47 protein-coding genes (1 of these 47 cut by a window edge) are annotated in these 57,671 nt (G+C 61.4%); 42 read left to right on the top strand and 5 right to left on the bottom strand.

Annotation, left to right across the window (positions count from 1 at the left end):
- Together ACM3N8_RS05075 and ACM3N8_RS05070 are read right to left on the bottom strand one after the other, a co-directional pair.
- Positions 1–442, bottom strand: partial view of an HlyD family type I secretion periplasmic adaptor subunit gene (locus ACM3N8_RS05075; protein ID WP_290017221.1) — the 5' end (the start) only. Its footprint begins 923 nt before the window's first position; the window shows 442 of its 1,365 coding nt (coding positions 1–442); the start codon lies at positions 440–442; its stop codon lies beyond the left edge, outside the window.
- Entirely contained in the window at positions 439–2,475 is a 2,037-nt protein-coding gene (locus ACM3N8_RS05070) for a peptidase domain-containing ABC transporter (RefSeq protein ID WP_416015538.1), read from the bottom strand. Before ACM3N8_RS05070 ends, ACM3N8_RS05075 begins: the two co-directional genes overlap by 4 nt.
- A gap of 427 nt (positions 2,476–2,902) precedes the next feature.
- On the opposite strand from ACM3N8_RS05070, the gene ACM3N8_RS05065 reads away from it, so the two are divergent.
- The 4 genes from ACM3N8_RS05065 to ACM3N8_RS05050 all read left to right on the top strand — a co-directional run bounded on the left by ACM3N8_RS05065 (position 2,903) and on the right by ACM3N8_RS05050 (position 19,120).
- Entirely contained in the window at positions 2,903–3,232 is a 330-nt protein-coding gene (locus ACM3N8_RS05065) for a peptide chain release factor 1 (protein WP_416015537.1), read from the top strand.
- Between the two features lie 19 nt (positions 3,233–3,251).
- Complete coding sequence (rtxC, locus tag ACM3N8_RS05060) at positions 3,252–3,713, top strand: RTX toxin-activating lysine-acyltransferase RtxC (RefSeq protein WP_416015535.1); 462 nt, start codon at positions 3,252–3,254, stop codon at positions 3,711–3,713.
- 17 nt (positions 3,714–3,730) lie between these two features.
- On the top strand, positions 3,731–18,256 hold the full coding sequence (rtxA, locus tag ACM3N8_RS05055; protein ID WP_416015533.1) for an MARTX multifunctional-autoprocessing repeats-in-toxin holotoxin RtxA: 14,526 nt from the start codon (positions 3,731–3,733) through the stop codon (positions 18,254–18,256).
- Between the two features lie 369 nt (positions 18,257–18,625).
- Positions 18,626–19,120, top strand: coding sequence for a GNAT family N-acetyltransferase (locus tag ACM3N8_RS05050; protein WP_290017215.1), 495 nt, complete (start codon positions 18,626–18,628; stop codon positions 19,118–19,120).
- Positions 19,121–19,238: 118 nt separating this feature from the next.
- Here ACM3N8_RS05050 and rimO read toward each other — a convergent pair whose 3' ends face one another.
- The gene (gene rimO, locus ACM3N8_RS05045; protein WP_290017213.1) at positions 19,239–20,567 is read right to left on the bottom strand and encodes a 30S ribosomal protein S12 methylthiotransferase RimO; all 1,329 of its coding nucleotides are present in this window, start codon (positions 20,565–20,567) and stop codon (positions 19,239–19,241) included.
- 280 nt (positions 20,568–20,847) lie between these two features.
- Here rimO and ACM3N8_RS05040 point away from each other — a divergent pair, with 280 nt between their 5' ends.
- Complete coding sequence (locus tag ACM3N8_RS05040; protein WP_416015531.1) at positions 20,848–21,939, top strand: HD-GYP domain-containing protein; 1,092 nt, start codon at positions 20,848–20,850, stop codon at positions 21,937–21,939.
- 93 nt (positions 21,940–22,032) lie between these two features.
- Here ACM3N8_RS05040 and ACM3N8_RS05035 read toward each other — a convergent pair whose 3' ends face one another.
- The gene (locus tag ACM3N8_RS05035; RefSeq protein WP_416015529.1) at positions 22,033–22,560 is read right to left on the bottom strand and encodes a NifB/NifX family molybdenum-iron cluster-binding protein; all 528 of its coding nucleotides are present in this window, start codon (positions 22,558–22,560) and stop codon (positions 22,033–22,035) included.
- Positions 22,557–22,865 carry a DUF134 domain-containing protein gene (locus ACM3N8_RS05030; RefSeq protein ID WP_416015527.1) on the bottom strand — a complete coding sequence of 103 codons (309 nt, stop codon included), beginning with the start codon at positions 22,863–22,865 and terminating at the stop codon, positions 22,557–22,559. Before ACM3N8_RS05030 ends, ACM3N8_RS05035 begins: the two co-directional genes overlap by 4 nt.
- A gap of 258 nt (positions 22,866–23,123) precedes the next feature.
- On the opposite strand from ACM3N8_RS05030, the gene ACM3N8_RS05025 reads away from it, so the two are divergent.
- The 37 genes from ACM3N8_RS05025 (at position 23,124) to ccmB (ending at position 57,670) form a co-directional block, all read left to right on the top strand.
- Positions 23,124–23,492 carry an ArsR/SmtB family transcription factor gene (locus ACM3N8_RS05025; RefSeq protein ID WP_043555962.1) on the top strand — a complete coding sequence of 123 codons (369 nt, stop codon included), beginning with the start codon at positions 23,124–23,126 and terminating at the stop codon, positions 23,490–23,492.
- A gap of 4 nt (positions 23,493–23,496) precedes the next feature.
- On the top strand, positions 23,497–23,865 hold the full coding sequence (gene arsD, locus ACM3N8_RS05020) for an arsenite efflux transporter metallochaperone ArsD (protein WP_103471264.1): 369 nt from the start codon (positions 23,497–23,499) through the stop codon (positions 23,863–23,865).
- Between the two features lie 60 nt (positions 23,866–23,925).
- Complete coding sequence (arsA, locus tag ACM3N8_RS05015) at positions 23,926–25,692, top strand: arsenical pump-driving ATPase (protein ID WP_416015524.1); 1,767 nt, start codon at positions 23,926–23,928, stop codon at positions 25,690–25,692.
- A 122-nt stretch (positions 25,693–25,814) separates the two neighbouring features.
- The gene (arsB, locus tag ACM3N8_RS05010) at positions 25,815–26,879 is read left to right on the top strand and encodes an ACR3 family arsenite efflux transporter (RefSeq protein WP_290017209.1); all 1,065 of its coding nucleotides are present in this window, start codon (positions 25,815–25,817) and stop codon (positions 26,877–26,879) included.
- Between the two features lie 49 nt (positions 26,880–26,928).
- Positions 26,929–27,357, top strand: coding sequence for a glutaredoxin-dependent arsenate reductase (gene arsC, locus ACM3N8_RS05005; RefSeq protein ID WP_274452345.1), 429 nt, complete (start codon positions 26,929–26,931; stop codon positions 27,355–27,357).
- A 177-nt stretch (positions 27,358–27,534) separates the two neighbouring features.
- On the top strand, positions 27,535–28,314 hold the full coding sequence (gene befA / locus ACM3N8_RS05000; protein ID WP_416015522.1) for a beta cell expansion factor BefA: 780 nt from the start codon (positions 27,535–27,537) through the stop codon (positions 28,312–28,314).
- A gap of 190 nt (positions 28,315–28,504) precedes the next feature.
- Positions 28,505–28,822 (top strand): flagellar hook-basal body complex protein FliE, encoded by a 318-nt coding sequence (gene fliE, locus ACM3N8_RS04995; RefSeq protein WP_043134682.1) that lies wholly within the window; start codon positions 28,505–28,507, stop codon positions 28,820–28,822.
- Positions 28,823–28,880: 58 nt separating this feature from the next.
- Positions 28,881–30,593 (top strand): flagellar basal-body MS-ring/collar protein FliF, encoded by a 1,713-nt coding sequence (fliF, locus tag ACM3N8_RS04990; RefSeq protein ID WP_172955386.1) that lies wholly within the window; start codon positions 28,881–28,883, stop codon positions 30,591–30,593.
- Entirely contained in the window at positions 30,586–31,647 is a 1,062-nt protein-coding gene (gene fliG, locus ACM3N8_RS04985) for a flagellar motor switch protein FliG (RefSeq protein ID WP_098984612.1), read from the top strand. The genes fliF and fliG overlap by 8 nt, the downstream gene beginning before the upstream one ends.
- 68 nt (positions 31,648–31,715) lie before the next feature.
- Positions 31,716–32,504, top strand: coding sequence for a flagellar assembly protein FliH (gene fliH / locus ACM3N8_RS04980; protein WP_290017204.1), 789 nt, complete (start codon positions 31,716–31,718; stop codon positions 32,502–32,504).
- Positions 32,505–32,575: 71 nt separating this feature from the next.
- A complete protein-coding gene (gene fliI, locus ACM3N8_RS04975) occupies positions 32,576–33,907 on the top strand; it encodes a flagellar protein export ATPase FliI (protein ID WP_043134686.1) in 1,332 nt (443 codons plus the stop codon).
- Between the two features lie 26 nt (positions 33,908–33,933).
- The gene (fliJ, locus tag ACM3N8_RS04970; RefSeq protein ID WP_042871992.1) at positions 33,934–34,374 is read left to right on the top strand and encodes a flagellar export protein FliJ; all 441 of its coding nucleotides are present in this window, start codon (positions 33,934–33,936) and stop codon (positions 34,372–34,374) included.
- 92 nt (positions 34,375–34,466) lie between these two features.
- A complete protein-coding gene (locus tag ACM3N8_RS04965) occupies positions 34,467–36,401 on the top strand; it encodes a flagellar hook-length control protein FliK (RefSeq protein ID WP_290017203.1) in 1,935 nt (644 codons plus the stop codon).
- 57 nt (positions 36,402–36,458) lie between these two features.
- The gene (fliL, locus tag ACM3N8_RS04960) at positions 36,459–36,977 is read left to right on the top strand and encodes a flagellar basal body-associated protein FliL (protein WP_043134688.1); all 519 of its coding nucleotides are present in this window, start codon (positions 36,459–36,461) and stop codon (positions 36,975–36,977) included.
- Positions 36,978–36,986: 9 nt separating this feature from the next.
- Entirely contained in the window at positions 36,987–38,057 is a 1,071-nt protein-coding gene (gene fliM / locus ACM3N8_RS04955) for a flagellar motor switch protein FliM (protein WP_043134689.1), read from the top strand.
- 51 nt (positions 38,058–38,108) lie between these two features.
- Positions 38,109–38,501 carry a flagellar motor switch protein FliN gene (fliN, locus tag ACM3N8_RS04950; protein WP_017412373.1) on the top strand — a complete coding sequence of 131 codons (393 nt, stop codon included), beginning with the start codon at positions 38,109–38,111 and terminating at the stop codon, positions 38,499–38,501.
- A gap of 61 nt (positions 38,502–38,562) precedes the next feature.
- Positions 38,563–38,946 (top strand): flagellar biosynthetic protein FliO, encoded by a 384-nt coding sequence (fliO, locus tag ACM3N8_RS04945; RefSeq protein ID WP_290017202.1) that lies wholly within the window; start codon positions 38,563–38,565, stop codon positions 38,944–38,946.
- The gene (gene fliP, locus ACM3N8_RS04940; RefSeq protein ID WP_098984608.1) at positions 38,933–39,712 is read left to right on the top strand and encodes a flagellar type III secretion system pore protein FliP; all 780 of its coding nucleotides are present in this window, start codon (positions 38,933–38,935) and stop codon (positions 39,710–39,712) included. The genes fliO and fliP overlap by 14 nt, the downstream gene beginning before the upstream one ends.
- Positions 39,713–39,739: 27 nt before the next feature.
- Positions 39,740–40,009: a flagellar biosynthesis protein FliQ gene (fliQ, locus tag ACM3N8_RS04935; RefSeq protein WP_098984607.1), complete on the top strand. Its 270-nt coding sequence runs from the start codon at positions 39,740–39,742 to the stop codon at positions 40,007–40,009.
- Between the two features lie 79 nt (positions 40,010–40,088).
- On the top strand, positions 40,089–40,886 hold the full coding sequence (gene fliR / locus ACM3N8_RS04930) for a flagellar biosynthetic protein FliR (protein WP_098984606.1): 798 nt from the start codon (positions 40,089–40,091) through the stop codon (positions 40,884–40,886).
- An 86-nt stretch (positions 40,887–40,972) separates the two neighbouring features.
- Positions 40,973–42,103, top strand: a complete 1,131-nt coding sequence (flhB, locus tag ACM3N8_RS04925; protein ID WP_098985195.1) for a flagellar biosynthesis protein FlhB — start codon at positions 40,973–40,975, stop codon at positions 42,101–42,103.
- Between the two features lie 107 nt (positions 42,104–42,210).
- Positions 42,211–44,313 (top strand): flagellar biosynthesis protein FlhA, encoded by a 2,103-nt coding sequence (flhA, locus tag ACM3N8_RS04920; RefSeq protein WP_098984605.1) that lies wholly within the window; start codon positions 42,211–42,213, stop codon positions 44,311–44,313.
- Positions 44,314–44,329: 16 nt separating this feature from the next.
- Entirely contained in the window at positions 44,330–45,748 is a 1,419-nt protein-coding gene (flhF, locus tag ACM3N8_RS04915; RefSeq protein ID WP_290017200.1) for a flagellar biosynthesis protein FlhF, read from the top strand.
- 1 nt (position 45,749) lies between these two features.
- Positions 45,750–46,625, top strand: a complete 876-nt coding sequence (locus ACM3N8_RS04910) for a MinD/ParA family protein (RefSeq protein ID WP_042872011.1) — start codon at positions 45,750–45,752, stop codon at positions 46,623–46,625.
- Positions 46,618–47,337 (top strand): RNA polymerase sigma factor FliA, encoded by a 720-nt coding sequence (locus ACM3N8_RS04905; protein ID WP_043134697.1) that lies wholly within the window; start codon positions 46,618–46,620, stop codon positions 47,335–47,337. Before ACM3N8_RS04910 ends, ACM3N8_RS04905 begins: the two co-directional genes overlap by 8 nt.
- A gap of 111 nt (positions 47,338–47,448) precedes the next feature.
- Entirely contained in the window at positions 47,449–47,832 is a 384-nt protein-coding gene (gene cheY, locus ACM3N8_RS04900) for a chemotaxis response regulator CheY (RefSeq protein ID WP_010634617.1), read from the top strand.
- Positions 47,833–47,844: 12 nt separating this feature from the next.
- On the top strand, positions 47,845–48,585 hold the full coding sequence (locus ACM3N8_RS04895) for a protein phosphatase CheZ (protein WP_043134698.1): 741 nt from the start codon (positions 47,845–47,847) through the stop codon (positions 48,583–48,585).
- A gap of 11 nt (positions 48,586–48,596) precedes the next feature.
- Positions 48,597–50,765 carry a chemotaxis protein CheA gene (locus ACM3N8_RS04890; protein ID WP_290017199.1) on the top strand — a complete coding sequence of 723 codons (2,169 nt, stop codon included), beginning with the start codon at positions 48,597–48,599 and terminating at the stop codon, positions 50,763–50,765.
- A 32-nt stretch (positions 50,766–50,797) separates the two neighbouring features.
- The gene (locus tag ACM3N8_RS04885) at positions 50,798–51,913 is read left to right on the top strand and encodes a protein-glutamate methylesterase/protein-glutamine glutaminase (RefSeq protein ID WP_043555984.1); all 1,116 of its coding nucleotides are present in this window, start codon (positions 50,798–50,800) and stop codon (positions 51,911–51,913) included.
- 2 nt (positions 51,914–51,915) lie between these two features.
- Positions 51,916–52,653, top strand: coding sequence for a flagellar motor protein (locus tag ACM3N8_RS04880; RefSeq protein WP_043134702.1), 738 nt, complete (start codon positions 51,916–51,918; stop codon positions 52,651–52,653).
- A gap of 2 nt (positions 52,654–52,655) precedes the next feature.
- Entirely contained in the window at positions 52,656–53,567 is a 912-nt protein-coding gene (locus ACM3N8_RS04875) for a flagellar motor protein MotB (protein WP_290017198.1), read from the top strand.
- A gap of 4 nt (positions 53,568–53,571) precedes the next feature.
- Positions 53,572–54,366: a ParA family protein gene (locus ACM3N8_RS04870; RefSeq protein ID WP_043555988.1), complete on the top strand. Its 795-nt coding sequence runs from the start codon at positions 53,572–53,574 to the stop codon at positions 54,364–54,366.
- Positions 54,363–55,235: a chemotaxis protein CheW gene (locus ACM3N8_RS04865; protein ID WP_290017197.1), complete on the top strand. Its 873-nt coding sequence runs from the start codon at positions 54,363–54,365 to the stop codon at positions 55,233–55,235. Before ACM3N8_RS04870 ends, ACM3N8_RS04865 begins: the two co-directional genes overlap by 4 nt.
- 69 nt (positions 55,236–55,304) lie before the next feature.
- On the top strand, positions 55,305–55,793 hold the full coding sequence (locus ACM3N8_RS04860; protein WP_005298836.1) for a chemotaxis protein CheW: 489 nt from the start codon (positions 55,305–55,307) through the stop codon (positions 55,791–55,793).
- A gap of 18 nt (positions 55,794–55,811) precedes the next feature.
- A complete protein-coding gene (locus ACM3N8_RS04855) occupies positions 55,812–56,198 on the top strand; it encodes a DUF2802 domain-containing protein (RefSeq protein WP_043134707.1) in 387 nt (128 codons plus the stop codon).
- A 163-nt stretch (positions 56,199–56,361) separates the two neighbouring features.
- A complete protein-coding gene (ccmA, locus tag ACM3N8_RS04850; RefSeq protein ID WP_290017195.1) occupies positions 56,362–56,997 on the top strand; it encodes a cytochrome c biogenesis heme-transporting ATPase CcmA in 636 nt (211 codons plus the stop codon).
- A 4-nt stretch (positions 56,998–57,001) separates the two neighbouring features.
- Complete coding sequence (gene ccmB, locus ACM3N8_RS04845) at positions 57,002–57,670, top strand: heme exporter protein CcmB (RefSeq protein ID WP_042034081.1); 669 nt, start codon at positions 57,002–57,004, stop codon at positions 57,668–57,670.
- Position 57,671: the final 1 nt, after the last annotated feature.

The following is a 57,671-nucleotide window of genomic DNA, read 5'->3' as shown; positions in this document are numbered from 1 at the left end:
GGCTGAAGGTTTCGTTGCCATAGAGCGCCTGATAACGGATCAGGGTCTGGTACTGAAACGCCTGCTGCTCGCGCAACCGGCTCAGATCCTGGCTCACCCCCAGGGTGTTGAGGGTCAGCAGCGGCGCGTTGGCGGCGACCGCCTGGCCATCTTCCACGTGAATGCCGATCACCCTGGCCTGCTCGTAGGACTGGATCATCTGGCTGCGGCCAAAGACCAGCAGGCGCCCGCTGGCGGTGGCCTGGATGTCGAGCTGGCCCCAGCAGGCCCAGAGCAGGGTGAGCAGCACGCCGGCGCTCAGAGTGAGCGCCGTGATGCGGGCAAAGGGGGAGGGCGGCGTCTCGGCCAGCGCCAGATGGGCGGGCAGGAAGCCGTAGTGGGTCTCCTGCTGCCGGGCTGGACCGGGTTGGCGCCAGCGGCTCAGCCAGGTGCGCAGATTCATGGGGTCTCCTCGTGCAAGTCCTGTTGCAGCTGCCACAGGCGGGCGTAGTGCTGCCCCAGTGCCAGCAGGCTGGCGTGGTCGCCCTGCTCCACTATCTTGCCGCGCTGCAGGACTATGATGCGGTCGCAGTGGCGCACTGTGGAGAGGCGGTGGGCTATGGTGATGACGGTGCGGCCGCTGGCGATCTGGCGCATGTTGTGCTGGATCAGCGCCTGGGATCCGTCATCCAGGGCGCTGGTGGCCTCGTCGAAGATGAGGATCCTGGGATCGGCCAGCAGGGTGCGGGCGATGGCCAGCCGTTGGCGCTGACCGCCGGAGAGCGAACTGCCCCCCTCCGCCAGCACTGTGTCGTAGCCAAGGGGCAGTCGCAAAATGAACTCATGGGCGCCGGCCAGGGTGGCGGCCCGTATGATCTCGTCCAGGCTGGCGTGGGGCACCGACTGGGCCAGGTTGTCGCGCACCGACTTGTTGAACAGGTGGTTCTCCTGCAACACCACCCCCATCTGCTGGCGCAGGTGGTGGAGCGGGATCTGCTGGATGGGCTGGCCATCGATGAGGATCTGCCCCTGCTCCGGCTGATAGAGCCGCAGCAGCAGACGGGCCAGGGTGCTCTTGCCCGAGCCCGAGCCTCCGACAATCCCCAGCGTCTCGCCAGGCGCCAGGGCGAGGGAGAGATCGTCGATGATGAGGGGGGCATCCGCTTGATAGCGAAAATGCACCCGCTCGAGCGCTATGGCGCCGGCCTGGATGCGGCCATCCCCATCGCGCTGATGTTCCGGGGGGAGGTTGAGCATGTCGCCGAGTTTGTCTACCGCGATCCGGGTCTGGATGAACTGGCCCCACAACTCGACCAGGCGCGATAGCGGCTGCGCCACGTGACTGGCCATCATGTTGAAGGCGATGAGCTGGCCTATGGTGAGCTGCAGCGCGATCACCTCGCTGGCACCGAGCCAGAGCACGACGACTGTCACCAGTTTTTGCAGCCACATGACCCCGTGCTGGGAGGCATTGTTGAGTTGCTGCACCCGGTAGCCCGCTTCCACCATCTGGCGGGTCTGCTCATCCCAGCGCCGCACGAAACGCGGTTCCAGCGCCAGGCTCTTGAGGGTCTCGGCCCCGGCGACCGTCTCGTTCAGGAAAGCGGTATTGGTGGCGGCATGGCCGAACTGCTGCTCGACCGCCTGCTGCATGCGCGGCGTGATCCACCAGGCGATCAGCACATAGGCGGGAATGGAGAGCAGGATCACCAGGGTCAGCATGCCGGAGAGGCTGGCCATGACGGCCAGGAAGACAAACATGAACAGCACGTCCACCGTCAGGGTGAACAGGGTGCCGGTCAGGAATTCGCGTATGGTGTTTAGCTCCTGCACCCGGGTCACGATGGCGCCCACCTGGCGACTCTTGAAATAGAGCAGGGGCAGGGCGAACAGGTGCTGCACCATGCGCAGACCGAGCTGGATATCGATCCGGTTGGCGGTTTGGGCATATTGGTATTCCCGCAGCCCGCGCAGGCAGACCTCCACCAGGGCCGTGATCAACAGCCCGAATACCAGCACATCCAGGGTTGCCCAGGCCTGATGCACCAGCACCTTGTCCATCACCACCTGAAAGAAGAGCGGGGAGATGAGCGCCAGGATCTGCAACACCAGCGAGAACAGCAATATCTCGCCGAGCAGGCGTTTTTGCTGCAAGAAGGCGGGGATGAACCAGCGGATGTCGAAGCGACTCTGCCGCTTGCCGACCTCGAGCAGGCGGCCCCCCCAGCGTGCCAGCAGTTCGTCTTGTGCTATGACCTGCGGCTTGCCCACGGCGGGATCCAGGATTAGTGCCTGTTCACCCTGGCGCTGGGCCAGCACGAACGCCTCGCCAGAGGGGCTCAGCAGTACCACCGGCAGGGTCAGTTTATCGAGTTTGCGAGGGGGAATATGACGCTGACGAATGCGGGTTCCTGTCTGTTGTTGCAGCGTATCGACAATATTGTCAAAGGTGTCGTCTGGCGTGGGTGCTATATCTTGAGAGGGGCAACCCTGCATCCCGATAATAATATTGAGACACGCTAAAACAGACTCTTCACTCGCCGTCATAATATATCCGTTTGCCGCTGTGACACCCCTCCTGTTTATATGGGGCAAGGTGGCCTGTTGCAGGCAGGGCGCGCATACTAACGAGCCATTATTTCACTGTCAAATATTATCTTGATTGATAGCTTGCATAATAAAATGGCCGTGATGGCCCAGTTAATAACGCATTGCATAATGCCGCGGCATTAACCTTAATGATTGAGTTGATATTTATATTGACGTATTTACTCTATTTTTAGGTCATTGTTTAATTGAATCGGATAATAATTTCAAATATGGTAAATATAGTGAAAAGAAAAATGTTGCTCCCGTGTTATTTTACTTGGGAAATTCCTTTTCTTTTTTGTTTGTCTTTATATTTATTGATAATGGAATTTATATGACAGAGCAGTTTGTACAGACAGTATCCAGCGTCAACTATAACAAGGGGATCTTCTCGCTCTATTTCGTCGGACAGGATCCGCTGAAGATGGCGCAAGGGGTCATGGCAGAAAGCGACAACGAGCTGGCGCTGAAGCAGACGGTCCACATGCCTGCCGCTGGCTTTATGTATATGGTTTCAATGATAAAAAATATGCTTGAAGATCCGCGCATGGTCGCCGAGTTTGACAAGTTGATCGCCGCAGGACTGATCCCGGCCGCCCCTTCTGACGAGCCGCAAGCCGCACCGGCTGCCACAGCACAGGCCGCGCCGCGCAAGAAAAAATAATGTTCCGGTTGGGGATCCAATGAGCTTGGTATTGCAATCAACGGAACCGAACTGGCAACAAAATCAACATATGCTGGGGGGAGTCATGCTGCTGAGTCAGTACTCCTCCCTGCACCGGCGTTATTCCGTCGCCGAGTGGCAGCAGCGAATATTGCCTGCCTTCGAATTGAACCAGTTCAGCTATTATGAAGACTCACACGGGCGCCCGGTTGCATTTTGCAACTGGGCGTTTGTCTCTTTATCCATTCGTGACACCTTGCTGGCCGCCGAGCGGGAGCTGATCCGTGAGGATTGGCAATCCGGCGACCATATTTTTATTCCGGAGATGATAGCGCCATACGGACATGCCCGCGCCGTGGTGAGCGATCTGCGTCGCCGGATATTTCTGCCATGGAAAGGGCAGCGGGTCTGTACCGTGCGCGGTCATGTTCATGCCGAACTTGGCCATTGTGTGCGCAGGGTGCAGTGGTTTTCCATTTAATCATAATGAGTTAATACATGGGAAAGAGTGTATGGAGAAGTATTGAGTACTTCTTTACCGGTAATTACACGGCAGATGATGGTAATAATGACATCAATGCCTTTGGCTTTGGCGGCGTCATCCGTGCCTATGGCGGTGACGACACCATCAAGATCGGCTCCATTGGCGCCACCGTCTATACCGGCACGGGCAATGACAGCGTGTACGGCGGCGCCGCCTACCTCAAGGTGGTCGATGAGTCCGGCAACCTGACCGTCAAGGGGGCGGCGGGCTACGCGGACATCAGCAAGTCCGAATCGGGCAATATCCACTTTGCCGGTGCCAGCGGTGGCACCAACATAGATCACCAGGGGCGCGAGGGCGACATCCGCTATCAGGGGGCGGCCCTTGCCAACTTCCTGACCCGCAAGGGGATCAGTGGCAACGTCAGCTTCGAGGGGGCCGGTGGTTACAACAAGCTCTGGCACCAGACCGACAGGGGCGACCTGACCTTCAGCGGTGCCGGGGCGGCCAACAAGCTGGACCGCACCTGGCACAGCCAGTATCAGGGGTCGCAGGGCAACATCAGCTTCCATGGCGCCGGTGCAGCCAACATCATCAGCTCCCAGGTGGAGTCCGGCAACGTCACCCTGAACGGCGCCGGTGCCTACAACAAGGTGTTCCGCAAGGGGCGCGAGGGGGACGTCACCTTCAACGGCGCCGGCGGCTGGAACGAGATCTCCCGTCTGCGCAACGAACAGGATGAGTACCTGCAGACCCGCGGCGACATCCGTTTCAACGGGGCCGGCGGCTACAACCGGCTGCTGTCGGACGTGGCCGAGGGCAACATCCACTTCAAGGGGGCGGGGGGTTACAATCATCTCTCCCGCAAGGGGTCTGGCAGCGACAGCTCGCCCTTCGCCAGCGCCCGTGCCGACGAGATAGCGCTGACCACGGCCACCATGGGCGGCAGCTGGATCAACCAGTCCCAGGCGGTCACGGCCATCAAGTCGACCCTGCAACCCAATACCTACCTGTTTGCCTTCTTCGATGGCATGTACACCAAGATAAACCGGGTCGAACTCTCCAACGAGGGCGAGCAGGGCCCCCTGCGCTATCTCTCCACCTCCTGGTACAAGGAGGGCGATCACCTCGCCAGCCTGGCCAGCAGCCAGATCAATGAACAGCAAGGATTTACCTCGACCCGGACCGACGGCGCTTATCGCCTGACGGACCTGGTGTTTGAACGGCGTCAGCGCATCACATTGCAGGCGGTGGAAGCGGATCTGACCGAAAACAGCTGGATCAACTACGGCGGTGGCGTGAGCGTGGCCGCCGCCGATGTCACCCTCTCCACGGCCAACATGAGTGGTCATGCCATCTATCAAGATGGTACCAAGGTCGCGGTCAGCGCGGTGAAATCCCGGGCGCAGGCCAACACTTATGTGTTTGCCAAGCTGCTTGGCCCCTACACCAAGATAGTGGTGGTAGAGCTGGCCAACGACAGGGAAACCGGTGCGCTCAAATACCTGTCCAGGGCCTGGTACAAGGAGGGCGATCACATCGCCGGCCTGGCCGGTCAGATCATCTCGGAGCAGACGGGTTTCAGTGCCATGGGCACGGGGGGCTACTCACTGAGCGAGGTGCACTACCAGCTCGATACCGTCACGGCCGTGTCGGATCGACTGCCGGCCACCCGGGAGTTTGACTCCCAGCCGTTGCTTCCCCGTCAGCAAGGCGGTGGCAAGAGCAAGGGCGATATCTTCTTCGACGGCGCCGGTGGCGGCAACGTCATCGAGTCCGACGTGACCGAGGGCAACATCCACTTCAACGGCGCCGGGGCGGCCAACGTGCTGATCAAGCGCGGTCAGCGCGGCGATCTGGTGTTCCGTGGTGCCGGCCTGGCCAACGTGCTGGTGCATCAGGGCGCGCAGGGGAAGATGGATGTCTATGCCGTCGGTGCGGCCAACGTGCTGGTACGCAGCGGGGACGGGGAGTATCTGGCCCGCCTGCTGGCCTATGGCAACATCTCGGTGCAGCAGGGCCGTGGCGACAGCCAGGTGGTCATGCTGGGCGGTTACAACACCCACACCCAGATAGGTGACGGTCGTGGCCTCTGGCTGGCAGGCGGTGGCTTCAACCTGCTGACCCAGGCCGGCAATGGCCGGCTCGATGCGCTGTCGGTGGGCGGTGCCAACGTGCTGACCAAGCTGGGTGCCGGCCAGCTGACCGCCGGCCTGCTGGGGGGGGCCAACGTGCTCACCCACATCAGTCAGGGGGACGAGGCTGCCGATACCCGCGCCGTGCTGCTGGGGGGCGCCAACGTGCTCACCAAGAAGGGCAACGGCAAGGTGCAGGCCATACTGGGGGGCGGCGTGAATGTGCTGACCCAGATTGGCCGGGGTGATACCCAGGCGCTGCTGCTGGGGGCGGCCAACGTGCTGACCCGGGTCGGTGACGGCGATCTCTCGGCCGTGATGCTGGGGGCGGGCAACGTGCTGACCCATGTCGGCGATGGCGCCACCCTGGGGGTCATGGGGGCCGCCGGCAACCTGTTCACCAAGGTGGGCGACGGCACGGCCATTGCCGCCATGATAGGCGCGGGCAACCTGTTTACCCAGATAGGCCAGGGCGATGCCTGGGCCCTGATGGGCGGAGTGGCCAACGTCTTCACCAAGGTCGGCGATGGCAATGCGCTGGCGCTGATGGTGGCCAAGGCCAACGTCTTCACCCATGTTGGTGACGGCCTGACCGTGGCCCTGATGCTGGCCCAGGGCAACCTGGCGACCAAGGTGGGCAACGGCATGACGTTGGCTGCCATGGTGGGCAATGCCAACGTCTTCACCCACGTCGGTGCTGGCGAAACCTTCGCGGCCATGCTGGGGCAGGCGAACTTGATGACCAAAGTGGGCGATGGCCTGACCGCCGCGCTGATGATCGGCAAGGCCAACGTCTACAGCCACATAGGCAACGGCACCAGCCTGGGGCTGTTCGCCGGCGAGCTGAACGTGATGACCAAGGTGGGCGATGGCACCACACTGGCGGCCCTGTTTGGCAAGGCCAACATAGTGACCCATGTGGGCAGCGGTCTGACCGGGGTACTGGCGCTGGGCAAGGCCAACATCATCACCAAGGTGGGGGATGACTTCCTCGGCGTTCTCGCCAAGGCCGATGCCAACGTGTTGACCCACGTGGGCAATGGCACCACGGCCGCCGTGCTGTGGGGCAAGGGCAACCTGCTGACCAAGATAGGTGACGGCACGACCGTGGGTCTGCTCATCTCCGAGGTGGGCAACGTCATGACCCATGTCGGCGCCGGCAGCACCATAGGCCTGGCCAAGGGCCGCGCCAACCTGATCACCAAGGTGGGTGACGGCCTGGTGGTGCAGGGAGCCTGGGGCGACGTCAACTTGCTGACCCAGGTCGGCAACGGCGATCGCTACAGCTTCGCCAAGGGCCGTGCCAACGTGCTGACCAAGGTCGGCGATGGCCGCGAGCTGGCGGTGCTGCAAGGGGAGGCCAACCTGGTCACCCAGGTGGGCGACGGCGACAGTTACACAGGTGCCTGGGGCCGCGCCAACATCATCACCAAGGTGGGGGATGGCCGTCAGGTCGTGCTGGCCAAGGGGGATGCGAACATAGTCACCCAGGTGGGGGATGGCGAGAGCTATCAGGCCCTGCTCGGCAAGGCCAACGTCGTCACCCGGGTGGGGGACGGCATCCAGGTCACCCTCGCCAAGGGGGAGGTCAACCAGACCACCACTGTGGGGGATGGCCTGAGCGTCACCGCCGCCTACGGCAAGTTCAACAACAACATCAAGGTTGGCGACGGTACCTCCATCAACCTGGCCTGGGGTGATTACAACCTCAACACCAAGGTGGGGGACGGGCTCAACGTTGCCGTCATGAAGGGCAAGGGCAATGCCAATGTCCAGATCGGCGACGGGCTCGACGTGACGGCGGCCTATGCCCGCCACAACGTGGCCATCAAGATAGGCAATGGCGACTTCTACAGCCTGGCCATCGCCAGCAGCAACACCAGCAGCAACAAGCTCGGCACCCTGTTTGACAACATCAAGCAGACCCTGTTCGGTGCGGCAGGCAACCAGGCCATCAACTACTTGGTACAGGGCGATGAAGAGGGCCCGGTCAAGGCGCCACAAGCTGCCAGTCTGGGGGATGTACAGACCCTGAGCGGCTTCGGTCTGGACGAGATTGGCGAGGTGAAATCCTCGCTGGCGAGCGGCCTGACCGGCCAGGTGAGCCAGACCGGCGAGCGCGACGAGCAAGCCATGGACAAGGCGTTGCAGCTCGATGAGCAAGGCCTGGCCAGGGGCGGCGAAAACCTCATCGTCAACGGTGATTTCGAACGGGGCGCCCACGGCTGGCAGCATGCCGGTGACGGGATCGAGGCAGACTTTTCTGCCGCCACCTACGGGCTGGCTGACGAAGGTCATGGCCAGTGTGTCAGTGAACTCTCCACCGACAGAAACACCCAGATTTCCCAGGATCTTGCCGGCCTCCAGGCAGGCGAGACTGTCACTCTGAACTTCGATTTTGCCCGTCGGGCCAACATCTCGCAGCAGCACGGCATCGAGGTGCTGTGGAACGGCGAGCGCGTCTTTGCCAGCGAGGGCGACGCCGCCAGCTGGCAGACCAAACGGCTGACCCTGACCGCTCGCGCGGGGAGCAATACCCTGGCGTTCCGGGGCACGGGGGAGAGCAACGGCCTTGGTTATCTGCTCGACAACGTGGTCGCCACGGCGGCTGGCAAGGCCGAGATAGGCCAGGTCAGCGCGCAACTGGCGCAAGATGGCAACGCCGCCCAGGCCCAAGCCGATCGGGCCAGTGCCGATGCCGACAAACAGCGACTGGAGCAGGAGAAGGCGCAGCAGCTGGCCGCCATCTCGGGCGCTCAGGCCCAGCTGGAAGCCACCGACGAGGGCAAGCTGGCCGAGAATGGTCAGGATCAGCGCGGCGTCATCGAGGCGGAAGCGCGCGACATGACGGCTCAGCTCGACACCCTGGCCCGCCAGTTTGAACAACTCAAGCAGCCCGAAGCGGCTACCATCCCGTCCGGCCAGCACTGGCGCAATGGTTTTGCCGACCGCTTGTTGACCGATACACAGGAAGATCTGGAAGAGGCCAGCGGCACGGCAGGCGAGGCGATTACGGATGCCAAAACCCGCCGCGAGCAGCAGAGCCAGCAGGTCGATGCCGCCCTGACCCAGTCCAAATCTGGTCAGCAGCGCAACGAACAGTTGCAGGGCGAAGCCCTGGCGCAGGGGCAGAGCCGGACCGAGCAGGCCGAGCAGCGCCGTCTCGATGCCCTGACCCGCGAGGCCGATGCCCGGCAGCGGCAGCAAGAGGGCGAGTCGAGTGCCAGCCAGGCCCAGGCCGCAGGCGAGCAGGCCAGTAGCCAGGCCAGCCAGCAGGCAACACAGGCCAGACAGAATGCGGCGAGCCTGAAACAAAGCGGTGACAAGCCGAGCCGTCAGGACGCGCATGACGGCCAGAGCCCGGTTGCGGTACCCCGGCTGCCGCAGGCTGGTGAGCTGGATGTGCCGGATGCCGCAGGTCTGTCGACCTATGCTGCGGCTGGCGCCCAGCCATCGGCCATCGATGCCGCCAATGGCTTGAGTGAACAGGAGCAGTCCGCCCTCGATGGCGCCCTGGCTGCGGTCAATCGCCTGCAGATCAATGCCGGGAGCCGTGTTCATGGCACGCCCGCCATCACCCTGCCCGGTATGGTCGGTGAGCGCGAGTCGGGCGCCGCTGTGCCGGCGAGCCATGCGTCTTCGCGCCGCAGCGCCGAGCTGGGTCTGTCCGGTGTCTCCCTGGCCGGGCTGGGGAGCCCGGTGCGAGGCCCGGCCGTCGCCGTCCCCGAGACCGCCGGTTTTGCCTTCCAGCTGCTCAGGCGCGAAGACAATGGCTTCATTGACTCCACTCGCCGCCAGCTGGGCAAGCTCTCGACCGACTTGCCAAGCGAGCGGCTCAAGGCGGTACGCGAGGCCGTGGTTCGGGTGCAGCAACAGCCATCGGAGGCGAATCTGGGGCTGCTGGAGCAAAGCCTGTCCCAGTGGCAGGCTCGCGACCCCAAAGAGTTTGCCCAGCGTGGTGAACAGGTGAAGGCGCTGCGCTTCGAGGCCGCCTCCTTGCTGAGCCACACCTTCGCCTTCAGGGCCAAGGCTGCCGGTGTGCATGGTCTGGCCCTGCCGCCTGAACAGACAGCCCGCTTCGAACATCAGCTGGTGTTCGACGGCATAGGCCGGATCACGGGAGTGGTGGGTGAGTTGAGTGCCTCCGACATAGCCAGGGTGACCGAGCTCGGCATTCGTCCGCTCACCGACACCAACTCCAACGCCGAGCGGCAGGCGCCCCGTACCGAGCATGATAGTCTGATCGCGTTTGCCCATCAGCTGGGTCAGTTCGACACGCCGCAAACCCGCCAGCTGGCCGCAGCGGTCAAGGCACTCTGGCTCTCTGGCGAGGTGAATGGGCCTCGTACCATCGCCCTGTTTGAGACTGCCAGCAAGACGCTGGGGGATCAGCCGCAGCTGCAGGTGCTGGCGCAAGCCTTGCTTGCCGATGCGCACAAGAGCAAGGCGACCGGCCAGTACATAGACAACCTGTTTGGCCGTCGTTTCGACTCCGAGATTGCCCATGCGCTGGTGACCTCACCGTCGCAGGCGGCGATCGATACCTCGGCGCAACTGGGTGCCAGCCTGGTGAAGGAGTTTGGCGACTGGATCCAGACACTGCAGCTGGACGAGGCCACCCAGAGCCAGCGCATCGACAAGAAGATGGCGGCATTCGCCGAGGCCATCAAAAAGGACACCCGTCCCTGGTTCAGCCGGGTGCCCAGCCTGACCGATTTCCTGGCCGAGCCGAATCTGGCCAACTTCAAGCAGATGATGACCCGGGTCGACAACGGCTTCGATGTCATCAAAGTGCCCTTCCTTGCGGTGAAGATGGCCACCCATCCCGAGCTCGGCATGGACACGGCCGACTGGAAGAGAGAGGGGGATCGCTTCTATGGCAGCGTCATTACCAAGGCGCGCTCGACCAGCACCGAGATCGCCTCTGCCAAGGACGGTCTGCTGCAAGTCGACTTGCCGGGTCGCACCACCAGCGACTACGGCACGGGTCTGCACTATCAGCCCGGCGGCGACAAGTACGACGACTTCCTGAGCGGGCGCAGCGTGGCCGATGGCCGCATACTGACGCCGGGCAAGGAGACCACCTTCGAGCGCAACGCGCTGGACAAGGGCTTGCCCGTGGTGACCGGGGCCTCCGGCTCCACCAACATCATGGTGCACCTGAACAACTATCTGGCGGCGAAAGACCCTGCTTACTCCCCGAGTCAGGCCTACCTCAACACCCTTGCCTTCCTGGTATTCGATGGCGGCCACTCGGTGAACGAGAGTCTGGCGGTCTATCAGGCGTTGCAGGCGAGCGGGGATGCGCGCAAGCAGGTGCTGGAGAGCTACACCGCCAACTACCGGGATCTGGTGGATCTGGCGGGTGATGCCGGCAAGGCGGCGGTGCAGGATGCCCTCGATCGTGCCTTCGGCCGCACCCTCGATTTTTATCAGCAACACGCCCACTCGGCGCAGCTGGCTGAGCTGGCCGCACTCGGGTCGCCGCGCAAGGTCAGTGCCCCTGTCGAGGTGGTTGAACCCGCCTCATCCGGCAAGCCCGTCTCCATGGAGAACGACGGCTCGGCACCGCTGGACAGGCAGCCGCTCAACCCCCTGACCCGTTTCCTCAACGACAACCTCTATGGCACCCGTGATGAGCGGCGCCAGGTGGGCGATATCACCCGGCAGTTGCTCGACCATGCAGTGAGCAAAGGGGAGGCTGCACAAGTGACCTTGCAAGGGGACGCCGGCCGCCTGTCCGGATACCTGCACAAGGGGACCGAGCGGCAAGGGACGCAGGAGGATGGCAAGCCCGAGGTGGTGCTGTTCCTGCATGGCTCAGGCTCTTCTGCCGAGGAGCAGGCCGATGCCGTTCGCAATCATTACCAGAAGCAGGGCATCGACATGCTGGCGGTCAACCTGCGTGGCTACGGTGCCAGCGATGGCGGCCCCAGCGAACAGGGGGTCTATCAGGATGCCCGCACCATGTTCCGCTATCTGGTGGAAGAGCGCGGTGTGGCACCCGGCAAGATCCTGATCCACGGCTACTCCATGGGCGGCCCCATCGCCGCCGATCTGGCCCGTTATGCCGCCGAGCAGGGCAAGCCGGTGGGCGCCCTCTTGCTCGATCGTCCCATGCCCAGCATGAGCAAGGCGATCACTGCCCATGAGCTGCCCAATCCGGGCGGTCTGGTCGGGGCGATCGCCAAGGCGGTCAACGGCCGTTTCTCGGTAGAGAAAAACCTCGACGGCCTGCCCAAGAACACGCCAATTATGCTGCTGACCGACAACGAAGGGCTCGGCAGCGAGGGTGAAAAGCTGCGGGCCAAGCTGGCCGTGGCCGGGTATCAGGTCAGCGGTGAGCAGACCTTCTATGGCCATCTGGCCAGCAACCGCTTGATGGGCCAATATGCCGAGCAGATAGTCGGCGATCTGTTCAACCGCAGTCAGTCAGAGGCGGGGGCCGAGGCGCCGCTCAAGGGCATCGAGGGCATCAAGCGCGATCTCAAGCGCTATCAGGAGGCGCTCGCCCCACAGGTGGGCAGCAACGGCGTGGCCAAGGACATACGTACCACCAAGGCATTCCTCGCCGGGTATCAGCAGGGGCTGGCTGGCAAGGTGGTTGACGGCTTCCAGCCCGACATGAGCATGACCCAGCTGGTTGATCTGTTCACCCAGCCGACCCTGACGCCACAGCAGCAGGGGGCACTCGCCTGGGAGATCGAGAACCGGGCGCTCAAGAGCACCATCAAACCCAAGGTTGAACAGTTCAACCGCCTGTTCCGTGACGTGGCCTCGCAAGGGGGCGCAGATCCGCTGGCAAGGGAACACCTGGCACCCCAGTTGCTGTTGCTGAATCTGGCGGATGACGGTTTTGGTGGCCGCTGCGATCCCCTCTCCAAGCTGGTGCTGGTCGCCAAGCAGCTGGAGAGCGAGGGGCAGCCGGATCTGGCGCGGCGCATGATGGAGAAGCTCTACTCAGCGGCCGCCGTCATCAACAATCCTGATCGCTACTCGGCCGCCGAGCTGGACAACGCCCGCAAGCTGGTGGGCAGTCTGGCCGAGATCCACAACAACACGCCGGCGTCCTACAACTACGACAGCCTGCGCAGCATCAAGTACGACATCGTCAAGGAGAAGTGGGAAGGCAAGAGCGCCATCTCGCTCGATAGCGTGCTCGGCAAGCTGACCGCCAAGGGGAATGCCGCCCCCGTGCTGCTGGAGCTGGACGCGCCGGGCCACGCCATGGCGGCCTGGTCCAAGCAGGGGGAGTCGGGCCGAGTCTACGGTTTCTACGATCCCAATGTGGGCATAGTCGAGTTCTCCTCCGCCGAGAAATTCAGTCGTTACATGACCCGCTTCTTTGGCAAGGAGGGGCTCGACATGGCGAACGGCTACCACCTGACGCCGGGAGCGGATGGCAAGCCGCTGTTCTTCCGGGTGACCGAGATGAACGGGGACGCGCTTGCCCGCTTCAAGCCGTCCAAGGATCTTGCCAACAAGGTCACGCTGCAGGAGATCCTGCAGTTGCCGGTGTTTGATGAGAGCCCGATGACGGGGCTGCCGGGCAAAGTGGTGACGCAGGAGCGGGCAACCAGCCTGTTTGCCGACGCCTACAGCCCGGATGAGCTGAAAAAAGCCGCCCAGGTATTTGCCAAGCCCATTGGCGAGTCTTATCAGGGGATCCTGGATCAGCTCGCCGTGCTGCACGGCGCCACCGGGCAGGCGCAGGTGGAGGCCGCATTGCGGCTGAACAAGCTGATCGACGACTACCAGACCAGGCACGAAGGCTCCGGCAGAAACCCGGCGCTGAGCAAGCTGCAGAGCCAGCTCAACGGCGGGCTCTATCGCGGTGAGCTGGCGTCGCTGCAAACCGATGTCGCGACACTGGCCAAGAGTCGCCCCGATCTGGCAGCCCTCGTCATCGGCAAGGCTGCCGAGGAGGCGAATGGCAAGCATCCGGGTCTCACCCAGATGTTGCTGCGCTGGGTGGCACAAGATCCCTATCTGGCGGCCAAGGGGGGATACCAGGGGCAAGCGCCTGCGGATCTGCCGTTTGATGCCAGCTTCCATGTCGCGCTCGGCGAGCAGTATGGCGAGCTGAAGACGTGGCTGGCAGATGCCCAGTCGAAGGGGCTGCTGAGCAAGGCCGTGCTGGACGAGACCGGCAAGGTGCTGCACCTGGGCTACTCCTATCAGGAGTTGCAGGATATGACGGGGGATCAGTCTGCCCAGATGACTGTCTACTTCATCAAGGAGGCAGCCAAGCAGGCGGCGCCCGGCTCCGAGCTCTCTGCCGAGATGATCATGCTGGACAAGTTTGCCGACCGCCGCTATCTCGGCGAGCTGGAGTCACGCCGCATCGAGCAGGTTGAGAATATCTATCACAGCAGCAAGCAGACAGACATAGCGGCCTGGGATGCCCGCTATGCCGGGAATGCCCTGCGGGATCTGAACGATCAGGTGGCGCAGGAGAGTACGCTGACGGGACAGCTGTCACGCCTGCTGGAGAACCGCAACGGCCTGCTGATCGGGGAAACCCATGGCAGCGACGTGAATGGTCTGCGCTTCGTCAACGAGCAGATGGATGCCCTCAAGGCGCAGGGGGTGACCGTCATCGGTCTGGAGCACCTGCGCGGCGAGCTGGCGCAGCCGCTGATCGACCGCTATCTGGCGGGGGGAGACATGTCTCCCGAGCTGGCAACCATGCTGAAAACCAAGCATCTGGATCCCTCCCTGTTCGAGCGAGCGCGTGAGAAAGGGCTGCGGATTGTGGCGCTGGACGACGGCAGCACGGCAAGACCCGCGATTGCCGGGACTGAGCACGGCCTCATGTATCGCGCCGGGGCGGCCAACAACGTCGCCGTCGACGTGCTGGACAAGTTGCCGGCTGGCGAGAAGTTCGTCGCCATCTACGGCAGCGCGCACCTGGCCTCCCACAAGGGGATCGAAGGCTTTGTGCCGGGCATTACCCACCGTCTGGGGCTGCCCGCCCTGAAGGTGGATGCGGACAACCGCTTCCGCCTGCAGGAGGATGACGCCAGCCAGCGGGTCGAGTACGGCGATGTCGCCAGGAAATGGACACCAGTGGCGGGCCTGGACGGTGCGGATCAGCCGGTACGCAACCAGCAGGTTACCCAGTGGCAGCAGCCTGAGGTGACACCGGGCCGCCAGGGGGGCGAGACCCGCTTCGATGGCCAGATCATCATCCAGACCGAAGATGATCCGGTTGCCGCCAAAGCGGCGGCCAGTCTGGCGGGCAAGCACCCCGACCGCAGCCTGGTGGTGCAGCTGGATGCGGATGGAAACTATCGGGTGGTGTATGGCGATCCTGCTCAGCTGGCTGGCAATATTCGCTGGCAGGTGGTGGGTCACGGTCGTGACGGTGATGAGCAGAACAACAGCCGACTCAGTGGCTACAGTGCCGATGAGCTGGCCGGGCGTCTGCACCGGTTCGGCGAGCGCCTGCAAGAGGCGGGTGTGGCGAGCAAGCCGAGCTACGTCAGCCTGGTGGGTTGCTCCCTGGTGAGCGACGACCAGCAGACAGGGTTTGCGAGCCGCTTCATCAAGGCATTGAAAAACGAGGGGATCAACGCCCAGGTATCGGCCCGCAGCAGCGAGGTGGCGGTCGATCTGGCTGGTCGCAAGCACACCCGTGGTGAAGATGATGTCTGGGCCCGCAAGGTGGCCGGCAACAAGGTGGTGCTGACCCTCAACGAAGCCGGCGAGCCTGTGGCGCACACCGAGCTGGTGCGCGGCGGTGTGGCCGAAGGGGATATCGATCTGGCCAACGTGGGCCGGGGTGACGGCGAGAGTCACGCCCGCGGCGCCATCGCCGACAACGACGAGACCTTCGTCGCCCCCGAAAAACAGCGTCAGTCCGAGCCTGCCGCCGGAGAGGCCGACAATGCGGTCAGCTACTCCGGCAACATTCAGGTCAACGTGGGGGATGGCGAGTTCACCGCCATCAACTGGGGTACCAGCAACCTGGGTGTCAAAGTGGGTACGGGGGGCATGAAGTCGCTGGCCTTCGGCGACAACAACGTCATGGTGCACATCGGGGATGGCGACAGCAAACACAGCCTCGACATCGCTGGTTACCAGGCGTTGGAGGGGGCCCAGCTGTTCGTGGGCCAACGCAACGTCAGCTTCAACCAGGGGCGCAGCAACGATCTCATCGTGATGCTGGAGAAATCCATCCCCACGCCGCCCATGGTCAACCCCTTTGGTGGGGCGGCCCGTATCGCCGGTGCCCTGCAGCAGATAGCCGGTGACGGCTCTCAGCCGAACTGGGTTGCCAGCCAGTGGGAGCAGTGGACCCTGGCCGGGGCCGACAAGTTCGTGGCGGACATGGCCGGGCTGGATCAGACCAGCAGCGTCAAGTACGGCTCGCTCACGGCTCTGGACAGCGACCATGAGCGCAGCAGTCGCGGCCTCAAGAGCGATCTGGAAGCAACCCTCAACAAGGCGTTCAACCAGCACGTCTTGGGCGGCGGCCAGGGTGAAAAGGGGCCTCTGAGCCGGGCGGACAAGCTGCGCCAGGCCAACGAGAAGCTGGCGTTCAACTTCGCGGTTGCCGGGCAGGGGGCCGACATCCAGGTCACCACGGGCAACTGGAACTTTGTGTTTGGTGATAACATCCAGGCGATGCTGGACACCAACCTGGGTTCCCTGTTCGGGATCCTGACCCAGGAGTTCACGTCGACCGGGCAGGCCAAGACCACCTTTACCTTCACTCCGACTGATCTGCCGCGCCAGCTGCAAAACCGGCTGCTGGGACGACTGGCCGGGGTCGGTGCCGACACCACGCTGGCAGATATCTTCGGCGTGGATTACAACGCCCGGGGTCAGCTGGTGGCGCGCGATGGCGCGGCCATCGATGCGCCTGCGCTGTTGCAGGAGATGCTGGGGGTCATCGCCGAATTTGGTGGCGATCAGCTCAAGAGCCTGACCGATCCTGCCAAGTGGCTCGACAGCCTCAAGGCCGGGCTGGATCTGGGCACAGATGCCCTCGGCGATTTTGCCCGCACCCACGGCTTGCAGGAGGCGGCCCCCGAAGAGGCCAAACCCGGTGAGGTGTCGGTGCAGCAGGGGGAAGGCTCTGCCAAGGCCGCTACCCAGCCGGCCGCCTCACAGGAGAAGGCGTTCGGTTTCAACGCCCTGAGCCTGCCCAACCTGTTTGCGGCCCTGTTCAACGGCGACAAGCAGGCGGAGCTCAAGGCGCTGGCCAGCAACCTCAAGCAGAACCTGACGGCCGATCTGCTCAACATGAAGGAGCAGACCTTCGACTTCCTGCGCAACAGTGGTCACCTGCAGGGGGATGGCGACATGCACGTCTCCCTTGGCAACTACAACTTCAACTGGGGGGGAGACGGCAAGGATCTGGGGGCCTACCTCGGCGACAACAACAACTTCTGGGGGGGGCGCGGTGACGATGTCTTCTATGCCACCGGTACCTCCAACATCTTCACCGGCGGTGCCGGTCAGGACACTGGCATCATGATGGGACGGGAGAACATGATGTTTGGCGGGCAGGGTGACGATGTCGCTGTGCTGGCCGGCCGTGTCAACCGGGCCTTCATGGGCGAGGGCAACGATCAGGCCTTCATCTTCGGGGAAGAGGGGATAGTGGAAGGGGGCGCAGGCCAGGATTATCTGGTCACCTCCGGCAACTACAACCAGATCGATGCCGGTGCGGATCAGGACTTTGCGGTGACCATAGGCCATCACAACCAGATCCGGCTGGGGGAGGGGGATGACGTTGCCATTGTGTTCGGCAACCACAACCGCCTGCTGGCGGAGCATGGCAACAATCAGGTCAAGCTGATGGGTTATCACGCCAGTATCCGGGGCGGTGACGGCCGGGATCGGCTGATCGCCGACCGGGTCGCCAAGTTCAGCCAGCTTGATGGCGGGGACGGCGATGATCTGCTGGTGCTGGGGGGTTATCAGAACCGCTTCAGTGGCGGCACTGGCGTCGACAGCTTCGTGTTCAGTGGCGCCGTGATAGAGAACCTGGTGCAGGACATCGGCAAGGAGGACTTCATCGTCTTCAACGACGTCAGCTGGCGGGATCTCTGGTTTAAGCGCAGCGGCTACGACTTGCAATTGCTGGTCAACCGTCACACCGACGGGGCGAGCGAGCAGGGCAAGTTCGAGCAGCTGGGCAGCGCCACCTTCAGCAACTACTTCGCCGACAACCGGGCCCAGCTGGTCATAGGTCTTGGCGAGCAGCAGGCAGAGGGCGAGCGCGCCTACACGGCGCTCTCTCACCATGCGGTCGACAGCCTGATCCAGGCCATGAGCAGCTTCGCCCCCGAAGCGGGCGACATGGGACTGATCAATCGCCTCGACAGTCAGGCCAACAGCCTGGTGCAGTCTGCCTGGGGGGATGTGATACAGGGTCGGGCGCACGTCGCCTGAGCGACCTGAAGCCAACCCAATGACATGCAAAACCTGCTCTTCGGAGCAGGTTTTTTTATGGAAAAACGGTGGGTGTGAGCCTCCTTGCCGGTGCGTAACGGCGGGAAAGCGCGCCTTGGCTCCCTGCTCCTTCGTACAGCGGTCCATCACAGGTTTGGCCAATGGATGGGGCTGCGCCTGCCTTTCCAGGCATAGGCGCCTTCCACTCCCCGGCTGGTTATGATATCCATTCGATAACCTGGTCTGGGGCAGGCGAGTCCTGGAGACTCGCTGCCGCCTCGGCCGCCGTCCGCTGGCGCGACCCTGGGTTTCGCCTTGCGGTGTTCATCCTTCCCCAGCCGGTCAGGGGTCATATGCAAAAGAGGCTTTATGGAGTTGTTGTTACTGGCGGATGCGCCATCTGCCGCAGGCGTGGTTGCCTCATGGTATTTTGACGAATGGTGCCGCGACAGTGGTCGCTGCACTCAAGAGCAGGTGCTGGCCAAGGTCACGGCGGCCACCCAGGTCGACCGGGCTCCGCTGATGGTACTGGCCCGCCTGGCCGGTGAATGGGTGGGGGCTGCCGAGCTCAAGATCCGCGAAATGGCGATGTTTCCCGAGTACGAATATTGGTTGGGTGGGGTATATGTGGTTGAAAAAGCGCGTGGGCAGGGGGTCGCCTCCTTGCTGGTAACAGAGATCCTCAGCCGCGCTCGCAGTGCGGGGATCAGCAAGCTGTACTTGCAAACCGAGAGCCTGAGCGGTGGCGTTTATTGCCGTCATGGTTTCAAGGCCCTTGAGGAGGTCCATTATAAAGGCCTTCATGTCCTGGTGATGGTAGCGGATACCGGCATCTGGCCCTCGTCAGAAGCGCTGACCCGGTGACGCCAGGCGCAGCAGCGCGCATAACCATCTTGTGCGATCAATAAAAAAAGCCAGTCAGGGTCACTGACTGGCTTTTTTATTGGCGCCTGCCGGGCAGGTGCCGTCATGGACTGCGGACTTAGCCTATCAGGCTGGCCCAGAGGTCGTATTCGTCGGCTTCATCGATGCGGACCTTGACCAGATCGCCGGGTTTGAGGCCGGTTTCACCGTTCAGGTAGACCAGACCGTCGATCTCGGGGGCATCGGCGAAGGAGCGACCGGTGGCACCCTCTTCGTCCACTTCGTCGATCAGCACAGTCATCTCCTTGCCGACCTTGCGGGCCAGCTTGCGGACGGAGACCTGCTGCTGCAGCTCCATGAAGCGCTGGAAGCGCTCTTCCTGGATGTCTTCCGGCACAGGATCCGGCAGTTCGTTGGCCTTGGCACCCTCGACCGGGCTGTATTTGAAGCAGCCGACGCGATCCAGCTCCGCCTTGTCGATGAAGTCCAGCAGCATCTGGAACTCTTCTTCGGTCTCGCCGGGGAAGCCGACGATGAAGGTGGAACGCAGGGTGATCTCGGGGCAGATCTCGCGCCACTTCAAGATGCGCTCCAGGGTGCGTTCGACGGTACCGGGGCGCTTCATCAGCTTCAGAATGCGCGGGCTGGCGTGTTGCAGCGGTATGTCGAGGTAGGGCAGCACCTTGCCATCGCGCATCAGCGGTATGACGTCATCCACGTGCGGGTAGGGGTAGACGTAGTGCAGGCGCACCCAGATGTCGAGCTTGGCCAGCTCTTCGCACAGGGCCACCATGCTGGTCTTGACCGGCATGCCGTCATAGAAACCGGTGCGGTGCTTGACGTCCACGCCGTAGGCGGAGGTGTCCTGGGAGATCACCAGTATCTCTTTGACGCCGGCCTCTTTCAGGCGCTTGGCTTCCGCCAGCACCTCGCCGATGGGGCGGCTCACCAGATCCCCGCGCATGGAGGGGATGATGCAGAAGGTGCAGCGGTGGTTGCAGCCTTCGGAGATCTTCAGATAGGCGTAGTGGCGCGGGGTCAGCTTGACGCCGTGGGCCGGCACCAGGCTGGTGAAGGGGTTGTGGGTCGGCTTGGCCACGTATTTGTGGACGTGACCCAGCACCTCTTCATAGGCGTGGGGGCCTGTGATCTCGAGCACCTTGGGGTGGATCTCGCGGATCTGGTTCTCTTTGGCGCCAAGGCAGCCGGTGACTATCACCTTGCCGTTCTCGGCCAGGGCTTCGCCGATCGCTTCCAGGGATTCCTGTACCGCGCTGTCGATGAAGCCGCAGGTGTTGACCACCACCAGCTCCGCATCGTCATAGCTGGGCACCACATCGTACCCTTCGGTACGCAGCTGGGTCAGGATGCGCTCAGAATCGACCAGATTTTTGGGGCAACCCAAGGAGACGAATCCTACTTTGGGGGCCTGTTTTGTGTTGGACATCGCTCAATCACTCTTAGGTGGCTCTCTTATAAGGGCGCGGATTTTACCGGAATGGCTAACCAAAAACTATACAGCCAGCATGGCAGAACCGAACAATATCTCTGGCGGGGCAAGATTGTGCGGGTGTGACCCCAGTCACATCGCCCCTTTGGGGGTATCTCCCAGGGGCAGGCTGAACCGTCGACCCGCTCACATCTTGTTGAGCTTTCAGTTAACGAGACGGAAACCCGCAAATGGGCGTCACTATACTAGCTGCAGACACACCAGTAGGGAGAAGGGGATGGATAGCTCATTTGGCGAGAAAATGCAGAATGTGCACGCCACGCTCAGGCAGCGCTTTGACAAGTTGAGCCGGGTGGCCATCGCTATCTATGACCAGCACACGGATCGGCTCCAGACCTTTGCCCACAGCACTGAGGGGCAATCCCCCCTGGTGCAGTACGAGGTCAAGCTGAGCGAGGTGCCCTCCCTGCGCTATCTGGCCGAACATCAGCAACCCCGCGTGCTCGACAGCCTTGACTCTCTGCTGGGGTCGAGCTCGGAGCACAGCCGCAAACTGCTGGAAGCGGGATATGCCTCCAGCTATACCGAGCCGCTGTTGTTCAACAGCAGGCTGTTTGGCTTTCTGTTTTGCGATGCGATGGAGCCCGGCTACTTCAATGAGCCCATTCGCAGCGAACTGGCAGCCTATGCCCAGATGCTGGCGGCCATCATAGCGGTGGAATTTTTCTCCATTCAAACCCTGAGCGGGGCGCTTACCACGGCGCGGGAGTTCAGCCGTTACCGGGATGAGGAGACAGCCAACCATCTGCGCCGCATGTCGGCTTACTCCCGGCTGATCGCCAGCTCAGTGGCGATGCGCCATGCGCTGAGCGACGAGGAGGTGGAGTTTATCTACCTCTTCTCCGAGCTGCACGACATCGGCAAGATTGCTGTGCCGGACGCCATCTTGCTCAAACCGGGCAAGCTGACGCCGGAAGAGTTCGAGATCATGAAGATCCACCCCGGCAAGGGGCGGGAGATGATTGCGCTGATGATCAGTGAATTTGGCCTCGACGGCATCCATCACACCGACATGTTGAAGAACATCATCGCCTACCACCATGAACGCTTCGACGGTCAAGGTTACCCGGAGGGGCTGGCGGGGGAGGCCATAGCGCTGGAGGCTCGCATCGTTGCGGTGGCGGATGTGTTCGATGCCCTCACCAGCGAGCGCCCCTACAAGCAGGCCTGGCCGTTTGACAGGGCGTTTGCCTATCTGGAGGAGCATGCCGGCAGCCAGTTTGATCCCGTCTGCGTGGAGGCCGCGCTTCGCAACAAGGAGGCGTTTCACGCCATCCATCTGCAGTATCGGGATCTCGCCACCCGCTAGGGCTGCTTCGCGCACTCCCTTGCTCACGCCTGGCCTCCCGCCCGATCCGCATGCCAAGCCGGTCACGGCACTCTTCGCCTGTCTGGGCAGGGACTAGCAGCAGGCGTGGCGTGCGCCTTCCTCCTTGCCCTGGTGACACCCGGATTTCCCTTCGCCGTGGCAGCAGCCCCCCTGACAAGCATGGCGGCCAGGCTCGTCTGCATCGGCGTGGCCGAGGGGTTTGATGGCGTGAATGGTGGATGCATGGGCATGGCGCCGGGATGGGCGGCCCTGACTGATCTGGGTCAGTGGCAGCAGGTTGCTCGATGCCAGCAGTTGCGGCCACGGCAAGCGCGCTGAGCGACACTGCATCACTTGCAGGCCGCTGGCGAGCAGGCGTCCCAGCATGCGTTCACCTAGGTTGCGCACCAGCACCCGGCTAACCCGGTGGGCCTTGAGCGCCGCCAGCAGCGCCTGCTTGCCGCTGCAGCCCTCGCCAGCCGCCGGGTTGGGCAGGGTGGCGAGCACGGCGCCCTCCGGGCTCATTATTTGCAGCTGTTCGGCGCGAGTGAAGTGAGCGGCCAGCCGGCCCTGGCTCAGCATGACGGCGCTGTTGCTTGTCTGGTTATCTGCTTGATTCATTGAAACTCTTCTCCATGGGGGTCGGGGTCGCCGGCCTGCATCAGCAGGGCCTTGCCCTGGCTCAGGCAGTCCACCACCTTGTAGCGCGCTTTTTTCAGTATGTTGGCCAGGGTCTGGCGGGAGACGCCCATCACCAGGGCGGCCTGTTGCTGCTGCATGCCTTCCAGATCCACCAGCCGCAGCGCCTCGAACTCGTCGGCGGCCAGGGTGATCTGCTCCAGCTGGTGCATGGGGCGGCCATTGGGTTTGAAGCAGCTGTTGGCGGGGCGGCCACAGATCTGGCGGGCAATCTTGGGTCTGGGCATGGGGGCTCCTGATTGGCATATGCCATATATCTCCATGGTAATTAGCATATGCCAGTTAAGGGAAGATGTGATTCGGATGCATGATCGGCTGATCCGAACGCGCAGCACGAGCGGCGCCAGCGAATTGCCCTGATGTGATGAGGCTTGGCGATGCCGGTTGGCAAGGGGTGACTCATCGTGGATCCTTGCTTGCGACTTGATCATTTCAATAGTTCTTGTATAGTTGAAATCATGAGTCTGAGAACAAAGGTGAACAGCATGAATAAAGAGACGGCCACCAAGGTGTTTGAATCGCTCGCCTCCGGCATTCGGCTGGATGTGTGGCGGCTGCTGGTGAAGGCGGGGCTGGATGGGCGGGTCGCCGGCGAACTGGCCAGCGAGCTCGATGTCGCCCCCAATACCCTGTCGTTTCACCTCAAGGCCATGCTCAATGCCGGCCTGCTGTCGGTGGCGCAGGAGGGGCGTTTTCTGCGCTACCGCGCCAACATTCCCCTGATGCTGGACCTGATCGGTTATCTCACCGAGGAGTGCTGCGCCGGCCACCCAGAGGCGTGCGGCATGATGCGCGCCGAGTCCGCCTGCTCTCCCCATGTTCTGCCCACGCAGCCCTGCTGCAACAAGGAGTAATGCCATGTCAGCCATTCAGATTTTTGATCCCGCTCTCTGCTGCTCCAGCGGTGTCTGCGGTACCCAGGTCGAGCAGGCGCTGGTCACCTTTGCCGCCGACCTTGCCTGGGCCAAGGAGCAGGGGGTTGCCATCGAGCGCTTCAATCTGGCGCAGCAGCCGATGCAGTTTGCCGAGACACCGGCCGTCAGCGCCTTTCTGACCCATGCTGGGGAGGAGGGGCTGCCGCTGGTGCTGGTGGAGGGGCAGGTGGTGCTGACCGGCCGCTATCCGAGCCGCAGCGAGCTGGCCCGCTATGCGGGTCTGCCCGCGCCGCAAGCGGCCATCAAGGGGATCGTCAAGGGTGATTGCTGCTCCGGCAGCGGTTGCTGCTGATCCTCTGCGTCACCCCAGATTGCCCAGCCGGGCTCGCCACTCTGTCGACAGGAGTTCGTCATGTTTCAGTTTCTGACCGATCCGCCCCCCTTTCTCTTCTTCACCGGCAAGGGCGGGGTGGGCAAGACCTCGCTGGCCTGCGCCAGTGCCGTGGCACTGTGCGATGCCGGCAAGCGGGTGCTGCTGGTGAGCACGGATCCCGCCTCCAACGTGGGGCAGGTGTTTGCCACCACCATCGGCAATCACATCACCGCCATCGCGGCTGTGCCGGGGTTGTCGGCGCTGGAGATAGACCCCCCCGCGGCGGCCAGGGCCTATCGGGAGCGGATCGTCGGGCCTGTGCGCGGCAAGTTGCCCGAGAGCGTGGTGCGCAGCATAGAGGAGCAGCTCTCCGGCGCCTGCACCACAGAGATTGCCGCCTTTGACGAGTTCACCGCCCTGCTGACCGATCCGGCGCTGCTGGCCGAGTATGACCATATAGTGTTCGATACGGCGCCCACAGGCCACACCATACGCCTGCTGCAACTGCCGGGGGCCTGGAGCGAATTTCTGGAGCAGGGCAAGGGGGATGCCTCCTGCCTTGGCCCGCTGGCGGGGCTGGAAAAACAGCGCAGCCAGTATGCCGAGGCGGTCGCCGCGTTGGCCGATGCAGCCCACACCCGGCTGGTGCTGGTGGCTCGCGCCCAAAGTTCCACCCTGCGGGAAGTGGCCCGCACCCACGAGGAGCTGGCCGCCATCGGGCTCATGAATCAGCAGCTTGTCATCAATGGCCTCTTCCCCGAGTCTGCCATCGCCGGTGATGGGCTGGCCCAGGCCCTCTGGCAGCGTGAGCAGCAGGCCCTCTCTACCATGCCGCTGGCCCTCAGGGCCCTGGCGCAGGATCCGATCCCGCTGCTTGCCACCAATCTGGTGGGCGTTGAGAGCCTGCGTCAGTTGCTGCAACCCTGTGCATCCAAAGGGAGTCAGGTATCCGTTGCCCAGCCTCACGACAGTGTGACCCAACCCGATCTGGGGACGCTGGTGGACGATCTGGCCGTCGATGGCCACGGCCTCATCATGCTGATGGGCAAGGGGGGAGTGGGCAAGACCACCTTGGCGGCGGCCGTGGCGGTGGAACTGGCCAGTCGCGGCCTGCCGGTGCACCTCACCACCTCGGATCCTGCCGCTCACCTGAGCGAGACGCTGGCAGGCAGCCTGCCCCATCTCGAGGTGAGCCGCATCGACCCCCACGCCGAGACCGAACGTTACCGTGCCCAGGTACTGGCCACCAAGGGGGCGGCGCTGGACGAGCAGGGGAGGGCGTTGCTGGAGGAGGATCTGCGCTCCCCCTGTACCGAGGAGATCGCGGTGTTTCAGGCCTTCTCGCGCATCATACGCGAGGCGGGCAAGCGCTTCGTGGTGATGGATACCGCCCCCACGGGCCACACCCTGCTGCTGCTCGATGCCACCGGCGCCTATCACAGAGAGATCGCTCGCCAGATGGGCAGCAAGGGGCTGCACTTCACCACCCCCATGATGCAGTTGCAGGACCCCAAACAGACCAAGGTGCTGATCGTCACCCTGCCCGAGCCCACGCCGGTGCAGGAGGCGGCCAACCTGCAGGCCGACTTGCGCCGCGCCGGTATCGAGCCCTGGGGCTGGCTCATCAACCACAGTTTGCAGCAGGAGGCGGTCAGCTCGCCTTTGCTGCAACTGCGGGCCGAGCGCCAGTTGCCCCATATCGAGGCGGTCGAACAGCTGCACGCCAGCCGCTACGCTGTGGTGCCGCTGCTGGCCGAAGAGCCGGTGGGGCCGGACGCCCTGCGCCGCCTCTGTCAGCACCATTGAATCGCTGGCCCGGTGCGTTTCCGGGGCGGCTTGAATATGCCGTCAACTTGTGATGAACCCGTGTTTTGAACCTTGTTTTGAACAAATAGAAGATGCGGGATTGCGCCGCATCGGGAGCTTTTATGTCTGCAATCTGTGATGCCAAGGCAGCCCCTGCCATCGGCTTTTTTGAACGTTATCTCACCGCCTGGGTGCTGCTCTGTATTCTGGTGGGCATTGGTCTGGGGCAGGGATTGCCGGATCTGTTCAAGGCGATCGGCGCCATGGAGGTGGCCAGGGTCAACCTGCCGGTGGGGCTGCTCATCTGGGTGATGATCATCCCCATGCTGCTCAAGATCGACTTTGGGGCCCTGCATCAGGTGAAGGGCCATATGAAGGGGATAGGCGTCACCCTCTTCATCAACTGGCTGGTCAAGCCCTTCTCCATGGCCTTTCTCGGCTGGCTCTTCATCCGCGTGCTGTTTGCCGACTGGCTGCCGGCGGATCAACTCGACAGCTACGTGGCGGGCCTGATCCTGCTGGCGGCGGCGCCCTGCACCGCCATGGTGTTTGTCTGGAGTCGCCTCACCAACGGCGATCCCTACTTCACCCTGTCGCAGGTGGCGGTGAACGACCTCATCATGGTGTTTGCCTTCGCCCCGCTGGTGGCGCTGCTGCTCGGGGTCTCCAGCATAGTGGTGCCCTGGGATACCCTGCTCACCTCTGTGGTGCTCTATATCGTCATCCCTGTGGTCATCGCCCAGTTGCTGCGCAAGGCGCTGCTGAAAAAGGGGCAGGCCAGTTTCGATGGTGTCATGGCCCGTATCCAGCCCTGGTCGGTGGCGGCCCTGTTGCTCACCCTGGTGCTGTTGTTCGCCTTTCAGGGCAACGCCATCATGGAGCAGCCGCTGGTCATCGCCCTGCTGGCGGTGCCGATCCTGATCCAGGTGCTGTTCAACTCGGGACTCGCCTACTGGCTCAACCGCAAGGTGGGGGAGAAGCACTCGGTGGCCGGCCCCTCTGCGCTGATCGGGGCATCGAATTTCTTCGAGCTGGCGGTGGCCGCCGCCATCAGCCTGTTCGGCTTTCACTCCGGCGCGGCGCTCGCCACTGTCGTCGGCGTGTTGATCGAGGTGCCTGTCATGCTGCTGGTGGTGCGCGTGGTCAACGCCAGCAAACCCTGGTACGAGGCGGGTCTGCGCCGCTAACCCTTTTTATCCAATGTTTTTATTCACTTAAGCCATGAGAGACACGCAAATGAGTGCAATCACCATCTATCACAACCCGGAATGTGGTACCTCCCGCAACACCCTGGCGCTTATTCGCAACAGCGGCGTCGAGCCCACCGTGATCCACTATCTGGAGACGCCGCCTTCCCGCGACCAGCTGGTGGCGCTGATTGCCGCCATGGGGATGCCGGTGCGCGAGCTGCTGCGCAAGAACGTGCCCCCCTACGAGGCGCTCGGGCTGGCGGAAGGTAGCTTCAGCGATGAGGCGCTTATCGATGCCATGCTGGCCCATCCGATCCTTATCAACCGCCCCATAGTCGTGACGCCCCTTGGCACCAGGCTGTGCCGCCCGTCGGAGCTGGTGCTCGATATTCTGCCCGATCAGCAAAAAGGGGCCTTCGCCAAGGAGGATGGCGAGCAGGTGGTGGATGCGAGCGGCAAGCGCCTCAAGTCATAAGCGCAGACATGAGCAATGATCACGAGGGCGCCAGGCGCCCTCGTGTACAGGCGCTCGGGTGTCGCTGGCGGCCAGGGGCTGCGTCACTGCTTGACCGCGCCGTGAGCATAGCCCGATCCGGCGTCGTCCAAATCTGCTACTGTGACCATCGACTCATCACAGATGGTGGAGAACAGCATGAAGATTCGATTCCTAGTGATTGCAACGACGCTGGCACTGGCGTCGACCCCCGGTCTGGCCGATTGGGAGAAGCTGAAGGCGGCCGCGACCGACCTGGGGAGTGCTGTGAGTGACACCAGCAAGGAGGCGTGGCGGAGCGTCACCGACTTCTCCAAGGCGACCTGGGCATCCGTCTCACAGTGGGGCTCGGAGGCGTTCAACACCGCCGGGGTCTGGACCGACAAGAGCATGGCGACCGGCAAGGAGTGGCTGGTGGTGGCCGACAAGAAACTCGACGAGATGCTCGAGCCCAAGACGGCCGAGGAGGCACGGCTTGCCCTCGATACCATGGCCGATACCGCGCTGGTGCGACTGTTCAACCAGCAACCTTCCGCCAAGTTGTTGTTTGACAAGGCCTATGGCTATGCGGTGTTCGACTCGCGCAAGTTCTCCCTGATGCTGCACACCAATCAGGGCGCCGGGGTGGCGGTCAATCGCACCAGCGGCAAGCACACCTACATGAAGATGTTCGGCGCCGGGCTCGCGGCCGGGCTCGGCGGCAAGTTCTACCAGCAGGTGATCCTGTTTGAAGACAAGGCCAGGTTCGACGCCTTCGTGACCCAGGGCTGGGAGGCCACCTCGGAGGTGGGGGCCGTGGCGGGCAAGGAGAGCGCCGAGCTCAGAGCCAAATACAACGGCGGCATGGCCATCTACCAGATCGGCGAGAAGGGCTTGCTGCTCGATGCCAACATCTCGGGATCCAAATACTGGGTGGACGAGGATCTGACCAAAAAGTAGGATGCCGCTCATCCCCCGAACATGGCCCGCATTATGCGGGCCATGTTCGTTGTGCTCCGCCTTGCTGAAATCTTGCCCTCACACCGGCTGCCTGGCGTTCGTTTCATGCCCCTCATCACCCGCCTCGAGCGCATTGGCACTCTAATTGCTTATTCGCTGTCAGCGTCAATGATTTGTCTGGGGATGAAATATGGAAATTAGTGCAAGCAGCCTGATGCAAGAGATGCAGGCACTCAAGGTGGAATCCGGGGCGACACCGCTGGCTCAGCCCGGTCGTCAGGTCACGTCCGACTTTGGTCAGTTGCTGCAGCAAGCCCTCGGCAACGTCAACGAGTTGCAAGGGGCCGCCAACGATCTGCGTACTCGCTTCGACATGGGTGACAAGTCTATCGACCTGTCCGAGGTGATGATCGCCGGCCAGAAATCTTCCATCGCCTTCGAGGCGACTGTGCAGGTGCGTAACAAGATGGTCGATGCCTACAAGACCATCATGAACATGCCGGTATAAGGATCGTAAATCGTGGTGACTGAGCATCATGAACATGTCAGCAATAAGGACATAAATCGTGGCTACTGACCAAAACGGCGAACTGCTGATGAACGATGAGGGCTCCGCCGCCCTCGATGAGAATGAGCAGAAGAGCTCCGCACTCGGCTTCCTGTCCAACACGGATGTGCTGCGGCAAATCACCCTGATCCTGGGGCTGGCCATCTGCCTGTCGATCGCCGTTTTCATCCTGCTGTGGGGCAAGGAGCCGGACATGCGGCCGCTTGGCACCTACAGCACCCAGGAGCTGGTGTCGACCCTCGATTATCTGGATCAGCAGAAGATCCCCTATGAGGTGGATGGCAAGAGCGTGCTGGTCAACGCCGAAAAATATGCCGATATCCGCCTGCGCCTGACCCGTGCCGGTCTCGCCACCAATACCGATGCCAGCAACGATGGCGAGTCCATCCTGCTCAAGGATTCCAGCTTCGGCGTCAGCCAGCGCATGGAGACGGAGCGCCTCAAGCTGAGCCGCGAGCGTCAGCTGGCGAGCGCCATCGAGCAGTTCCAGAATGTGGCCAAGGCCCAGGTGCTGCTGGCCATTCCGAAAGACAACGTGTTTGCCCGCAACGAGCGTAAGCCCAGCGCGACTGTGGTGCTGAACCTCAAGGGCAACGCCCTCGGCCAGGGGGAAGTGGACTCCATCGTCGACATGGTCGCCTCCGCCGTGCACGGCCTGGAGCCGACCCGCGTCACTGTGACCGATCAGAACGGCCGCCTGCTCAACTCGGGTTCCCAGGATCCCGTCTCTGCCCAGACTCGCAAGGAGTTTGCGATGCAGCAGAAGCAGGAGGTGGAGTACAAACAAAAAATTGACGCCATCCTGATCCCCGTGCTCGGCGCCGACAATTATACGGCGGAGGTCGACCTCTCCCTCGACTTCTCCCAGCAGGAACAGACTCGCAAGACCTACAACCCGGACTTGCCGGCCGTGCGCTCCGAGATGACCCTGGAAGAGAACAGCGCCAATGGTAGCAGTGGCGGCGTACCCGGCGCCCTCTCCAACCAGCCGCCCGCCGCCTCCAATATTCCCCAGCAGGCGACCGGCCCCAATGCCGATGCCAGCGCCGCTGCCTCCGGCCGCTCCCGCAAGGAGGCGACCCGCAACTTCGAACTGGATACCACAGTCAGCCATATCCGGCGTCAGATGGGCGGCATTCGCCGCATGACGGTCTCGGTCGCGGTGGATTACAAATCAATCACCGCCGCCGACGGCAAGGTGACCCGCGAGGCGCGCACCCAGCCAGAGCTCGATACCCTGCGCCGTTTGCTGAGCGGCGGGCTTGGCTTTGACGTGACCCGCGGTGATACTCTGGAAGTGGTCGCCATCCCGTTCAACCGGCCAGAGCTTGAGAACGTGGCCGAAGCGCCCATCTACGAGCAGCCCTGGTTCTGGCGCGCGGTGCGCATCGCCGCCTCTGTGCTGGTCATCATAGTGTTGATCGTGACAGTGGTGCGCCCCATGCTCAAACGCCTGCTCTACCCGGATGCACGTCCGGAAGGGGATCTGGATATGGACAACAGCATAGTGCTGGGTGGGGATGACGAGCTCAGTCTGCTGGCGGCTCAGGCCGATTCCGAGCCTGTGTTCGGGGTACGTGACGGCCATCTGAAACTGCCGGATCTGCACCGTGACGAGGACTTGCTCAAGGCGGTGCGTGCGCTGGTGGCGAACGAACCGGATCTGGCCGCACAGGTCATTAAAGAATGGGTAACGAACAAAGATGCCTGAAGAAAGTAAGACCCAAGTCACCGGCAATGACATTACCGACAGCCAGCGCCAGATCCTGGACCAGATGAGCGGGATGGAGATGGCGGCTGTGCTGATGCTGAGCCTCAACGAAGAGGATGCCGCCCAGATCTTCCGCCACCTCGAGCCCAAGCAGGTGCAGCGGCTCGGCATGTCCATGGCCTCCATGTCGGACTTCAGTCACGACCGGGTGGCGGCGGTGCACCGTCAATTCATCGACGATATCCAGAAATACACCAACATCGGTATCGGCAGCGAAGACTTCGTGCGCAAGGCGCTGGTGGCCGCCCTTGGCGAAGACAAGGCCAGCAACCTGGTGGATCAGATCATCCTGGGTTCCGGTGCCCGTGGCCTCGACTCCCTCAAGTGGATGGATGCCCGCCAGGTCGCCAGCATCATCCAGAACGAACACCCGCAGATCCAGACCATAGTGCTCTCCTATCTGGAGCCGGAGCAGTCCGCCGAGATCCTGAGCCAGTTCCCGGAGCAGGTGCGCCTGGATCTGGTGATGCGGATCGCCAACCTGGAAGAGGTGCAACCGGCGGCGTTGCAAGAGTTGAACGACATCATGGAGAAACAGTTCGCCGGTGCGGCGGGTGCCCAGGCAGCCAAGATGGGCGGCCTGAAGGCGGCGGCCAACATCATGAACTACTTGGATACCAACATAGAAGGCCAGCTGATGGACTCCATCCGCGAGTCGGACGAGGAGATGAGCCAGCAGATCCAGGACTTGATGTTCGTGTTCGAAAACCTCATCGATGTGGACGATCGCGGCATCCAGACCATGCTGCGGGAAGTGCCGGGAGATCTGCTGCAACGGGCGCTCAAGGGCTCGGACGATCAGATGCGCGAGAAGGTATTCAAGAACATGTCCAAGCGGGCCGCCGAGATGCTGGCGGACGATCTGGAGGCCATGGGGCCGATTCGGGTCTCCGAAGTGGAAGCGGCCCAGAAAGAGATCCTCTCCATCGCCCGCCGTCTGGCGGATGCTGGCGAGATCATGCTGGGTGCCGGTGGCGGTGAGGAGTTCCTCTAAACCATGGACCATCAATTCTACCGTTTCGCCGGGCCGCAGCTGGCGGTGGCGAGGAGCGCCTCTAAAGCATGAACAACAAGCTGCGTGGCTATGTACGTCCCGACGGGGACGACGCCCGGGTCGAGGCCTGGGGCTGGCCCGAGATGGAGATCGAATCCGAGGTCGAGACCAATGCCCTCGGGCTGACGCCGGACTGGTATCGGCAGGAGGAAGAGGCGCCGGTCGAGGAGCCGGCAGAGGAGCCGACTCCCAGCATCACGGCAGAAGAGCTGGAAGCCATCCGTCAGGCCGCCTGGGACGAGGGCATGGCCGAAGGCCAGGCCGCCGGCTTTGCCAAGGGGCTGGAGGAGGGCAAGCTGGAAGGCCTGCAACAGGGCCATGCCGCCGGACTGGAACAGGGCAAGGAGGAGGGGCTGGCCATGGGCCGCGAGCTGGTGGATCAGCAACTGGCCCACTGGCAGTCACTGGTCGATCGTCTCGCCACCCCCCTCAACGAGCTGGATCAGGCGGTGGAGCAGCAACTCATCGCTCTGGTGCTGCAGCTGACCCGCGCCCTCATACGGCACGAAGCAGAGACGTCCCCCCGCATCCTGCTGGAGGCCCTCAAACAGGGGCTGGCCTTGCTGCCTGCCGCCGAGCAGGGGGTCACCCTGATGCTGCATCCCGATGACATCACCCGGGTCGAGCAGGCGTTCGGGGTGGAAGAGTGCGCCAAGCGTCACTGGCGGCTGCAGAGCGATCCCACCCTCTCCCCTGGCGACTTGCAGCTGGCGACCGAACTCTCCAGCATCGACCTGACGCTGGCGGGACGCATCGACCAGCTGCTGCGCAACTTCTTGCGAGACAATCACGAATAACCGGCGACGGGCCGGCGCAAGCCGGCCCGCCGCAGGCATGACCCATCTCAATATCGCTTTCAGGAGGCCAGATGAGCGGCTCGTTACTCACTCGGTTGCAAGGGTATCGGGTGCGCGATATCGCACCCAAGCCGCCCGTCGCCGGCAAGTTGACCCGGGTGGTGGGCCTCACGCTGGAAGCCATCGGTTGCCGCGCCGCCATCGGTGCCCTCTGTCGCATCGATACCCAGGACGGCATGCTGGAGGCCGAAGTAGTGGGTTTCTCCGGCGATCGCCTGTTCCTGATGCCGAGCGAGCAGCTCAAGGGGGTCATCCCGGGTGCCCGTGTGGTGCCCATCACAGAGGAGCACGGCATTCCGGTCGGCATGAACCTGCTGGGCCGGGTCATAGACGGCATAGGCCAGCCGCTGGACGGGCTTGGTCCCATTCTCTCCTCCCAGACGGTGCAGTTTGCCCAGCACCGCATCAATCCGCTCTCCCGCCGACCCATCCATCAACCGATGGACGTGGGCGTGCGTGCCATCAACGCCGTGCTGACCGTGGGGCAGGGCCAGCGGATGGGGCTGTTCGCCGGCTCGGGTGTCGGCAAGTCTGTGCTGCTCGGCATGATGACCCGTGGCTCGGTGGCGGACGTGGTGGTGGTGGGCCTCATCGGTGAGCGGGGCCGGGAAGTGAAAGAGTTTATCGAAGACATTCTGGGGGAGGAGGGGCGTGCCCGTTCCGTGGTGGTGGCGGCCCCGGCCGATGCCTCGCCCCTGATGCGCCTCAAGGGGTGCGAGACGGCGCTCGCCATCGCCGAGTATTTTCGCGATCAGGGGCTCAACGTGCTGCTCTTGATGGATTCGCTGACCCGTTACGCCCAGGCCCAGCGTGAAATCGCGCTGGCGGTGGGCGAGCCGCCGGCGACCAAGGGGTATCCGCCCTCGGTATTTGCCAAATTACCGGCGCTGGTGGAGCGGGCCGGCAACGGCAGCGACGGCCAGGGCTCCATCACCGCCTTCTTCACCGTGCTGACCGAGGGGGATGACCTGCAGGATCCCATCGCCGATGCGGCGCGGGCCATCCTCGACGGCCACATAGTGCTGTCGCGCGAGCTGGCCGATGCGGGTCACTACCCGGCCATCGACATCGAAAAATCCATCAGCCGGGTCATGCCCATGGTCACGTCGCCCCAGCACATGGAGCTGGCGCGGACTCTCAAGCAGTTCTACTCCCTCTATCAGCAGAACCGGGATCTCATCACCATAGGCGCCTACAGCCAGGGTTCGGATCCCCGCATCGATCGCGCCATAATACAAAAACCCTATCTGGATCAGTTCTTGCAGCAGGGAATGCGCGAGGTCATTCACTACGATGAGGGCCTGCAATCCCTGCAACTGGTGGCCATGCCCCTGATGCGTTGACCATATGATGAAAAGGGAAGGCAGTCATGAGTAAAGGCTTGGTGATGTTGTCCGAGCGGCTGGTGGAGGCCGAACAGCAGGCGGCGCTGGCGTTGGCCAAGGCCCAGCAGGATCTGAAAATCTTCATGGAGCAGCAGGAGGCGCTCAACCAGTACCGCCAGATCTACCATCAGCAGTGGACAGATCGCGGTCTGCAGGGCATCGCGGCCCAGCAGAATGCCCAGTACCACGCCTTCATCAACAAGCTTGAGCAGGCGGCCACCCAGCAGTACGAAGGTGTGCTGCAGGTGCGCCAGGCGCTGGCGTTGCGGCGCGAAGAGTGGCTGGCCGCTCAGCAGAGGCGCAAGGCGGTGGAGCTGCTGCTGGCCAAGCAGGCCGGGCGTGAGCAGCAGAAGGCCCAGCGTCAGGAGCAGAAGATGCTGGATGAGTACGCCATGCTGCGCCGCTTCCATCATTCTGGCCTGTAACTTGCTTTATTCTGCCCATCCAGTGTGCGCCTCACCGCCATCGCGTTCGTGAGGGCCGCACCAGAACCCGATTGTCGTCAGGGATTTTCATCATGATGCAGACACTGCTAACCAATACCCCCCCCGTTCAGGCTGCTGCGCCTGCCGACAAGAGTGCTCCGATCCCTCCCCCCTCCGACAGCGCTGAACCGACGCCACAGGGTGAGCCGAAAGGCGGTTTCTCCGATGTGATGGCCAAGGCCCAGGCAGAGGGTGCACCTGTGACCAAGGCCGCTCAGGCTTCTCAGGCGGCTGCGGGCGAGCCGAAGGCCGGTGGTCAGGTCGTCACTGGCCCGGTGGCCGGTGACAAAGGTGCCAGTGACAAGCACGCCGATGCCAAATCTTTGGCGAATGCCACCGAAGGCTCGGCGGCCAGCGACGATAAAAAGAAAAAAATGGAGGAGGCCGAGAGCAGCGCCTCTCCCATCGATTTCTTGCAGCGTCTGCAAGATGCCCTCAAGCAGGACACCAGCCTGGTCTCCCCCGCGCCCCTCAACCTGGTTGCGACCGCGCCAGCCGTGGAAACGGACGGCAATATGTTGCCGCAAGCGGGGGAGGACGCAGAGGCGGCCGATGTGCTGGTCGGCGCGGGCGACAAGCCGCTCAGCCTGGATGACAGAAAAGCCGCAACCGGCTCCGCCTTGCAGGCACAACAGGCCGCCAGCCTGCTCAAGGGGGAAGGGGTCGAGGTGCCGGCAGCTGAGGGCGAGGCGCAAGCCATGGAGAGCGATGCTGCCGCCATGGCTGCCCAGCTGAAAGAGGCAGGCAAGGACAAAGGGGCGGCTGGCACAGACAAAGCGGGCAAGGCTGAACTCACCGGCGCCGAGCGGGCCGCCTTGCTGAGCAAGGTGTTGCCGACCGAGGCGGTGGACAAGGCCGCCAAAGGCGAGGGGAACAAGTCCGTCGAGATCGATGCCAGCGCCAAACCCGTCACTCCTCCCATGAGCAGCAAGGAGGGAGCCGAGAAGGCACATCCCCAGCGTACGATGGAGCCGGCCGTGCCCACCCAGACGAGCGCCACCAGGGCGTTTGAAGCGGGTCAGGAGCGGGCCGACACGGATACGACCCGCTCGGCGGATGGCGTTCAGACCAGGGTCGCTGCCGAGGGGGGCGAGCAGCCCCAGGCCAGTGCGACCACGGCCGCCAAGTCAGAGAGTCCGCTGGCCGCCGCTGGCAGCAGCGCCACGGCGCCGGCTGCCCAGCCGCCAGCCGAACCCGTGTTGACGGCCCCGCAACAGGTGCTGGCCAGCAGTGAATCCCAGGGGCCGCAGGCCTCGCTGAGCGCCTTGTCGGCCGGGATCAAGCAGATGGAGGCCAGCGAAGGCCGCGAGGCTGCCAAGGTCAGGAACGAGGTCAAGGTGGACGTGAAGCAGAAGGTGGCCGAGTTTGGCAAAGGCAGCGCCCTCGGGACCGAGTCCAGCACCCACGACAGTCATCACAGCCAGCAGGTGCAGCAGAACAGCCAGCCCCAGGTGGCCAACAACGACAGCAAGCCCACGGTCGACATAGCGGCGCGGCGCGATCCCCAGAATCTGCCCCACCTCAAGCTGGCCAACCCGGAGGCGCCGGCCCAGCTGCACCAGAAGGTGAACCTGATGCTGGCGGACAAGTTGCAGCAGGCGGAGATCCAGCTCGACCCCCTTGGTCTTGGCAAGATGAAGATCCAGATCCAGATTGGCGCCGACAACCAGGCCAACGTGCACTTCGTGGTACAACATGGCCAGACCCGCGAAATGCTGGAGCAGGCCATGCCACGGCTGCGTGATATGCTGGCCGGGCAGGGCATCCAGCTCGGTCAGACCCTGGTGCAACAGCAGCCGCAGCAACAGTCACAGGGTCAGTCGGCCTTTGCCGGACAGGGCCAGCAAGGTCAAAAAGAGAGCGGAACTTTTGCCGAAACAGGCCAAACTGAGGCAGAGGTCACGGCCGCAGGCAGTCGTTTGCTGACGGAATCGACAAACGACAGCGGAATTGATTTCTATGCTTGATGCCAGCCTGAGTAAGTTTATGATATCGAACAAGTTTGAGACTAGGGTGGACAAGGGATGGCAGATGATAACGAACTGACGCTGAAAGACCCGGCGGCAGGCAAGAAAAAGAAGCTGATCATGGTAGTCGCCCTGGCCGTGATTGTGCTGGGTGGCGGTGGTGCCGGTGCCTGGCTGATGCTGTCCGGCGGCGACAAGCCGGCGGCCGAAGCCTCGGCGGAAGGGAAGGATGCCAAGCCCAAGGAGGAGGCAGCCCAGCCCTCGCTCTACGTGGGCATGCCTCGTCCCTTCGTGTTCAACGTCTCGGGTGGCCAGCGGGATCGACTGGTGCAGATCAAGATCCAGCTGATGGTGCGTGGCGCCGCCGACGAGACCCTGGCCAAGCAGAATGTCCCCCTGATCGAAGGCACTCTGCTGCGGGTCTTCAGTGCCGCTACCAGCGAGCAGCTGATGACCTTCGAAGGCAAGGAGAAGCTGCGCAAGGATTCACTGGAAGAGTGCCGTCGGGTGCTCAATGACCTGGTCTCTTCCCCCGTTATCGAACAAGTGCTGTTTACCGGCTTTGTAATGCAATAAGGGTGATGCGTGAGCGATCTGTTAAGTCAGGACGAAATTGATGCCCTCTTGCACGGTGTCGATGATGTCGAAGAGGAAGAGATAGGCGCGGCGGGAGATCCCGGCGTCGCCCAGTTTGACTTCTCCTCCCAGGACCGCATCGTCCGTGGTCGCATGCCGACCCTGGAGCTGGTGAACGAGCGCTTTGCCCGCCACATGCGGATCAGCCTGTTCAACATGATGCGCCGCACCGCCGAGGTCTCCATCAACGGCGTGCAGATGCTCAAGTTTGGCGAGTACGTCCATACCCTGTTCGTGCCGACCAGCCTGAACATGGTGCGTTTCCGTCCGCTCAAGGGCACGGCGCTCATCACCATGGAAGCCCGCCTGGTGTTTATCCTGGTGGAGAACTTCTTCGGCGGCGATGGCCGCTATCACGCCAAGATCGAGGGGCGCGAGTTCACCCCCACCGAGCGGCGCATCATACAGATGCTGCTCAAGCTGGTGTTCGAGGATTACAAGGATGCCTGGGCGCCGGTTATGGATGTGGGCTTCGAATACCTCGACTCCGAGGTGAACCCGGCCATGGCCAACATCGTCAGCCCCACCGAGGTGATCGTCGTGAGCTCGTTCCACATCGAGCTCGATGGCGGCGGCGGGGATTTCCACGTGGCCATGCCTTACTCCATGCTGGAGCCGATTCGCGAGCTGCTGGATGCCGGTGTGCAGAGCGACAAGGGTGATACGGACGTGCGCTGGAGCAAGGCGCTGCGTGACGAGATCATGGACGTCAAGGTCGAGATCAGAGCCAAGCTGCTGGAAACGGATCTGACCCTGCGCGAGCTGATGGAGCTGCGACCCGGTGACATCATACCGGTGGAGATGCCGGAGAACCTGTTGGTCTATGTGGAAGATTTGCCCACCTTCCACGCCAAGATGGGGCGGACCAAGGAGAATGTGGCGCTCAAGATTACCGACAAACTCAAACGCCCGGAAGGGGTCAAGACAGAGATGCATCTGGTGACCCGGGGCGGCATACGCATCGATGGTGAGGCCGAGCTGGAAGAGCTCGAGCGCAGCATCGAAGATCAACAGCGATAACATGGACTGCCTGTCACGACAGACGGTCACGAAGCAGCATAAGGAAGCAAGATGAGCGGAACTGATGAAGAGGATCTGATGGCGGACGCCTGGGCAGCCGCCCTGGAAGAGCAGGTGATTGCCGAAGCCAAGCCGGCTCCCCTCGAGGAGCTGACCGATGACGCCCCCATCAGTGCCGAGGAGCGGCGCAAGCTCGACACCATACTCGACATCCCGGTCACCATCGCCATGGAAGTGGGCCGCAGCCAGATCAGCATCCGCAACCTGCTGCAGCTGAACCAGGGTTCGGTGGTGGAGCTGGATCGGGTGGCGGGCGAGCCGCTGGACGTGCTGGTCAACGGCACCCTGATCGCCCACGGCGAGGTGGTGGTGGTAAACGACAAGTTCGGTATCCGTCTGACCGATGTCATCAGTCAGATTGAAAGGATCAAGAAACTCAAATGACCAGAATCATTGCGTTGACTGGTCTCATCATCAATCAGGCCGAAAGGATCAACAAAATCACATGATCCGCACGTTCCCGTTACTGCTGTTGTCCCTCCCGGCACTGGCCAATCCCGGTGCGGGGGCCAATCCCCCCAGCCTCACCTCCTGGCTGCTCTCCAGTCTGATGGTCATAGGCCTCATCCTGGTGCTGGGCTTTCTGCTCAAGAAGAGCAAGATAGCCACCGCCATGGGCGGCGGCCAGATGCGGGTCATCGCCAGCCTGCCGGTGGGTTACAAGGAGAAGCTGCTGGTGGTCAAGGTGGGTGAGCAGCAACTGCTGATCGGGGTGACGCCGCAGCAGGTCAACTTCCTCTATCGCCTGGAGGAGCCGCTGGACGAGAGCCAGCCCCAGGCGTTTTCCCAGCAGCTTGGCAAATTGATGGGCAAGCATGAAAAAACCTAACCGCTTATGGTCACAGCTTGGGCTGCTGGTCGGCCTGTTGGCATCCCTGCTCCTGTTGTCACCGCTGGCACTGGCCCAGGATGGCATGTCGGCTGTGACCATCAAGACCATGGCGGACGGCAGTCAGGAATACAGCCTGACCCTGCAAGTGCTGGCGCTGATGACGGCGCTCTCCTTCTTGCCGGCCATGGTCATCATGATGACCTCGTTTACCCGCATCATCATAGTGCTGGGCATACTGCGCCAGGCTATAGGTCTGCAGCAGAGCCCCTCCAACCAGGTGTTGGTCGGCATTGCGCTTTTCATGTCGTTCTTCATCATGTCGCCCGTGCTGGATCGCATCAACAACGAGGCGCTGCAGCCCTATCTGGCCGAGACGATCCAGGCCAAGGAGGCGCTGGAGAAGGCCGAGCTGCCCATCCATCAATTCATGCTGGCCCAGACCCGGATCAAGGATCTCAACACCTTCATGGAGATAGCCAACGTGCAGGTGGACAAGCCCGCCGAGGTGCCGTTGCGGGTGTTGATCCCGGCGTTCGTCACCAGCGAGCTGAAGACCGCCTTCCAGATAGGTTTCATGCTGTTTCTGCCCTTCCTGGTGATAGACCTGGTGGTGGCCAGTATCCTGATGGCCATGGGGATGATGATGCTGTCGCCTATGCTGGTATCACTGCCGTTCAAGCTGATGCTGTTCGTCATGGTGGATGGCTGGAACCTGATCCTGGGATCCCTCGCCAACAGCTTCGGGCTGGGTGCCGGTGGTTAAGGCGGACAAACGCAAGGAGCGAATGGCATGAGTCCGGAAACCTTTATCGACGTCTTTCGCGAGGCACTCTGGCTGGTGACCGTCATGGTGTGCGCCGTGATCCTGCCGAGCCTGTGCGTCGGCCTGCTGGTGGCCATCTTTCAGGCCGCCACCTCCATCAACGAACAGACCCTGAGCTTCCTGCCCCGTCTCATCGTCACCCTGTTTGCGCTGGGGGCGGGCGCGCACTGGGGCTTGCAGAGTCTGATGGACTTCTTCCTGCTGATGGTGAGCCAGATTCCCGAGGTGGTGGGATGAGCCATGCCCGGCAAGCCTCTGGGACGTCCCCTGACGGCCCGCTGATGGCGGCATCTCACGCCACCCCCGGGGTGGTGAGATGACCTACACGACCGCTCTCATCATGGAGTGGTTGTCTTCCATCCTCTGGCCGTTGGCGCGGGTGAGCGGCCTGTTGATGGTGATGGCGGTGTTTGGCAGTCGCCTGACGCCGGCCCGTATCCGTATCGGGTTGGCGCTGGCGCTGACCTTCATGATCGCCCCCCTGTTGCCTCCCATGCCCAAGATAGAGCTGTTCTCCGTCGGCAGTTTTCTGGTGTTGGCCCAGCAGTTGCTCATCGGCATAGCGCTTGGCCTCATGACCCAGTTTCTGATGGAGAGCTTCGTGATGGCCGGTCAGGTCATCGCCATGCAGACCAGTCTGGGCTTTGCCACCCTGGTGGATCCCATGAACGGCCAGTCGGCCCCCGTGGTGGGCCAGTTCTATCTGATGCTGGCGACCCTGGTGTTTCTGGCGGTGGATGGCCACCTCATCATGCTGCGCATGGTGGTGCTGAGCTTTGATACCTTGCCGGTCTCAGATGCCGGGCTCACCCTGCCCGCCATCCGCAGTCTGGTCGGATTCCTGGGGGTCATGTACCAGGCCTCGCTGGTGATGGCGCTGTCGGCCATAGTCGCGCTGCTGCTCATCAACTTTGCGTTCGGGGTCATGACGCGGGCGGCGCCCCAGCTCAACATCTTCAGCATAGGCTTCGCGGTCAGCATGATGTCCGGTCTGCTCATCCTCTGGCTCACCATAGGCGGCTTCCTCGGCCACTTCGACTCCATGTGGGAGCGGGTGCAGGAGACCAGTTGCGAGCTCATCAACGTCCAGTGCTTCGGTGGCCAGAATGGCTGATTGCGTGCAACTGGGTAGCGAACGACTCGATGCCTTCCGGGGGCGAGCACAACTGAGCAAGCTCCCGCGTGTCGGAGGTCGGCAGCATGGCTGATACCGATCAGGAACGTACCGAACAACCCACGGGCAAACGACTGCAACAGGCCCGGGCAAAAGGGCAGATTGCACGTTCCAAGGAGCTGGGTACCGCCAGCGTCCTGCTGGCGGCCGTCTTTGGTCTCTTGATGGTCAAGGAGAGTCTGGCCGGCGCCATGGTCAAGATCCTCACCATGGGTTTCACGCTCGATCGGGATCAAGCCTTCGATCCCAATGCCATGGGGGCCATGGTGCCCGCCCTGTTGAGGGAGCTGCTGCATCCGCTCGGCCTGCTGTTCATGCTGGTGGCCATCGCTGCCTTCGTCGGCAACACCCTGATGGGGGGCATGAACTTCTCCTCCGAGGCCATGCTGCCCAAGTGGAGCAAGCTGAGCCCCTTGAATGGTCTTAAGAGGATGTTCGGGGTACAATCCCTGGTCGAGCTGATCAAGTCCATCGCCAAGGTGGTGTTCATCACCCTGTTTGCCTGGTGGATGCTGTCGAGCCAGTTCAACCACCTGCTCAACCTCTCCCTCGAGGGCTACCCGGGTGGCATCATAGATGCGCTGGATCTGCTGCTGTGGATGCTGATCATCCTCTGTTGCGCCCTCATCCCCATAGTGGCCATAGACGTGCCGTTCCAGCAGTGGAACCACATGCGCCAGCTCAAGATGACCAAGCAGGAGGTCAAGGACGAGTTCAAGGACAGCGAGGGCAAGCCCGAGGTGAAGGGGCGGATCCGCCGCTTGCAGATGGAGATGGCGATGCGCCGCATGATGGGGGATGTGCCCAAGGCTGACGTGGTCATCACCAACCCGACCCACTACTCGGTGGCGCTCAAATACGACACCGCCAAGCCGGGGGCCGCGCCCAAGGTCGTAGCCAAGGGCACTGATGAGATCGCGATGAAGATCCGGGAGATAGCAAGGGAGTACGAGATCCCCATCATGCCTTCTCCCGGGCTCACCCGCGCCATCTTTCACTCCACCGAGATAGGTCACGAGATACCGGAAGGGCTGTTTGCCGCAGTGGCTCAGGTGCTGGCCTATGTGTATCAGCTCAAGAAGTTCCGCCGTGGCCGTGGCCGGCGCCCCAATCCGCTCGCCAAGGATCTGCCCATTCCGCCTGAATTTCGCAAATGACAAACTTCTGACACAGTCAAAATAAAATCATTTAAAATCAATGCATTGAATTGTTGGCTTGATGTTTGCTTTAATCTTGCACCAGCGGTTTGAGATTGAGAAAAAAGATGAAATTCCAGGCATCATTGGGCCGATTGAAAGAGCACAGGGGATTGCTGACCAAGGGGGTGGGGACACCGCTGCTGGTGCTGGCGTCTCTGGGTATGGTCGTGTTGCCCATACCGCCGCTGATGCTGGATGTACTCTTCTCCTTCAATATCGCGCTCTCCATAGTGGTGCTGCTGGTTGCCGTCTATACCCGACGGCCGCTGGAATTTGCCGCCTTTCCAACCGTCTTGCTGCTCGCCACCTTGCTGCGTCTGGCGCTCAACGTGGCGTCAACCCGGGTGGTCTTGCTGGAAGGCCACAACGGCAGTGCGGCGGCCGGCCATGTGATCGAGGCGTTCGGCAACGTGGTGATCGGCGGCAACTATGCCGTCGGCATCATCGTCTTTACGATCCTGATGATCATCAACTTCGTGGTGATCACCAAGGGTGCCGGGCGGATCGCCGAGGTGAGCGCCCGCTTTACTCTGGATGCCATGCCAGGCAAACAGATGGCCATAGATGCCGATTTGAACGCCGGGCTTATCAACCAGGAAGAGGCGAAGAAGCGCCGCCTGGACGTGACCCAGGAAGCCGACTTCTACGGCTCCATGGACGGTGCCTCCAAATTCGTGAAGGGTGATGCCGTCGCCGGCATCATGATCCTCTTCATCAACATCATAGGTGGCTTCATCATCGGCATGATGCAGCACCAGCTGACCTTCAGTGAGTCAGCCCAGATCTATACCCTGCTGGCCATAGGTGACGGTCTGGTGGCCCAGATCCCCTCCCTGCTGCTCTCCATTGCCGCGGCCATCATAGTGACCCGGCAGAACACGGATCAGGACATGGGCACGGCCGTGCTGGGTCAGTTGTTTGACAACCCCAAGGCGCTGATCATCTCGGCCGGCATACTGCTGATGATGGGGCTGGTACCCGGCATGCCGCACTTTGCCTTCCTGAGCCTGGGGATTCTCTCGGCTGCCGGTGCCTGGTGGCTGCTGCGCCGCGAGAAGCGGGCCGCTGCCAAGGCTGCCAAGGGCGAACTGATGCCCGCCACGACCGACCAACCCCATGAGCAGAAAGAGCTGAGCTGGGACGACGTGATGCCGGTGGACATCATAGGGCTGGAGGTGGGCTATCAGCTCATCCCGCTGGTGGATCGCAATCAGGGCGGGGAGCTGCTCAACCGGATCAAGGGGGTGCGCAAGAAACTCTCCCAGGAGCTGGGCTTTCTGGTGCCGGCCGTGCACATTCGCGACAACCTGGATCTCGCGCCCAACCAATATCGCATCACCTTGATGGGAGTCAGTACCGGCGAGGCCAATGTTTACCATGATAAGGAAATGGCCATCAATCCGGGTCAGGTGTTCGGCCAGATCCAGGGTATCGCCACCCGGGATCCCGCCTTCGGGCTGGAAGCCGTGTGGGTCGCCAAGGAGCAGGTCTCCCAGGCCCAGACCCTCGGCTATACGGTGGTGGATACCGCCACAGTGGTGGCCACTCATCTGAGCCAGATCCTCTCCAACCATGCGGCCCTGCTGCTGGGCCATGACGAGGTGCAACAGCTGCTCGACATGATAGGGAAGCATCAGAACAAGCTGGTGGAAGGACTGGTTCCTGAAGTCATCAGCATGGGTAACCTGGTGAAGGTATTGCAGAATTTGCTCAATGAAGGCGTGCCAATCCGCGATATGCGCACTATCCTGCAGACCCTGGTGGAATACGCCCCGCGCAGTCCGGATCCGGAAGTGCTGACGGCAGCCTGCCGTATCGCCCTGCGTCGCCTGATAGTGCAGGAGATTGCCGGCCCGGATCCAGAGCTGCCGGTGATCACCTTGGCACCAGAATTGGAACGTATATTGCATCAATCCCTGCAGGCAGGGGGTGGTGATGGCGCCGGCATAGAGCCGGGCCTGGCGGAGCGGATGCAACGCTCGCTGGTGGAAGCCACTCAACGACAAGAACTGGAAGGCCAACCGGCCGTGCTTCTGACATCAGGGATACTGCGCAATACCCTGGCGAAATTTGTCAAGAATGCCATTCCTGGATTACGCGTTCTGTCTTATCAGGAAGTGCCTGATGACAAGCAAATCCGCATCGTCAGTGCGGTAGGACAGAACTAGTTAGCGGAGATGACGGGTGAAGATTAAGCGGTTTTTTGCCAAGGACATGCGAACGGCTCTGGCCGAGGTCAAGGAGACTCTCGGGCCCGACGCCGTCATCATGTCCAACAAGAAGGTCACTGGTGGGGTGGAGATAGTCGCCGCTGTCGATTATCAATCCCAGGTCCCGGGACCCAAAGATGCGCCGGTTCGCCGTCAGTTGAACGATGAGAGCGTCAATATCTCGTCTGCCGGACGGCAGATGACCCGTCCTGCGCCCACCCAGGCCCAGGAACAGAACGAACACTATGCCGATACCCTGGCCGCCCTGCTGGCGCGCCAGCAGAAGTTGAACCCGGCCAATCCGGCCGGTCTCAAGGGGGCGGCACCCATTGCCGCCGCCGGTTCAGCTCCCCGCACGCTGGCCGAACAGGGCCAGTGGGGAGCGGCTCCCGAGCCCGCCAAGCCGAAGGCCAGGGCGGCTGCTCCCGGCCGCGCTTCCCAACCCGCACAGCGGGATCCCGAGATGGAAGGGATGCGCAAGGAGATGGCCAGCATCCGCAAGTTGCTGGAGCACCAGATCTCCGGGCTGATGTGGCAGGAGGTGGAACGTCGCGAGCCGATGCGTGCCCTGCTCATCAAGGAGCTCAAGAAGATAGGCTTTGACGATGCGTTTGCCGATCAGCTGGCTGGCCTCATCCCCGAGGACATGTCCATCCATCAGGCCATAGCCCAGCTGGCCGAGGTGCTGACCGCCCAGCTCAAGATCAGTGAAGACGATATTTTACGTCAGGGTGGGGCGGTTGCCCTGCTCGGACCGACCGGGGTGGGCAAGACCACCACCATCGCCAAGCTGGCGGCGCGGTTTGCCATGAAGTATGGCGCCGAGCAGGTGGCGCTTATCACCACGGACAACTACCGGATCGGCGCCCATGAGCAGTTGCAGACCTATGGTCGCATCATGGGCTGCCCGGTACGGCAGGTGAGGGATGCCGAGGAGCTGGCCACTGCGCTCTATCAGTTCCGCCATCGTCGGCTGGTACTGATCGATACCGCCGGGGTGGGGCAGCGGGATATCCGTCTGACCGAGCAGCTCGATACCCTGGTCAAGAATGCCAAGGTACGCATCCGCAGCTACCTGGTGATGTCCGCCACTTCCCAGCGTCGGGTGATGCAGGAGGCGGTAGACCATTTCCGGCGTATTCCATTAAGCGGCTGCATACTTACCAAATTGGATGAGAGTCTGAATCTGGGCGAAGTGATTAACGTGTGTATCCAGAATGCACTGCCCATCAGCTATATCACTGATGGACAAAGGGTTCCGGAAGATATTCAAGTTGCCAATGCGGCGCAGCTCGTCGGAGCTGCCATGGGCTCGCTGGAGCGGGAAACAGAAGAACCCTATTTCTGGGGTGCAGGCTTTGGCGAGGCCGAAGATTCGGAGTTTTATGAGTAACATGTATATGGATCAGGCGAGTGGTCTGCGCAAAATGCGTCAAAACAATCGAGTAAAAGTGATCGCCGTTTCCGGTGGCAAGGGTGGTGTGGGCAAGACCAACGTGACCCTGAACGTGGCTGGTGCCATGGCCGCACAAGGCAAACGGGTGATGGTGCTGGACGCCGACCTTGGCCTTGCTAACGTTGACGTCATGCTGGGGCTGCGGGTACACCGCAACCTCTCCCATGTCCTGGCTGGCGAGTGCACCATAGACGACATCATAGTCGAGGGCCCGTACGGCATGATGATAGTGCCGGCCACATCGGGCACCCAGTCCATGGTCGAGCTCTCTCCGGTGCAGCATGCCGAACTGATCCGCGCCTTCAGTGAGATGAAGACCCAGGTCGACATACTGCTGGTGGATACGGCGGCGGGGATCTCCGACATGGTGCTGAGCTTCACCCGTGCCGCTCAGGACATCATGATAGTGGTGTGCGATGAGCCGACCTCCATCACGGATGCCTACGCGCTGATCAAGATCCTCTCCAAGGATCACGGCGTGTTTCGCTTCAAGGTGGTGGCCAACATGGTGCGCAGCCTGCGCGAGGGGCAGGAGCTCTACGCCAAGCTGACCCGGGTCACGGACCGCTTTCTGGATACCTCGCTGGAGCTGGTGGCGTGCGTACCTTACGACACCAACCTGCGCGCCGCCGTGCGCAAGCAGAAGCTGATTGTCGAAGCCTTCCCCAAGTCGCCTGCGGCACTGGCGTTTCGCGCCCTCGCCAACAAGGCGGCAAGCTGGCCCATTCCTAACCAACCCGGCGGTCATCTCGAATTTTTCCTGGAAAATTTGCTGCAAAGGCCGGTCATAGCACAGGAAGGTTCCCGTGAATAAAGCCCAAGCGTACTTGCGTCATCAGGATTCCTATGTGCTGGTCGAGCGTCATGCTCCGCTGGTGAAACGGATTGCCCAGCATTTGTTGGCTCGCCTGCCAAGCAGTGTCTTGCTGGATGACCTGATCCAGGCAGGTATGATTGGGCTGCTCGAAGCTTCCCGCAACTTTGACGGCAGCAAGGGCGCCAGCTTTGAAACCTATGCCGGGATCCGCATCCGCGGCTCCATGCTCGACGAGATACGGCGGGGGGACTGGGTGCCACGCTCGGTGCACCGCAACAGCCGCTCCATCGCCGAAGCCATCGAAAATGTTGAACAAGCGCACGGTCGTGATGCCCGTGATACCGAGGTAGCCGCCCAGATGGGGGTCAGCCTCGGCGAGTATCACGCCATGCTGCAGGATGTCTCCTGCGGCAAGATCATCGGTATCGAGGATCTGGGGGTCAGCGAGGATGTGATAGGCCATCCCGACGATGCCGCAGGCAACAGCGGGTTTGACGAGCTGGCGGCCGAGCGTTTTCAAGGCGCCCTGGCCGAACACATAGGCCGTCTGCCGGAACGGGAAGCGCTGGTCCTCTCCCTTTACTACGATGAAGAACTGAACTTGCGTGAAATAGGCGAGGTATTGAATGTCAGCGAGTCTCGCGTGAGCCAGATACACAGTCAGGCCATGCACAGATTACGCGCTCGTTTAAGAGATTGGCATGTATAAGTGTTTGTACTGGCTACACTGAAACAAAACTCTAAGGCATAATCCGCAAAACAAAACCTGCGATCTGCATCATGTAAGTGAGCCGCTATGGCGGCTATTTAGGAGGGAATTTTGGACAAGAACATGAAAATCCTCATTGTTGACGATTTTTCAACGATGCGCCGGATTATCAAGAACTTGCTGCGTGACCTGGGATTTAACAATACCCACGAAGCAGATGATGGCAACACGGCCTTGCCAATGTTGAAAAATGGTGATTTTCAGTTTGTCGTCACCGACTGGAACATGCCCGGTATGCAAGGCATTGACTTGCTCAAGGCTATTCGTGTCGATGACAAGCTCAAGCATTTGCCGGTACTGATGGTAACGGCCGAAGCCAAGCGCGAACAGATCATTGAAGCCGCCCAGGCGGGCGTCAATGGCTATATCGTCAAGCCTTTCACCGCTGCAACGCTCAAAGAGAAACTCGACAAAATCTTTGAACGAATCGGCTAAGGAGCAGCAGGGATGAAGGCCAAAACGAGTGCAATGATTTCGCTCGATCAGGCAAGGATGCTTGTTGCCCATCTTGAGCAAGGCGAATTTGAACAGGCCGATACTATCATCGCAGATGCATGTGCTCCCAATGCGGCTGCTCTGTTTGACAAAGTGGGTCAGCTGACCCGACAACTGCACAGCTCCTTACAAGATTTCCGGCTGGATTCCCGGATCCCCGACCTGGCAACCCATGAAATTCCCGATGCCCGGGAACGTCTCAGCTACGTCATCGACATGACAGACAAGGCAGCCAACCGCACCATGGATGCGGTGGAGGCCAGTTTGCCGATTGCCGACCGGCTCAATGACAACATTCAGCTGGTTATGCCCAACTGGAATGCCCTGATGAGCAGGGAGATGAATGTCGGGCAATTTAAGTCTTTGTGTCACCAACTGGATGATTTTATTAAGGCTTCTGAATCTGATGCCGATAAATTACGGCAACTGCTGACAGAGATCCTGATGGCGCAAGATTTTCAGGATTTGACCGGCCAGATGATCCGCAAGGTCATCAAGTTGGTTCAGGAAGTTGAAACTAAATTAATAGAAATGCTGACTATGTTTGGTGAGGCATCTGTTGAGCATTCATCTCGCAGCCTTCCTGTAAGCGGGATTGAAGCTGAAGGCCCCATCATGAACCCTGAGACTCGTTCCGATGTGGTCAATGGTCAGGATGATGTGGACGATCTGCTGTCTAGCCTGGGATTTTAATGGAGTGACGCATGGCCTTCGAAGTTGATGAAGACATACTGCAAGACTTTTTGGTCGAAGCATCCGAAATATTGGAACAGTTGTCCGAACAACTGGTCGACTTGGAAAAGCGACCCGATGACAAGAATCTGTTGAATGCCATATTTCGCGGCTTCCATACCGTCAAAGGCGGTGCCGGTTTTCTCTCTCTGGGTGAGTTGGTAGACGTTTGTCACGGTGCCGAAAACGTGTTCGATATCTTGCGCAATGGCAAGCGAACCGTCACGGCCGAATTGATGGATGTCATTTTGCAGGCGCTGGATGCCATCAATGTGATGTTTGCCCAGGTGCAAAATCGCGAACCGCCTAGCCCAGCCTCCGCTGAAATTCTGCATGACCTGCATGAGCTCTGCAAACCAGAAGGCGAGGAGCAGTTGTTGACCGCCTCGGCGGGCAATAGTGCGCCCGCTGAGGCTGCGGCATCTGCTGACGAGGTGATCGCGGCTTCTGAGCCTGAAGCGGTTGCCGAACCCGTTGCCGTCAATGGTGGCGGCTCCATCGATGAGATCTCGGCCGATGAGTTCGAGCGCTTGCTCGATGAACTGCATGGCGTCGGCGGAGCCCCGACTCCGGTTGCGAGCCCAGTGCTGACAGGTACGGGGGATATCACAGACGACGAGTTTGAAGCCTTGCTCGACCAGTTGCATGGTCAGGGTCAGCATAGCGGCGCACCTGAGACCAATCCGTTGAAGTCGGTACAAAAAGAAGTCGATGAACTGATCGATGATGATGAGTTCGAGCGCCTGCTCGATGAGTTGCATGGTCGTGGTCAAGGGCCAAAAACCAGCATCACGCCCCCTGTTGCTTCTACAGTCGCCACGCCGGTGCCAGCAGCCCCTGTGGCGCCGGCCCCCGTTGCCAAGCCAACGCCTGCTCCTGCACCCAAACCGGCAGCCGCGCCTGTTGCTGCCGCCAAACCGGCACCAACCCCCGTCAAGCAAGCCGCTGCACCAGCAGAGAATGCGGTGCAAAGCGATACCACTGTGCGGGTGGATACCAAGACGCTGGACGTCATCATGAACATGGTGGGGGAATTGGTGCTGGTACGGAATCGTCTGGTGAGCCTGGGGATCGCCAGCAACGATGAAGACATGTCAAAAGCGGTTGCCAATCTGGATGTGGTGACCGCAGATCTGCAAGGCGCCGTGATGAAGACGCGCATGCAGCCCATCAAGAAAGTATTCGGCCGCTTCCCCCGGGTCGTGCGCGATCTGGCCCGCACCCTCAAGAAAGATATTGAGCTGGTGATGGTCGGGGAAGAGACAGATCTGGACAAGAACCTGGTCGAGGCCCTGGCCGATCCGCTGGTTCACCTGGTGCGCAACTCCTGTGACCACGGTGTCGAGATGCCGGATGTGCGGGAAAAAGCAGGCAAGCCGCGGCAGGGCACCATTACCCTGAGCGCTTCCCAGCAGGGTGACCACATTCTGCTTTGTATCGAAGACGATGGCGCCGGCATGGATCCGGAGAAGCTCAAGTCCATCGCCATCAATCGTGGCGTATTGGATGCAGACACGGCGGCGCGCATGAGCGACAGCGATGCCTATAACCTGATTTTTGCTCCCGGTTTCTCGACCAAGTCCGAGATTTCCGATATCTCCGGTCGCGGTGTCGGCATGGATGTGGTGAAGACCAGCATAGTGAGCCTCAATGGCTCTGTGCATATCGACTCTACCTGGGGTAAGGGCACTCGCCTCGAGATCAAGGTGCCCTTGACCCTGGCCATCTTGCCAACGCTGATGGTGGAAGTGGGCGAGCAGACATTTGCCTTGCCGCTGGGGTGTGTGAACGAGATTTTCCATCTGGACCTCAAGAAGGCCAACATGGTGGACGGTCAGCTCACCATCATAGTGCGCGACAAGGCCATCCCGCTCTTCTACCTGCACAAGTGGCTGGTAAAAGGGACAAACAAGAAGTCACGGCAGGATACGGGCCATGTGGTCATAGTGCAGATTGGCACTCAGCAGATAGGCTTTGTCGTGGATAATCTGATTGGCCAGGAAGAGGTGGTGATCAAGCCGCTGGACAACCTGCTGCAAGGAACCCCTGGCATGGCCGGGGCCACCATCACCAGCGATGGTGGTATTGCACTCATTCTGGATGTGCCGAGTCTGCTCAAAGCATATGCGCGTAGACATTGATAGCTCAGGCCCAAGGAGTTAGAAAAATAACAATGGCAGTCAAGGTATTAGTTGTCGACGACTCGAGCTTCTTCCGCCGCCGGGTCAGTGAGATCATCAATCAGGATCCTATGCTGACGGTGATCGATACGGCCCAGAATGGACGGGAAGCGGTAGACAAAGCGCTGGCTCTGCGGCCGGATGTGATCACCATGGACATAGAGATGCCCGTGATGGATGGCATCAGCGCCGTGCGCGAGATCATGGCCAAGTGTCCCACTCCGATCCTGATGTTCTCCTCCCTGACCCATGAAGGGGCCAAGGCCACCCTCGATGCCCTGGATGCGGGCGCTCTCGACTTCCTGCCCAAGAAGTTCGAAGACATAGCCCGTGACAAGGACGAAGCCGTTCGCTTGTTGCAACAGCGGGTCAAGGAGATATCGCGCAAGCGCTTCCTGATGGCCGCGCCCGCCAGGCCAAAAGCCCCTGAACCGGCCGCTCGCAGCCCACTGGGCGGCTCGTTGTCACGTCCCGGCGATCGTCAGGTCGAGCCACAACGGGTCGTACCGGTTGCCGCGTTTAAACGCAGCGGGAAAACCTACCAGCTGGTGGCTATCGGCACCTCTACCGGTGGCCCTGTGGCCCTGCAAAATGTGCTGACCAAACTACCGGGCGATTTCCCTCATCCCATTCTGCTGATCCAGCACATGCCGGCAACCTTTACCGCCGCGTTTGCCGCTCGTCTCAACGGTCTGTGCCAGATCGGAGTCAAGGAAGCGGAGGATGGTGATGTACTCAAACCCGGTCACGCCTATCTGGCACCAGGTGGCAAACAGATGTTGCTGGAAGGGCGCGGAGTCGGTGCCCGCATCCGGATCGTCGATGGCAATGACAAGGTCAACTACAAGCCGTGCGTGGATATCACCTTCGCATCGGCAGCCAAAACCTATGCCGACAAGGTGCTTGCCATCGTATTGACCGGCATGGGGGCGGATGGTCGGGATGGTGCGCGTCTGCTCAAGGAGCAGGGCTCCACCATCTGGGCCCAGGATGAAGCCTCTTGCGTCGTATACGGTATGCCGCAAGCTGTCGCCAAGGCGGGCATCGCCACTGAGTCACTGCCGCTGGACCGGGTAGCACAACGTATTCTGGTTGAGCTGGGTCGCTAAAGATGGGCATGTTTGGCCTGATCCTGGCTCTGGGAGCCATTGCCATTGCCCAGCTATGGCATGGCGGCACCCTGCTCACCCTGCTCGACGGACCTGCATTTGTCATCGTCGTTGGTGGCACCTGGGGGGCCGTCATTTTGCAGACTCCGCGCAAATATCTGCTCGAGGCGATCAGGCAGCTGCGCTGGATGTTGCTCCCCCCTGGTTGGGATCTGGTCAATCAGGCCGAACGCTTGCAGGCATGGGCCGTGTTTGCCCGCCAGCAGGGCCTTCTGGCGCTGGAAAATCAGGCCGATCAGGAGAGTGACGAGTTCACCCGTCAGGGGCTCACCATGATAGTGGATGGGGTGTCGATAGATGATATTCGCATGTTGTTGGAAGCGGACATCGACATCGAGCAGGAGCGTAACGAGCACTCGGCCCGGGTCTTCGAGGCCATGGGGGGATACAGTCCGACCATCGGCATCATAGGTGCCGTGATGGGTCTGATCCAGGCCATGTTCCATCTGGAGGATCCGGCAGCCCTCGGCGCCGGCATTGCCGTTGCGTTTGTTGCCACCATTTACGGGGTCGGCTTTGCCAACCTCTTTTATCTGCCGATTGCCAACCGTCTGCGCGCCTTTCATTATCATTACGCCCTGTTCCAGGAGATGACGCTGGAAGGCTTGATGGCGATTGCCCACGGTGAGAATGGCCCGCAGGTTGAGCGGCGGTTGAAGGCTTATCTGAAAGGAGAGTAGCCATGCGCAAGCGCTATCGTTTGCATCTGCAAGGTCGAGAACATCTCGATCGCTGGCTGGTTTCCTACGCCGACTACATGACGCTGATTTTTGCGCTGTTTGTGGTGCTCTATTCGGTGGCGCTGGTCAACAAAGACAAATATCGCGCCGTCATCGACGGCATGACCCAGGCGTTCAACGTCATGCAGCCACGCAGTGATGGCCTGCTGGAAGGGCAGGGGAAGTCGCTGTTGAACAACGAGGTATCGGCTGCCCCCTCAGTGCTGGAGAGTGCTCTGCCGCCTTCTCCCTCCCTCGCCCCCATCTCCGGTGTGCCCATCAAACAAGATGGCATGACGCTTGCGAAGATAGATACGCAGCTGAAAGAGAGCATGGGCACTCTGGTCGAGGCCGGTGTGGTCAAGCTCACGCTGGATGATAACTGGTTGACGGTGGAGTTGAGCTCGGGTCTCTTGTTTGGCAGCGGCAGTGCCTTTATGAGCACCAATGCCGACCCTGTGCTCAATACGCTTTCAGGTATTCTGAAACCGGTCGATAACTATGTGAGAGTGCGGGGCTACACAGATAACCAGCAGATAAATAATGAAATTTTTCGCTCCAACTGGACGCTGTCAGCAGCAAGGGCCGAGGCTGTGCTCACAGCTCTCATCGCCAAGGGCATAGTACCACAGCGGCTTGCCTACGAGGCATACGGGGAGTTTTCTCCCTTTGCCGGGAATGACAGCGAACAGGGACGCTTACAGAATCGCAAGGTGGTGGTCGCTATTTCCAAGTTCGCCTGGGCGCCACCCGCTCCCGTCAAGCCTGTGATGGTGGAGCCGGTTCCTGCAGTGCAACAGGCGGTAGAGGCAGGCGAGGTCAAGGTGATCACTCTGCCAGGTGGTGGCATACGCATAACAACAAGGCAGGATTGATACAGTGATTGTTTGGACGGTTGCCAACCAAAAAGGTGGGGTCGGTAAAACCACCACAGTGGTCTCGTTAGCCGGTATCCTGGCTCAGCGCGGCCAGCGGGTGCTATTGATTGACACCGATCCCCATGCTTCCCTGACCTCTTATCTCGATTTTGACTCGGATCGGCTGGACGGTACCCTCTATGAGCTGTTTCAGGCTGTCAAACCGACGGCCGAGCTGGTCAATAAACTGACGCTGCGAACCAAGTTTGAGAACATCCACCTGCTGCCGGCTTCCATTACCCTGGCCACTCTGGATCGGGTGATGGGCAACCGTGAAGGCATGGGGTTGGTGATCAAGCGTGCCCTGCTGCGCATTCAGGATCAGTATGACTACGTGCTCATCGACTGTCCGCCAGTGCTTGGGGTCATGATGGTCAACGCCCTGGCCGCCTGCGATCGGATCCTGGTGCCGGTTCAGACCGAGTTCCTGGCCCTCAAGGGGTTGGAGCGGATGATGAAGACCTTCGAGATCATGCAGCGATCCAAGCGGGAGAAGTTCCGCTTCACAGTGATCCCCACCATGTTTGACAAGCGTACCCGCGCCTCTCTGATGACACTGAAGTCCATCAAGGATCAACATGGCGATGCGGTATGGAACGCCGTCATCCCCATAGACACCAAGTTTCGGGATGCCAGCTTGCTCCACATTCCCCCGTCCATTTATTCGCCGAGCAGTCGCGGCACTTATGCCTATGAGACCTTGCTCAACTATCTTGATGCCCAGGAGCGTCAACGTGCTCATGAGGTGGCATCATGAGCGACACGACCCAAGTCAGGGCCATGGATGATTACTTCCACTCCCTGTTGCTGGATGAGGCGCTGTTGCCTGATCTGCCAGAGGAATCGGAACCTGCGCCCGTTGTCCGGCTGCTACGTCAGCCTCAGGTGCAGCCCGAGGTGGTGGTGCAGCCTTATCTGGAGGCAGATGAGCGGCTCGAACAACTGAGCGAGCTGCTCGCCCAGGTGGGTCAGGTGCAGTTTGAGATGGACGCCCTGAGCCACGAAGAGGTGATCAGCGAGCCGCTGCAGATCGAGGCCGAAGATGCCCTGCTGCCGGTTGAACCCGTATGGCCGGAGGAGATGCCTGCCCCTGCGGTGGCAGAGCCATCGGCGCTGGTGATGACAGAGACGGCGGTGGAACTGGCCCCTCAGGCAGAAGTCGCACCATCGACCTGGGAGAATATCGATACCGGCAAGGAGTTTCAGGCGCTCTTCTTCGAAGTCGCCGGCGTCACCTTCGCGGTGCCCCTGACCGAGCTTGGCGGTATCCATCAGCTGGGAGAGGTCTCGTCACTGTTCGGTCAGCCGGATTGGTACCGTGGCATCATGACCTCCCGCGAGCAGAAGATGAACGTGGTGGACACGGCGCAGTGGGTGATGCCGGGCCAGCATCTGGACATAGCGGATTACAAGTATCTGATCATGCTGGGCGAATCTCCCTGGGGACTCGCCTGCCATCATCTGAAGGGCACAGAGTTATTGCATCGTGATCAGGTCAAATGGCGTCACCAGGAGGGCAAGCGCCCCTGGCTGGCGGGCATGGTCAAGGAGAAGATGTGTGCCCTGCTGCACGTCAGGGAATTGCTCCTGTTGCTGGAGCGTGGGGTCAACATAGAAGGTCGCTGATAACTTCTGCACTTGTGCTGTTTTATTGCTAGTTTTACCAGTAGACGTTTTCATAAAAGGAATAAAAACATGACAGAAAAGCGCAATATTGCACAGAATCTGGCCGAAGATGAAGTGCTGCAATGGGTCACCTTCCAGCTGGAAAATGAAACCTATGGCATCAACGTGATGCAGGTGCAGGAGGTGTTGCGCTACACCGAAATCGCCCCTGTGCCAGGTGCGCCCGAGTATGTGCTGGGCATCATCAACCTGCGCGGCAACGTGGTGACTGTCATCGATACCCGCTCCCGTTTCGGCCTGCCTTCCGGCGATGTGAGCGAGAACTCGCGCATCGTCATCATCGAGGCGGAGAAGCAGGTGATCGGCATCATGGTCGACAGCGTGGCCGAGGTGGTCTATCTGCGCTCCTCTGAGATCGATGCCGCCCCTGCGGTGGGTACCGAGGAGAGTGCCAAGTTCATTCAGGGCGTCAGCAACCGCGATGGTCAGCTGCTGATCCTGGTCGATCTGAACAAGCTGCTCTCCGATGAAGAGTGGGAAGATATTGGTTCCCTCTGATAGGAAAATGATGTGTTGATGATTGAAATAGCCGCCTTGGGGGTGTCCTTGCTGGCGTTGGTGCTGGCCCTGTACGGGGTGATCAGCAGCCGACGTGGCCAGCGAGAGTCCGAGGCCAGGGTGGAGACACTGCAAGGCCAGCTTGAGAGTCTGCGCAAGCAGATGATGGAGCTGCACACGGGGGCCATCGGCATGGGTCAGCGTTTGCAGTCCGTTGAAGGGGCCATGCAGCAGGTCAATGATCGCCAGCAGGAGCTGACCCTGCAGGATCCGGAACGCCGCCTTTACAGCCGTGCCGCCAAGATGGTGGAGCTGGGCGCCGACCTCGACGAGGTCATGAATGAATGTGAATTGCCGAAGGCCGAGGCAGAACTGTTGATTTCATTGCGAAAAGGCCGCTCATAGATCCTCAGGAAGGCGCCCGCCTTCCTGATTTTTTTCACCCGTCCGGCGCGCCAAAAAGGCGGGATCTCCCCCACAAATCCTGCTGATAGTTGGCATCTTTGAAAAGACGCTCTCCAATACTGTGTTAATATGCAGGCCGCTTCTTTTCACTGATTACATCCTCATGCTGCTTCAAATTAACAATCTGAGCTGCGTGCGTGAAGATCGCACTCTGTTTGAACATCTCTCCTTTGCGGTGGCTCCCGGCGATCTGGTGCAAATTGAAGGCCCCAACGGGGTGGGGAAGACCAGCCTGCTCCGGCTGTTGACCGGCCTGTCGCAGCCATTTGCCGGTGAGGTGTGCTGGAATGGCGAGAATATCCGCAGCTGTCGTGATGAATATCATGCCAACCTGCTCTATCTGGGCCATCAGCCTGGCGTCAAGGCGGCGCTGACGCCGCTCGAAAATCTCACCTTCTATCAAAAGTTGCATCATCCGGCTCAAGGGACGGTAGATTTGTGGCAGGTGCTCGCCCAGGTCGGCCTGGCCGGGTTTGAGGACTATCCCACCGGGCAGCTCTCCGCCGGCCAACAGCGCAGGGTCGCACTGGCCCGGCTCTGGCTCAGCGACAAGCCGGCACTCTGGATCCTGGATGAGCCCTTTACCGCTATCGACAAGCAGGGCGTCAAGGTGCTGGAGCGGCTGTTCCTGGCCCATGCCGAGCGGGGTGGCATGGTGATCCTCACCACCCATCAGGACATGACTCTGATGGAAGGGCGGTTGAAGACCCTCTCCCTCACGCCCTTGCTGCAGGAGTAGTTTGATGTTGCGCGCCGTAATCCACCTTATTCATCGCGAGTTGCTGATGGCCCTGCGCCAGCGCTCCGATATACTCAACCCGCTCTGGTTCTTCCTCATCGTCATCACCTTGTTTCCCCTTGGCATAGGCCCCGAGCCCAAGCTGCTGGCCCGTATCGCCCCCGGCATCATCTGGGTGGCGGCCCTGCTGGCGGCCATGCTCTCGCTGGAGCGGCTGTTTCGCGATGACTTCAGCGACGGTGCGCTGGAGCAGATGATGCTGATGCCTCATCCGCTGGGCTTGCTGGCGCTGGCCAAAGTGATCGCTCACTGGCTGTTGACCGGCCTGCCGCTGCTGCTGATCTCCCCGCTGCTCGCCATCCTGTTGTCGCTGGACATGAACACCTATCTGGCGGTGGTCGCCACCCTGGCGCTGGGGACGCCCGTGCTGAGCCTGCTCGGGGCGGTCGGCGTCGCCCTGACGGTCGGGTTGCGCAAGGGGGGCGTACTGCTCAGCTTGCTGATCCTGCCGCTCTATATTCCGGTACTGATTTTTGCCACGTCCGCCATCGATGCGGCGGGCATGGGGCTGCCCTATTCGGGCCAGCTCGCGATTTTGGGGGCCATGCTGGCCGGTGCGCTGACCCTGACCCCCTTGGCGGTCTCGGCGGCGCTGCGGGTCAGCGTGAACTGAT

Source organism: Aeromonas sp. A04 (assembly GCF_047780465.1).
GTDB classification, from domain to species: Bacteria; Pseudomonadota; Gammaproteobacteria; order Enterobacterales; family Aeromonadaceae; genus Aeromonas; species Aeromonas bestiarum.
This window is presented reverse-complemented; position numbering and strand designations above follow the sequence as displayed.

Coding starts and splice junctions, on each gene's coding strand:
- ACM3N8_RS05070 (WP_416015538.1), bottom strand. CDS start 2,475: ATGCAGGGTTGCCCCTCTCAAGATATAGCACCCACGCCAGACGACACC.
- ACM3N8_RS05065 (WP_416015537.1), top strand. CDS start 2,903: ATGACAGAGCAGTTTGTACAGACAGTATCCAGCGTCAACTATAACAAG.
- rtxC (WP_416015535.1), top strand. CDS start 3,252: ATGAGCTTGGTATTGCAATCAACGGAACCGAACTGGCAACAAAATCAA.
- rtxA (WP_416015533.1), top strand. CDS start 3,731: ATGGGAAAGAGTGTATGGAGAAGTATTGAGTACTTCTTTACCGGTAAT.
- ACM3N8_RS05050 (WP_290017215.1), top strand. CDS start 18,626: ATGGAGTTGTTGTTACTGGCGGATGCGCCATCTGCCGCAGGCGTGGTT.
- rimO (WP_290017213.1), bottom strand. CDS start 20,567: ATGTCCAACACAAAACAGGCCCCCAAAGTAGGATTCGTCTCCTTGGGT.
- ACM3N8_RS05040 (WP_416015531.1), top strand. CDS start 20,848: ATGGATAGCTCATTTGGCGAGAAAATGCAGAATGTGCACGCCACGCTC.
- ACM3N8_RS05035 (WP_416015529.1), bottom strand. CDS start 22,560: ATGAATCAAGCAGATAACCAGACAAGCAACAGCGCCGTCATGCTGAGC.
- ACM3N8_RS05030 (WP_416015527.1), bottom strand. CDS start 22,865: ATGCCCAGACCCAAGATTGCCCGCCAGATCTGTGGCCGCCCCGCCAAC.
- ACM3N8_RS05025 (WP_043555962.1), top strand. CDS start 23,124: ATGAATAAAGAGACGGCCACCAAGGTGTTTGAATCGCTCGCCTCCGGC.
- arsD (WP_103471264.1), top strand. CDS start 23,497: ATGTCAGCCATTCAGATTTTTGATCCCGCTCTCTGCTGCTCCAGCGGT.
- arsA (WP_416015524.1), top strand. CDS start 23,926: ATGTTTCAGTTTCTGACCGATCCGCCCCCCTTTCTCTTCTTCACCGGC.
- arsB (WP_290017209.1), top strand. CDS start 25,815: ATGTCTGCAATCTGTGATGCCAAGGCAGCCCCTGCCATCGGCTTTTTT.
- arsC (WP_274452345.1), top strand. CDS start 26,929: ATGAGTGCAATCACCATCTATCACAACCCGGAATGTGGTACCTCCCGC.
- befA (WP_416015522.1), top strand. CDS start 27,535: ATGAAGATTCGATTCCTAGTGATTGCAACGACGCTGGCACTGGCGTCG.
- fliE (WP_043134682.1), top strand. CDS start 28,505: ATGGAAATTAGTGCAAGCAGCCTGATGCAAGAGATGCAGGCACTCAAG.
- fliG (WP_098984612.1), top strand. CDS start 30,586: ATGCCTGAAGAAAGTAAGACCCAAGTCACCGGCAATGACATTACCGAC.
- fliH (WP_290017204.1), top strand. CDS start 31,716: ATGAACAACAAGCTGCGTGGCTATGTACGTCCCGACGGGGACGACGCC.
- fliI (WP_043134686.1), top strand. CDS start 32,576: ATGAGCGGCTCGTTACTCACTCGGTTGCAAGGGTATCGGGTGCGCGAT.
- fliJ (WP_042871992.1), top strand. CDS start 33,934: ATGAGTAAAGGCTTGGTGATGTTGTCCGAGCGGCTGGTGGAGGCCGAA.
- ACM3N8_RS04965 (WP_290017203.1), top strand. CDS start 34,467: ATGATGCAGACACTGCTAACCAATACCCCCCCCGTTCAGGCTGCTGCG.
- fliL (WP_043134688.1), top strand. CDS start 36,459: ATGGCAGATGATAACGAACTGACGCTGAAAGACCCGGCGGCAGGCAAG.
- fliN (WP_017412373.1), top strand. CDS start 38,109: ATGAGCGGAACTGATGAAGAGGATCTGATGGCGGACGCCTGGGCAGCC.
- fliO (WP_290017202.1), top strand. CDS start 38,563: ATGATCCGCACGTTCCCGTTACTGCTGTTGTCCCTCCCGGCACTGGCC.
- fliP (WP_098984608.1), top strand. CDS start 38,933: ATGAAAAAACCTAACCGCTTATGGTCACAGCTTGGGCTGCTGGTCGGC.
- fliQ (WP_098984607.1), top strand. CDS start 39,740: ATGAGTCCGGAAACCTTTATCGACGTCTTTCGCGAGGCACTCTGGCTG.
- fliR (WP_098984606.1), top strand. CDS start 40,089: ATGACCTACACGACCGCTCTCATCATGGAGTGGTTGTCTTCCATCCTC.
- flhB (WP_098985195.1), top strand. CDS start 40,973: ATGGCTGATACCGATCAGGAACGTACCGAACAACCCACGGGCAAACGA.
- flhA (WP_098984605.1), top strand. CDS start 42,211: ATGAAATTCCAGGCATCATTGGGCCGATTGAAAGAGCACAGGGGATTG.
- ACM3N8_RS04910 (WP_042872011.1), top strand. CDS start 45,750: ATGTATATGGATCAGGCGAGTGGTCTGCGCAAAATGCGTCAAAACAAT.
- ACM3N8_RS04895 (WP_043134698.1), top strand. CDS start 47,845: ATGAAGGCCAAAACGAGTGCAATGATTTCGCTCGATCAGGCAAGGATG.
- ACM3N8_RS04890 (WP_290017199.1), top strand. CDS start 48,597: ATGGCCTTCGAAGTTGATGAAGACATACTGCAAGACTTTTTGGTCGAA.
- ACM3N8_RS04885 (WP_043555984.1), top strand. CDS start 50,798: ATGGCAGTCAAGGTATTAGTTGTCGACGACTCGAGCTTCTTCCGCCGC.
- ACM3N8_RS04880 (WP_043134702.1), top strand. CDS start 51,916: ATGGGCATGTTTGGCCTGATCCTGGCTCTGGGAGCCATTGCCATTGCC.
- ACM3N8_RS04875 (WP_290017198.1), top strand. CDS start 52,656: ATGCGCAAGCGCTATCGTTTGCATCTGCAAGGTCGAGAACATCTCGAT.
- ACM3N8_RS04865 (WP_290017197.1), top strand. CDS start 54,363: ATGAGCGACACGACCCAAGTCAGGGCCATGGATGATTACTTCCACTCC.
- ACM3N8_RS04860 (WP_005298836.1), top strand. CDS start 55,305: ATGACAGAAAAGCGCAATATTGCACAGAATCTGGCCGAAGATGAAGTG.
- ACM3N8_RS04855 (WP_043134707.1), top strand. CDS start 55,812: ATGATTGAAATAGCCGCCTTGGGGGTGTCCTTGCTGGCGTTGGTGCTG.
- ccmA (WP_290017195.1), top strand. CDS start 56,362: ATGCTGCTTCAAATTAACAATCTGAGCTGCGTGCGTGAAGATCGCACT.
- ccmB (WP_042034081.1), top strand. CDS start 57,002: ATGTTGCGCGCCGTAATCCACCTTATTCATCGCGAGTTGCTGATGGCC.